Origin of the sequence: Janthinobacterium sp. PSPC3-1, from assembly GCF_049896105.1 — a bacterium.
Taxonomy (GTDB): Bacteria; Pseudomonadota; Gammaproteobacteria; order Burkholderiales; family Burkholderiaceae_D; genus Janthinobacterium.
In genome coordinates this window covers 1-57,671 of the sequence record NZ_JAFCTQ010000011.1, presented here as the reverse complement: position 1 = coordinate 57,671, position 57,671 = coordinate 1, and the positions used below count along the sequence as shown (strand labels likewise).

Here is a 57,671-nt window from a genome sequence, read left to right as displayed (position 1 = left end):
TGCCGGCCGCCCCCGCCTATACTGTGCCCTACTTCTAGGAGGAGACATCATGCAATTTCAACCTTGGGATAACCCGATGGGTACCGATGGTTTCGAGTTCGTCGAGTATGCAGCACCAGACCCAAAAGCATTGGGCGAGCTGTTCGAGAACATGGGCTTCACGGCCATCGCGCGCCACCGCCACAAGGATGTGACCCTGTACCGCCAGGGCGACATCAATTTCATCATCAACGCGGAACAGGATTCGTTCGCCCAGCGGTTTGCCCGCCATCACGGCCCGTCCGTATGCGCCATCGCGATCCGCGTCGATGACGCCGCCTTTGTGTACCGCCGCGCGCTGGAGCTGGGCGCCTGGGGTTTTGACAACAAGACCGGGCCGATGGAGCTGAATATCCCCGCCATCAAGGGCGTGGGCGATTCGCTGCTGTACTTCGTCGACCGCTGGCGCGGCAAGGGCGCCGACAAAGCCGGCGCCGCGGCGCCGGGCGGCATCGGCGACATCAGCATCTACGACGTCGATTTTGTCGCCATTCCCGGCGCGGTCGCCAATCCGGTCGGCCATGGCCTGACCTATATCGACCACCTGACGCACAATGTGCACCGTGGCCGCATGAAGGAATGGGCCGGTTTCTATGAAAACCTGTTCAACTTCCGCGAAGTGCGCTATTTCGATATCGAAGGCAAGCACACGGGTCTCAAGTCGAAAGCCATGACCTCGCCCTGCGGCAAGATCCGCATCCCGATCAATGAATCGTCGGACGACAAGTCGCAGATCGCCGAGTACCTGGACCAGTATCACGGCGAAGGCATCCAGCATATCGCGCTGGGCACCGACAATATCTACGGCTCGGTGCAGGGCATGCGCGACACCGGGATCGATTTCCAAGACACCATCGAAACCTATTACGAACTGGTCAACCGCCGCCTGCCGAACCACGGCGAGCAGCTCGATGAACTGCGCCGTCTGCGTATCCTGATCGACGGTCACAGCACCGAAACCGAACGCGAACTGCTGCTGCAGATCTTCACGCAGACGGTGATCGGCCCGATCTTCTTCGAGATTATCCAGCGCAAGGGCGACCAGGGTTTCGGCGAAGGCAACTTCCGCGCGCTGTTCGAATCGATCGAGCTGGACCAGATCAAGCGCGGGGTGTTGCAGGTCAAGAGCGTTGCCTGATTTTTACCGGTGGTGTTTGTCGGGTTACGCCCTGCGGGCTAACCCGACCTACGCTACTGTTCGAATCGATCGAGCTGGACCAGATCAAACGCGGCGTGTTGAAAGACACGAGCGTCGCTTGAAAAATAACAAAAAGTAATAAAAAAAGCACCCGCCCGGGAGTGCAGTGCAGCAAAAGAACCGCGCGCATTCCTGTGGTAGTCTACGACAAACAAGTCATTTTTCCGCACCGTCGCGCTTACAAGGCATGGCGGTACGTGTGAGTTCAACCGACTTTGCACGCGTAGCACAGAGAATAATGGAGACAAGTAATGAATGCACCAGTCAAGGGCTCGAATCTTGAGCCGGGCGCGCACGCGTCCGATATTTCCCTCAACGACAAATACACGCTGCAGCGCGGCCGCGCCTTCATGACCGGCACGCAGGCGCTGATCCGCCTGCCGATGATGCAGCGCGAACGCGACCTGAAAGCGGGCCTCAATACGGCCGGCTATATCACCGGCTACCGCGGTTCGCCCGTCACCTCGGTCGACATGACGGCCGTAAAAGCCAAGAAATACCTGGACGAACACCACGTCAAGTTCCACCCGGGCCTGAATGAAGACCTGGCGGCCACGGCCGTGTGGGGCACGCAGCAGACCAATCTGTTCGAAGACGCCAAATACGACGGCGTGTTCGGCATGTGGTACGGCAAGGGCCCGGGCGTGGACCGCTGCGGCGACGTCTTCAAGCACGCCAACAACGCAGGTTCCGCCAAGCACGGCGGCGTGCTGGTGCTGGCCGGCGACGACCATGCGGCCAAGTCGTCGTCCACCGCGCACCAGTCCGACCATATCCTGAACGCCTGCGGCATTCCGGTGCTGTACCCGTCGTCGGTGCAGGAATATATCGATTACGGCCTGCACGCCTGGGCCATGAGCCGCTATACGGGCCTGTGGGTATCGATGAAATGCGTGACCGATATTATCGAATCGGGCGCGGCTGTCGACTTCGATCCGGACCGCGTGCAGATCACCCTGCCGCTAGACTTCGAAATGCCGGCCGGTGGCCTGAACATCCGCTGGCCGGACACCGTGCTGGAGCAGGAAGTGCGGATGAACAGCTACAAATGGTATGCCGCGCTGGCCTACGCGCGCGCCAACAAGCTCAATAAAATCATCTGGGACAGCCCGAAAGCGCGCATCGGCATCATTACCGCCGGCAAATCCTACCTCGATACGCGCCAGGCGCTGGCCGATCTCGGCATCGACGAGCAGACGGCGTCCGATATTGGCATCCGCCTGTACAAGATCGGCATGACCTGGCCGCTGGAAGCGGACGGCGTGCACGAGTTCGCCAAGGGCCTCGATGAGATCCTGGTGGTGGAGGAAAAACGCCAGATCCTCGAATACGCGCTCAAGGAGGAACTGTACAACCTGAAGGATGGCGAGCGTCCGCGCGTGGTCGGCAAGTTCGACGACACGGGTGAATGGAGCAACCAGAAGGGCACCGGCCACGGCGACTGGCTGCTGCCGGCCACCTATGAACTGAACCCCGCCATGATTGCGCGCGCGATCGCCAGCCGCATCTCGCGCTACTACGCCGGCCATCCGGTCGAGCAGCGCGTGAAGGAGCGCATCGCCTACCTGGAAGCGAAGGAAAACGTCCTCAAGGCCATCAGCGTGAAACCCGATCCACAAAAGGACCGCACGCCGTTCTTCTGCTCGGGCTGCCCGCACAACAGTTCGACTAAAGTCCCCGAAGGCTCGCGCGCGCTGGCCGGCATCGGCTGCCACTATATGGTGCTGTGGATGGACCGCGAAACGTCGACGTTTACCCATATGGGCGCCGAAGGCGTGACCTGGGTCGGCCAGGCGCCGTTCACCAATGAAAAGCACGTGTTCACCAACCTTGGTGACGGCACGTATTTCCACTCCGGCATTTTGGCGATCCGCGCGGCCGTGTCGGCCAAGGTGAACATCACCTATAAAATCCTGTTCAATGACGCGGTGGCGATGACGGGCGGCCAGGAATTCGACGGGCCGTTATCGCCGGCGATTATCTCGCGCCAGATCGCCGCCGAAGGCGTGGGCCCCATCATTGTCGTCACCGACGAGCCGGAAAAATATCCGTCCGACTACGCCTGGGCCGAGGGCGTCACCGTGCGCCACCGTTCCGAGCTGATGGACGTGCAGCGCGAACTGCGCGACATGCCGGGCGTGTCGGCCATGATCTACGACCAGACCTGCGCCTCGGAAAAACGCCGCCGCCGCAAACGCAATGAATACCCGGACCCGGCCAAGCGCGCCGTGATCAACGAAGCCGTCTGCGAAGGCTGCGGCGACTGTTCCGTGCAATCGAACTGCCTGTCGGTGGAACCGCTGGAAACCGAGCTGGGCCGCAAGCGCCAGATCAACCAGTCGTCCTGCAACAAGGATTTTTCGTGCACCACGGGTTTCTGTCCGAGTTTTGTCACGGTGGAAGGCGGCGGCCTGAAAAAGCCGAAAAAAGCGGCCAGCGCCGACCAGGGTGGCCCGGAAGTTCCGGCCCTGCCGACACCCGTGATTCCGACCACGGCCGAGCCGTTCGGTATTTTAGTCACCGGCATCGGCGGCACGGGCGTGGTCACCGTCGGCCAGATCCTGGCGATGGCGGCCCACGTCGAAGGCAAGGGCTGTTCCGTGCTCGACATGAGCGGCCTGGCGCAAAAGGGCGGCCCGGTGATGTCGCACGTGCGCCTGGCGGACCGCCAGGAAGATATCCATTCCACCCGCGTCGGCACCGGCGCGGCCGATCTGGTGATCGGCTGCGATTTGATCGTCACCGCCAGCCGCGACGCCTTGTCGCGCATGGGGGAAGGGCGCAGCTGGGCCATGATCAACTCGACCAGTTCGTCGACGGCGGCGTTCGTGAAAAACCCGGACTGGCAGTTCCCCGGTGCCTCCGCGCGCATGGAAATCGAAAAAGCCTGCGGCAAGGACCATGTGGACTTTATCGACGCGGGCCAGATCGCCACGGCGCTGATGGGCGACTCGATCGCCACCAATATGTTCATGCTGGGCTACGCCTGGCAAAAGGGCAAGGTACCGCTCAGCGAGGCGGCGATCATGAAAGCCATCGACCTGAACAATGTGTCGGTGGCCTTCAACAAGGCCGCCTTCAACTGGGGCCGCGCGGGCGCCCATGACACGGCCAGCCTGCAGCGCATGACGGCGCCGGCCAAAGTGGTCGAGTTCAAGCGCATCGACACGCTCGACGACATCATCGAGAAAAGGGTGGCCTTGCTGACGGCCTACCAGGACCGTGCCTATGCGCAGCAGTACCTGGACTTCGTCGGCCAGGTGCGCGCCGCCGAGAGCGCCCTGAACGGCCCGCAGCTGCGGCTGACGGAAGCGGTGGCGCGTTATTTCTACAAGCTGATGGCCTACAAGGACGAGTACGAAGTGGCGCGGCTGTACACGGACGGCGCGTTCCAGGCCAAGATCGCCGCCATGTTCGAAGGCGACATCAAGCTCAAGTTCCACCTGGCGCCGCCGATCATGGCGAAGACCGATGCCCAGGGCCACCTGGTGAAAAAGGAATTCGGCCCGTGGATGATGAAGGCCTTCGGCGTGCTGGCCAAGCTGAAAGGCCTGCGCGGCGGTACCTTCGACATCTTCGGCTACACGGCCGAGCGCAAGATGGAGCGCGCGCTGATCGAGGAATATCGCCGTACGGTGGGCGGCCTGCTGCCGAAACTCACCACGGCGAAACTGGCACAAGCGGTGGCGATCGCCAGTATCCCGGAGGATATCCGCGGCTATGGCCATGTGAAGGAACGGCACCTGGTGGCGGCGAAAGAGAAGGAGGCCAGCCTGCTGACTGCATTCAATGCGCCGCTGGTCGCGCCACCATTGACGCCGACGCCGCTGGCCGCCACTGTGGCATGATGTACGCTCACACCAGGCTGTCAACCTGGCAGTTGAGCCGGGGGTAAAAGAATGGCGCCTGCGGGCGCCATTTTTTACATGTTTTTTTCAGTATCGGAACAGGCAACTGTTTGCCTGAAAAGCACTATAATTCATGAATAGTTTCTTTATGGAAAATAATTGTGAAGACTTTGCGTAATGTATCGTTGATTGCCACGCCGTTGTTGCTGCTGCTTAGTGCCTGTGGCGGAGGCGGCGGAGGCGGCAGCACCACCGTCAGCGAAACGCCGGTGCCGCCGGTGACCGGCACCACGCCGACCATCGTCGCCGCGTCCACCGTGCAAAACCTGTGCGAGAAGCCGCGCGCCGGCAACAGCACCGATCGCCAGGGAACGCTGTTGAACGAGCTGACCTGGGTGCGCAGCTGGATCGATGAGACCTATCTCTGGTACAAGGAAGTGCCGACCACCTACCTGCCGCAAAACTTCAGCACCCCCATCGCTTATTTCAACGTGCTGAAAACGTCAAGCGTCACCGCCTCGGGCAAGGCCAAGGATCAATTCCATTTCACCTACACGACGGCGGAATGGGAAGCGTCGCTGAAGGGCGTGGAATTTGGCTACGGCATGCTGTTCGCGGTCAGCCAGACCACGCCGCCGCGCAAGGCGGTGATCTCGATCGTCGAGCCGGGTTCGCCGGCGGCGCTGGCCGGCTTCCAGCGCGGCGACGTGCTGCAGAGCATAGACGGCGTCGACTTCGTCAACGCGGGCGACAAGGCCAGCGTCGATACCATCAACGCAGGCCTGTTTCCGGAAGCGCAGAACAGCCACCGCCTGGCGTTCAGCCGCAATGGCGTCAGCATCAGTGCCGCCTTGTCGCCGGTGGAAGTCAATACCACGGCCGTGCAGAACCAGCGCATCATCGATACGCCGACCGGCAAGGTCGGTTACCTGACTTTCAATACGCATAACAACGTGGCCGAGCGCCAGCTGATCGAGGCGATGCAGCAATTCCAGGCGGCCGGCATCAGCGACCTGGTGCTCGACGTGCGCTATAACGGCGGCGGCCTGCTCGACGTGGCCAATGAACTGGCGTACATGATTGCCGGTCCACAGGTGGCGGGCAAGACTTTCGAGCAGCTGCAGCTCAATGACAAGCAGAAATCGCCGGCGCCGTCGGTGTTCCGCACGCGCAGCGTGGGCTACGCGGCATCCAATCCCGTGGCTGCCGGCGTGGCCCTGCCGACGCTGGGCCTCAAGCGCGTGACGGTGCTGACCACCGCCAATACCTGCTCGGCCAGCGAATCGATCATCAACGGCCTGCGTGGCGTCGACGTGGAAGTCAACCTGATCGGCGGCACCACCTGCGGCAAGCCGTATGGCTTCTACCCGCAGCCGAATTGCGGCACCACCTATTTTGCGGTGCAGTTCCAGGGCGTCAACGCCAAGGGCTTCGGCGACTATGCGGACGGCATCAAGCCAACCTGCCAGGTCGACGATGACTACCAGCACGCGCTGGGCGACAGCAACGAAGGCATGCTGGCGGCTGCGCTGCGCTACCGTGTCACGGGCAGCTGCACGCCGGCTACCGGCCTGAGCCGCTTGTTGAGCACGGTGGAAAGTTCGGAAAGCGTGGCCTTGCGGGTGCTGCGTCCGCAGTACAAGGAGATCGCCATCCGCCAGTAAGCCACCTCCCGGTGCTTTGGCTTATAACAATATTGATATAAGGAAAGAAGAAAGCATTCGTTCTGCGAGGACTGGCATTTTGCTATCGTGCGAGGTTTCTTACCTCTAAGATATTTAGCAATGCACAAAGCTTACACGTTACACCCGCTGGCACTGGCCGTACTGGCCGTGCTGGGCGGCGCCGCAACGCAGGCACAGGCGCAAACGCCAGCGCCGGCAGCGGAAAACCAGCCTGCGGCCACCCCGCAGGCTGTTGTCGTCACCGGTTCGCGCATCCCGCGCGCCAGCCTGGAAGGCCCTTCGTCGGTCACCATCCTGACCGGCGACGAGATCACCAAACAGGGCTACAAGAACGTCTTCGACGCGCTCAACAACCAGGTGCAGAACAGCGGCTTTACCCAGGGCGAAGACTACGGCAATACCTTCACGCCATCGGCCAATACCATCAGCCTGCGCGGCCTGGGCCCGAACCACACCCTGATTCTGCTGAACGGCCGCCGCCTGGCCGATTTTCCGATCGCCTATGACGGCGCGGTCAACTTCACCAACCTGGCCAATATTCCGTCGAGCATCGTCGACCGCATCGAGATCCTGAACGGCGGCGCCTCCGCCATCTACGGCTCGGACGCGATCGCCGGCGTGGTCAACGTGATCCTGAAAAAACAGGCCGAAGGCTTCGACATCAATGTCAAGGCCGGCGGTACCTCGCGCGGCGGCGCGGCCAGCCAGCGCGTGCAGCTGACGGGCGGCGGCAACTTCGACAAGCTCCATACCCTGTTCAGCGTCGAGCTGAGCGAGCGCGACCCGTTGTCGAGCATGGACCGCGACTTCATGTCCAGCCGCTCGGGCGTGCCGACCATCGTCGCCTCGCGCCGTACCCTGCAATCGGGCACGTCCGGCAGCTATGTCGACCTGGGCAATACCTGCAATGATTTTGGCGACATGTATGGCGGCAGCGTCATCAAGTACACGGCAAAGAACGGCAGCTATTGCGCCAGCCCGAAAACCCGTCCCACCTACTGGACCACGCAAACCAAGAACAGCAGCCAGAACGTGTTCGGCAGCGCCAATTACGAGCTTGACGCCGATACCACCCTGTTTGCCGATTTCCTGCTCGGCAAGAACAAGACCGTCAACAATACGCGCGGCCCGTCGTGGACCTCGGCCTCGCTGAACGGCGGCTCTTTCCTGAACCAGAATACGGGCGCCTACGAAGAGTGGTCGCGCTATATCTCGCCCGAGGAAATCGGCGGCGTGCAGCGCTACAACCGCAGCTGGGACGACCTGGCCACCGCCGTGTCGCTGGGTGCCAAGGGCCGCATTCCCGGCACCGCCTGGCAGTATGAAGCGAACTACAATGCCTCGATCTACAAGAGCGAAGGCCACACGCCGCGCATGCGCTCGAACATCGACAGCTTCTTCCTCGGCCCCAAGCTGGGCACCGACGCCAATGGCGTGGCCATCTACGCGCCCGATGCATCGCGCCTGTCGCGTCGTTTGACGCCGGAAGAATTCAACGGCATCACTGACTACGCTACCAGCCACGACAAGGCCTGGACCAATACCCTGAGCCTGGCCACCAATGGCGACTTGTTCCAGCTGCCGGCCGGCACCGTAAAAATCGCGACGATTGCCGAAGTGGGCAAGCAGGGCTTCCGCAACGAACCCGATGCGCGCATCAACGATGGCTATTTCAACCTGGCCACCGGCTCGGGCATCACGGCCGGCACCCGCTCGCGCGCCGCGCTGGGCGCCGAACTCAATATTCCGCTGCATGAAAAGCTGACCGGCACCCTGGCCGGCCGCTATGACCGCTACAGCTTTGCCGGCCGCAAGGAAGGCAAGTTCACCTACAACGGCGGGCTGGAACTGCGCCCGGCGCCCGAGCTGCTGTTCCGCGCCAACTACGCCACCAGCTTCCGTGCGCCGGACATGAATTATATCTACCAGGCGCGCGGCACCGGCTACTATTCGAGCACCACCGATTACTACCGCTGCGGCGCCACCGGCCAGCCGATCGAGACCTGCGAGTTTGCCAACAAGTCGCCCGGCGCGGACTATGTGCAGAACGGCAGCCGCGACCTGCAGTCGGAAAAAGGCAAATCGTTCGGCATCGGCGCCGTCTGGTCGCCCAGCGCGAACTTCGATGTGTCGGTCGACTACTGGAACATCAAGATCGATGACCTGGTGACCAACCTGAGCGACGACAAGCTGCTGCGCGACGAAGCCGATTGCCGCCTGGGCAAGACCGACATCACGTCGCCAACCTGCATCGATACCCTGGGCCGCATCGAGCGCTATTCCGCTACTGCGCTGAACAAGGCCGGCGAGATCAAGACCATCACCGTCAACCCGATCAACGCGGCCAAGCAAAGCAGCAGCGGCATCGACGTCAGCCTCAAGTATCTGCTGCGCACCAGCGACTATGGCCGCTTCGCCTTCAAGGCCAATTATGCCAAGGTGCTGAGCAAGAAGTCGCAGCAATTCGCCGGTGACGAAGAGATCGACGAAACCAAGTCGCTGACCAATATGGACTGGCCCGACAAGCTGAACCTGAGCGTCAACTGGGGCGCGGGCGACTGGTCGAACACCTTGCTGGTGAGCCGCTATGGCAAGGTGCCTAACTCCGCCGGCACCGGCTATTTGACGCCGACGGCGCTGGCCAATATCAGCAGCGTCTACCGCATCAACGACCGCGCCAGCGTGTCGGTGATCGTCAACAATGTGTTCGACAAGATCAAGCGCGACAGCAGCGGCGGCTGGCCGTACTACCCGATCGGCAATTACAGCCCCGTGGGACGCCAGGGCTGGATCGAATTCAATTACCATTTTGGATCGTAATTTGTAGCCGTCAGAGCCAAGCCGGGATCGCCAACGCTGTCCCGGCTTTTTTATTTTTCGGCGCGGTTGGACGACCGCCACGGCATCTATAATTGCCCGCTTGCCGATCCCCTGATGGAGTCCTCCCATGCTACGCCACGCCCTGCTGTCCGCCGCCCTGTTGTCCGTATTTTCCGCCCATGCCCACGCCGCCGCTCCCCTGACCACCATCGCCGAACGTTCTGGTTTCCTGAACACCGGCCGCTATGCCGAAGTGGAAACCTTGTGCAAACAGTTCCAGGCCCGCTACCCGAAACAGGTGCGCTGCTTCGAATTTGGCCGCACGCCGGAAAACCGGCCGATGCTGGCGCTGGCGGTATCGAATACGGGTGCGTTGAGCGCGCAGGAAGCGGCGCGCCGCAAGCTGCCGGTGCTGCTGGTGCAGGGCGGCATCCATGCCGGTGAAATCGACGGCAAGGATGCGGGCTTTCTGGCGCTGCGCGAAGTCCTCGATGGCAAGGCGGCGCCCGGCGCGCTTGACAAACAGGTGCTGCTGTTCGTGCCGGTATTCAATATCGACGGCCACGAGCGCTTCGGCCAGTGGAACCGCCCCAACCAGCGCGGCCCGGTGGAAATGGGCTGGCGCAGCACGGCGCAAAACTACAATCTGAACCGCGATTACATGAAGGCCGATGCGCCCGAAATGCGGCAGATGCTGGCGCTGGTCAATGCCTGGGACCCGCTGGCCTATGTCGACCTGCATGTCACCGACGGCGCCCAGTTCGAACCCGATATCTCGATCCAGGTCGAACCCGTGCACACGGGCGACATGGCCTTGCGCCAGGCCGGCACCAGCTTGCGCGACGGCGTGCTGGCCGACCTGGCCAAACAAGGGTCGGACCCGAAGCCGTTCTATATCTCGTTTGCCGAGGAAGACAATCCGCAATCGGGCTTTGTCGACGGCGCGCCGAATCCGCGCTTTTCGCACGGCTACTTCCAGCTGCGCAACCGCTTCGGCGTGCTGGTGGAAACCCATTCGTGGAAGGATTACCCGACCCGCGTGCGCATCACCCGCAACACCATCGTCTCGCTGCTGGAGCAAGTGGCGCAACACGGCGCCGCCTGGCGCGGCACGGCCCTTGCGGCGGACGCGCGCGCGCAGCAACTGGCCGGCAGCACGCAGCCGCTCAGCTACAAAACCACCGACAAGAGCCGCATGATCGATTTCCGCGGCTACGCCTATACGCGCACACCGTCCGATATTTCGGGCGCCCTGATGACGCGCTACGACGAGACCACGCCGCAGCTGTGGCGCGTGCCGCTGCGCGACGAGATCGTGCCCGACCTGCAGGTGACGGCGCCGAAAGCCGGCTACCTGGTGCCGGCCGCCCACGCCGCGATGGTGGCCGATAAACTGCGCCAGCATGGCGTGCAGTACCAGCTGCTGCGCACGGCGATCGCCAGGCAAGCGGTCGAGAGCTTCCGCGCCGGCAGTGTGAAATTCGGCGCGCAATCGTTCGAGGGCCGGCAGACGGCGCAGGTGACGGGCGAGTGGCAGGCGGAGGAGCGCGCCATCGGCGCCGGCGCCCTGTATGTGCCGGTGAACCAGCCCAAGGCGCGCCTGGTGCTGGCCCTGCTGGAGCCGCGCGCGCCCGATTCGCTGCAAGCCTGGGGCAGTTTCAATACGGCCTACGAAGCGAAGGAATACATGGAAGATTACGTGGCCGAAGATGTGGCGCGCGCGCAGCTGGCGGCGGACCCGCAACTGGCGGCGCAGTTCCGCCAGAAGCTGGCCGACGACCCGGCCTTTGCGCACAACCCGAAAGCGCGGCTGGCGTTTTTCGCGCGCCGCCATGCGTCGTGGGACGAGCGCCTGAATCTGTATCCGGTGCTGCGCACGGATGTGGCGCCGGCTGGACATGCGTTTCGTGAAAACATTTCACGAAGTGATATATATGAAATCTTTCCTAAATAAAAATTTCCTATAGGAAATTTTGTGATATAGTTAAAGCAACTATTTTCACGATGAAAGATGTAGCTCGTGTCGCGCGCATGTGTCGCTTCACGTAGTGCCTTCCTATGTCCAAGCGACCTCATTCACTTGAAACCGCAGTGGCCCTGACCGAGTTGATACGCCGTATCCCGAGCAGCCACCTCGTCACGGCCCCAGACTTGCACAAGCAGCTCAAAAACGCAGGAATCGATCGTGACCTGCGTACTGTCCAGCGCCATCTTGACATGCTCTCAGAGCATTACGATATCGAACGCGATGAGAGCAGCAGGCCATACGGCTATCGCTGGAAAAAGCTTTCCGGTGGGCTGGCATTGCCCATGCTCAGTGAGCAGGAATCGTTGCTGTTGCTGCTGGCGCAACAGCAGCTACGCCATTTGTTACCGAGCAGCTTGATGAGTTCCCTGGATAACTTTTTTCAACAAGCACGCAGCGATCTTGGACTTGGCAATTCAGGCAAGCCTGCCACCCAATGGCTGAAGAAGGTGCGTGTTGTCAGTACTACCCAGCCGCTGCTGCCACCGAAAATCGAGGCCGGTGTTTTTGAAAGTGTCAGTAATGCACTGTACGCCAACCGTTGGCTGGACATTGACTACCAAAATGCAGCGGGCAAGCGCAAAAGCGCTCGTGTAATGCCGCTCGGACTGGCACAGCAGGGTGTCAGGCTTTACTTGGTCTGCCGCTATGAAGGTTACGATGAAGAGCGCATCCTGGCGCTGCATCGTATCTTGCTGGCACATGTAACAGCGCATGACTTCGAATACCCTGTCGATTTCGACTTGCAGCGCTACGACGCTGACGGAAATTTTGGCATGGGTAATGGCAAGCGCATTCGCCTGCGCTTCTGCATCGAGAAAGAAGCCGGCTTGCACCTGCTCGAATCACCGCTGTCGCGCGATCAGCGGGTCGACGTCCAAGACGACTGTTTCGAGGTCGAAGCGACCTTGGCCGACACCGCCCAGTTGACGTGGTGGTTGAGTGGGTTTGGCGGGAAAGTATGGAATATCCGACGTGAAAGTGATGACGAGGCGGCGCTGCGACACAAGTTGACGTGAAGTGGGCCGACAATGGTGTCATGCCGTGCGCAGCGCCATGTTTGCGCTGTTCCGATCACTCTTTTGCCTGTTCTTGACCCATGCTGATACTCATGTTGATCTGCGCCTTCCTGGTACTTTGCCTGCTGTACGGCATGTATGCCAGCGCGCGCTCCGTTGCCCGTGGCGCTGGGCATATTCGCTCCCAGGTGATGCCAAATCCAGCGGCGGTGACGCCAGCGGAAACGGACCTTGATGCACCGCTGCCCAAGTTTCATGCGTGCTACCAATCCCGCATCGAAGAATTGCGTGCCTTGTTTGCCTTGTTCCAGAGCGGCGCATTGACGCAAGCCGAGTTCGAGCAGGCCAAACGGCATCTGCTTGCCAAGATGACGGCGCTGTCCTGAGCCGTTTCCATTGATTGTTTTTACATTAAGCGCATGAATGCCATGACTTCCTTGATTTTCACCGCCGACGACAACGACAAAGAGCGACAGGCATCGCACCGTGACGAGATCCGCCATGACGTCCTGCGCACCGGCGTGGCGCTGTCCGCCAACGAAATCGTCGGCCGCTTTGGCAGTGCCAATGCTGAATTCATCAAGGGCTATCGCGGCATCGACCATGCAACAGGGCAGACGTTTGCCAAAAGCCTCGCCGGCATCTCGAAGTACAAGGTCAGTAGCGAGTCGGCGGAGATGGCAAAGAGCAATCTCAAGCAGCAGGCGGGCTTTTCCGCCGAGGTCGCTTCCACCAGCCGCGACAATGCAGAAGCCATCATTGGCGGCTCGAAGATCCGTATCACGCGCAGCGATGACTTGCCACAGTATGGCAAGAACCATAACGTCGTCGATCGCGTGCAGATGCTGGACGGTCAGATTATCGAGGGCTCGCAGACGCAGATGAAATTCGTCGGCAATCGCGACAAGCTCTTGAATGATATCGCCGGTGATGATGGCAAATTTGCGCGCTATCGTGGCGTGAAACTCGAGTTGCCGTCTGAGCAGTACGAGGGCGCCAGGGAGTTTTGCCAGCAACGTGCGCGGCAGTTGCGTAAGGACGCGCAAACAGTGGAGCAGCTTGGCAAGTCCGAGGTTGCTGCCAAGCTGCGTCGTGAAGCGCAGAACTACGAGCAGTTGGCCGAGCAGGTCACCGACAGTGGCCTGACCAGTGGCGATGCCCTGTTTTACCGCACTGATCCGGGAGTTGCCACACTGCGCGATATCGCGGTGACCAGCCACCGTGCCGGTATCGAGGGTGCGAGGTGCGGCGCGGTCATCGGTGGCTGCATTTCGCTGTTGAGCAATTCGTTTGCTGTCGCCCAGGGCAGGGTGCAAGTGGGCAGCGCCATGGCGCGGGTAGGGCAGGACGTCGCCAAGTCCGCTGCTATCGGGTATGGAACGGCTGCGCTCGGCGCAGCCATCAAGGGCGGCATGCAGCAATCCGGCCAGCAAACGCTGCGTGGGCTGGCTAATAGCAGCGCCCCCACGCTGGTGGTCAATATCTGCCTGTCGCTCGGCAGCTCCATCAAGCGCTATGTCCATGGCGAGATCAGCGAAAGCGAATTGCTGGCCGAAGTGGGGGAAAAGGGCGCAGGGATGTTATCGAGCGGCATGATGGCCGCGCTTGGACAGATTGCGATTCCCATCCCGTTTGTCGGCGCGGCCATCGGTGGCATGGTTGGCTATACGCTCTCGTCGATTTTTTATCAGAGTGCACTCGATGCCGCCAAAGGAGCGGAACAGTCGCGCGTCAATCTCGAACGCGTACGAGCCATCGAAACGGACGCGCGTGCGCAGATCGCCGAACAGCAGGCCGCGCTCGATGCCTTTGTGCGAACAGAAATGTCGCAGTTGCACCAGGAAACGCAGCAATTGTTTTTAGCCATCAGCGTGGTTGGTGCCGGCAGCGTCGATCAGCTGGCGCAGGCCATCAATCACTATGCGGGCTTGCTGGGCAAGCAGCTGCAATTTGCATCGCAGGCCGAGTTTGATGACTTCATGCTGTCGGATCAGCCTTTGCAGCTGTAAACACAACTCTATTACCACTTTTATTTTCTCAGATCGGAGTAATACATGTTACTGAAGCAGTTATCCGTAGACGATAGACGAGATTTTCTCTGTATTGCTGAACTGTTGAGTATTGCTGACAAGCCTGTGTCACGGGTAGGAAAACATGGCCTGACGATCCCTTCAGATGCTCTACTCAAAGCAGCAATGGGACCTGTTCTTTCCATGTTCATGAAGAAAACACCTTCAAAAACAATTCCCGCAGGCACAATTTCCGCCATTCAGCGCAATGAGCGTGAATCGATGGCAATGGCCGAGCTTATCTATGCGTGTGGAAAAGAAACCGACGGAAAAATAGATGGCACGCCAGATCGGATGGAGCGCAAGGGTATTGAGTGGTCCTTGGTCAAGCGCATCGGCAGACTTCCCATTGAGACTGCCGAAGAGCCAGCCGCCCGTGCGACGGTCGCGCTTGATGTGCTGCGTGAGTTGCTTAAAGATAGAAAGGCACCCGTGCCATCCGTACCAAAACTGATGCTGTTTGAGCTGATGTTGTTTGCATTGACCAAGGGCAGCATCTCCAGTATCGAATGGCAGTTGCTCAACGAATTCAGCCATCACCATCAGTTGGAAAACCATATCTTCAACGATCTGTTGGAACGGGCGGAATTTACGCACCGCGAAGCTCAGAAAACCCTCGCCATCATTCTCGAATAAGGAGTTCACTATGGCTGTTCCACTTCTTCTTGGCGTGCCCGCCGCCGCTACTGCCTTGTATGGCATCTACAAAAGTGTCAATGGCGTCATGGATCAGAATAAGGCAAGCAACCTTAATACTGACGCGAAGTCAATGGCTGATGCCGCAAACGAGCGCGTGGACCGGCAGCGCAAGGATACCAACGCAGTGCTGGAAGATTACGGCACGCGCAAGCTGCGAGCCTTTAACGGCGTTATCGCCGATTTTATCGCCACCTTCGGACGCCTGAAGAATGTGGATGTAGTCAATACACCTGAACTGGATAAGCTCAATCTGGGCGATTTTTCCAGCGTCGGACTGCAAGGATTGAAAGACGATTACGCATTGCTGAAAAGTTCCGGCCTGGGCCTGGGTTCCGGACTCGGTGGTGGTGCGGCCTTGGCATTCGGCGCGTACAACGGCACCATGCTGCTGGCCACCGCCAGCACGGGCACGGCCATCTCTACACTGAGTGGTGTGACGGCGACCAATGCAACGCTGGCATGGCTGGGCGGCGGCTCCATCGCTGCCGGTGGTGGCGGCATGGCGCTCGGCACCATGGTACTCGGGGCCGTGGCGATCGGGCCGGCACTGGCCATCTTCGGGCATATAGTCGGCAACAAAGGCGAAGAAGCACTGAATAATGCGCGCAGCAATCTGGAAATGGCCAGGACGGTGCGTGACCAGGCCGAGGTCATGTTCAAGAAGCTGGAAGCCATTGCGCGCGTATCGGCACTGGCCAATACGACGTTTTCAAAAGTCAGCTCGCAACTGCGGCGTGCCGTGGGCGATCTCGGGCGTGTCATCGACAGCCATGGCGAGAACTATCAGCGTATGCCGGAAGAGGCGCACGAAGTGGTCATGCGGTCAGTCAAATTTGCGCAATTGCTGAAGGCCATGATCGATACGCCTATCCTGGACAAGGATGGCAATCTGGTGCTGTCGACCGAGAAACGGATCGCTGAAATCGCCACGCTGGCGCCTTGAGCAAGGCTGCCGCGATGACCACGCATGTCCTGCGGCGCGATACGGGGGTGCCGCGCCAGGAGTTCCCCTGCAACCAGTGCGGTTTGTGTTGCCAGCATGTGGACCTGGCTGCGGAAACCAGCTTTCTCGACCGTGGCGACGGCGTGTGCCGGCATTACGATGAGGCGGCCAGGGCGTGCACGATTTATGCGCAGCGCCCGGACATTTGCAGGGTGGAGCTGCATTACGATACCCACTACGCAGGTCGTTGTACTTGGGATGAGTTTGTCGCCTTGAATCTGCAGGCATGTGCCGCGCTGGCCGCTATGGACGGGGCCTGACATGTGACCGAGCGTTGAGAAGATGTAATGTGCGCGCGGCGGTTGATGCTATTGTGCTTGCTTTCCCGACAAGGGCTACCTGGAGCGCCAGCACATGCCGCAGCATCTACCGAAAAAAATCCTGATCCTCAGCGTCTCGGCCGGGGCCGGCCACATGCGCGCGGCGCAAGCCATCGAGTCCTATGCGACGCGCGATGATGGCCAGGGGCCGCGCGCCATCGCCAGCCATCTCGATGTGATGCAATTTGTCACACCCGCGTTTCGCAAGATGTACACGGATTTTTATATCAAGCTGGTCAACAAGGCCCCGGCGCTATGGGGCTATCTGTACCACGCCACCCACGATGCGCCGAAGGACAGCACCATGCAGCGCCTGCGCCGCGGCGTCGAGCGCCTCAATACGCGCGCCCTGATGGCGCAGATCGCCGCCTTTGCGCCCGACGCCATCATCTGCACGCACTTCCTGCCGGCCGAACTGCTGTCGCGCGCGCTGCGCGAACGCCAGCTGGCCTGCCCGGTATGGGTGCAGGTGACGGACTTCGACCTGCACCGCATGTGGGTGCACGATCATATGCAGGGCTATTTCGCGGCCACCGACGAAGTGGCGTTCCGCATGCGCCACGAGGGGATCGCCGCCGAACGCATCCACGTCACGGGCATCCCCGTGATGCCGGCGTTTGCCAGGGCGCCGGACCGCGCGCAGTGCGCCCAGGCGTTCGGACTGGACCCGCAACGCAAGACCATTTTGCTGATGGGCGGCGGCGCGGGCCTGGGCAGCCTGGACACCATCGCCGCGCGCCTGCTGGCGCTGGCGGGCGATTTCCAGCTGATCGTGCTGGCCGGGAAAAACGCGGCGGTGCTGGCGGCGCTGCAGAAGCTGGCCGCACAGTATCCGGGCCGCCTGCTGGCGCAGGGTTTTACCAGCGAAGTGGAGCGGCTGATGGCCTGCGCCGACCTGGTGATCACCAAGCCGGGCGGCCTGACCACTTCCGAATGCCTGGCACTGGGCCTGCCGATGATCGTCAACTCGCCGATTCCCGGCCAGGAAGAACGCAATGCCGACTATCTGCTGGAGCAGGGCGTGGCGCTGAAAGCATTTGACGGCGTGACCCTGGAATACCGCGTGCGCCATCTGCTGGACCATCCTGAGCAGCTGCAGGCGATGCGCGCAAGAGCCCTGGCGCTGGGCCGCCCGCGCGCCGCGCTGGACGTGCTGGCGCAGGTGCTGGGCACGCAGGCATGACGGCCAGCGTCGTCAAGCCGTGGCAGATTGCGCTGACCGTGGCCTGGGTCGCCCTGCTGGGCCTGTTTTTTGCGCAGGTCGAGATCCAGATCGAAGGCGCGGCCGGCTGGGCGGCCAACCTGCCCACCTGGCGCATCGAGCATCACTGGCTGCTCGATATCTTCTGGGGCGGCCGGCCGATGACCGGGTACCATGCCTGGGTGTTTCCGTTTGTGGCGCTGTTTTTTCATTTTCCGCTGCTGTTCCTGGCGCAGTGGTCGTGGCGCCTGGAGGCGCGCGCCATCGGCTGCATCATGCTGTTCTGGGTGATTGAGGATTATCTGTGGTTCGTCATGAATCCCGCCTATGGCGTGGCGCATTTCAGCCCGGCGCATATCGCCTGGCACAAGCACTGGATATTATTTGCGCCGACCGATTACTGGGTCTCGCTGCTGGCGGCCAGCGTGCTGCTGTTCTTTTCTTACCGGAGAAAGCCATGATCCGTATTCCTGCCGGGCTGCTGGCGCTGTCCCTCGGCCTGATGATGGCGCCGGCGGGCGCCCAAACTCCCGCTTCGCCCGCGCGCAATCCCGACTGGGCCACGCGCCTGCCGCATGTGTCGAACCTGCACCAGGTCACGCCTGCCTTGTACCGCAGCGCGCGGCTTGACAGCGTCGATGTGGCGCAGTTGCAGGCGCTGGGCGTGAAAACCGTGATCAGCCTGCGCTCGTTCCACTCCGATACCGACCTGCTCAAGGACAGCGGCATCCGCACCGTGCGCATACCGATCAATACCTGGGCCATCCGCGACCGCCACGTGGTCGAAGCCATGCGCAGCATCCGCGCCGCCGAACAGGATGGCCCGGTGCTGCTGCATTGCCTGCACGGCGCCGACCGTACCGGCATGATGACAGCCATGTACCGCATGCTGTACCAGGGCTGGCCGCGCGACAAGGCCATCGACGAACTGAAAAACGGCGGCTACGGCTACCACGCGGTATGGAAAAATATCGAAAAATACCTCAAGCGCGTCGACGTGGAAGCCATCCGCGCGCAGATCGAACAGGGAACGCCATGAAGACCATTTTGCTTAGCCTTGCCGTATGTGCGCCATTGATCGCGCTGGCCGCGCCCACTGTCAACCTGGTCGATATCAGCAAGTCCGGCGTGCCCGGCAAGACCTTTGCCGCCAGCACCAGCATGCCGGCCAGCGTGGCCAATGTCTGCGCGGCGATCCAGGATTTCGCCGCTTACCCGCAGTTCATGCCGAACGTCGATAAAATCAAGGTGGCGAACGCCGGCGGCGGCGCCTCGCTGGTCGATATCACCCTGAAACTGCCGATGGGGAAGATCAAGCAATACCGCCTGAAGATGACGCCGAAAGTCACGGACGCCTCCTGCCAGCTGGCCTGGAAGCTGGTGCCGATGGAAGGCGTGAAAATCGATGACACGATCGCCGACACCAGCGGCACCTGGCAGCTGTCGCCCGACCCGCAGGACGCGGGCGCCACCGCCATCAAATACCAGGTGTACACCGACCCCGGCCCGGTGCCGATGGGCCTGGGCTGGATCGTCGACAGCATGAGCCGCGACAGCATTCCGAAGATGTTCGATGCCTTGCGCGTACGGGTAGCGGCGAAAAAATAAGACCGGACCTGGCCTTCGGCTTGGTCACGCGGGTGCGCAAGTTCAGGCATGATTGCGATTCCAATCACGTTTTTCCGGAAATCCGCATGGAACACCACAGCTTTTTACTGAATATCCTGTTTTACCTGGTCGCCGCCATCGTCACGGTGCCGCTGGCCAAGCGCCTGGGCATGGGCGCCGTGCTGGGCTACCTGGTGGCCGGCGTCGTCATCGGACCCTGGGGCCTGGGCCTGATCAACAACGTCGAAGTGATCCTCAGTTTTTCGGAGTTCGGCGTGGTGCTGCTGATGTTCCTGATCGGACTGGAACTGGAACCGAAGCGCTTGTGGCTGCTGCGCCGGCCCATCTTCGGCTGGGGCGGGGCGCAGGTGGCGGTGGTCAGCGCCGGTCTGTGCGCCGGCGCCATGGCGTTTGGCGTCGACTGGCGCACGGCGCTGGTGGCTGCCCTGGGCCTGTCGCTGTCGTCGACCGCCATCGTGCTGGCCACCCTGGGCGAGCGCAAGCTGATGTCGACGCCGGCCGGCTCGGCCGGCTTCTCGATACTGTTGTTCCAGGATATCGCCGCCATCCCGATGATCGCGCTGGTGCCGCTCTTGGGCGGCCTGGCCACCCACAGCGATGCGCCGGGCTGGCTGCGGGTATTGAAACTGGTGGCCGTGCTGGCGGCCCTGGTGGTGGCCGGGCGTTTTCTGGTCAATCCGATTTTGCGCTTTATCGCCAAGACGGAATTGCGCGAAATTTTCACCGCCTTTGCGCTGATGCTGGTGATCGCCATCTGCGTGCTGATGGAATCGGTGGGCCTGTCGATGGCGCTGGGCACCTTTGTCGCCGGCGTGCTGCTGGCCGACTCCGAATACCGGCATGAGCTGATCAGCGACCTGGAGCCGTTCAAGGGTTTGCTGCTGGGCCTGTTCTTTATCGCGGTCGGCATGTCGGTCGATTTTGGCGTGCTGCGCGCGCAGCCGCTGTTGATCCTGGCGCTGGTGGCGGGCCTGCTGGCCATCAAGATCGCGCTGCTGTATGGCCTGTCCAAGCTGTTCGATATTCCGCGCGGCCAGCAGCTGTTCTTTGCGCTGCTGCTGTCGCAGGGCGGCGAATTCGCCTTCGTGGTGTTCGCCACCGCGCTGGCGGCCCACGTGTTCACGCCCGAAACCAGCGCGGTGCTGGTGGTGGTGGTCACCGTGTCGATGGTGGCCACGCCCTTGCTGCTGCTGTTGCACGACAAGCTGGTGGCGCCGCGCCTGCGCAGCGATAAAAAACGCCGGCCCGACGACACCATCGAAGCGCAGGACAACCCCATCATGATCGCCGGCTTCGGCCGCTTCGGCCAGATCATCGGCCGCCTGCTGGCCGCCAACAAGATCGGCGTGACGGTGCTCGACCACGATCCGGACCAGATCGACCTGCTGCGCAAGTTCGGCTTCAAGGTGTTTTATGGCGACGCCACGCGGGTCGACCTGCTGGTGGCGGCCGGCATCGAAAAGGCCAAAGCGCTGGTGATCGCCATCGATGATGTCGACGACAGCCTGGCGCTGGTCGACGCCGTGCGGCTGCGCCTGCCGCACCTGACCATCCTGGCGCGCGCGCGCAACGTCACGCATTACTATGAATTGATGAACCGGGGCGTGACCCTGATCGAGCGCGAGACCTTTGCCGCCGCGCTGCTGCTGGGCGAACAGACCTTGCGCCAGGCCGGCTACAGCGCCGAGCGTGCCGAGCGCGCGGCCGCCATCTTCCGCACGCATAACCTGAAAACCCTGCTCGACGTGGCGCCGCACTTCCAGGACCAGCAAAAAGTGATGTCCCTCACGCGCAAGGCGCGCGAGGAACTGGAGGACATGTTCGAGAGCGATGCCGCCGCGTTTGCGGCCGAAGGGGAAAACGGTCGGTCGGATTAGCGGCAAAGCCACGTAATCCGACAACATTGTTGACGGCGCTGGTGTTGTCGACCTACGCCTCCCGATGATGTTATCGGCTTACTTCCCGCGCTTGCTTTCGATCGCCTCGATACGGTCCATGATGCTGTTCATGCGCGCCACCAGCGCCTGGTACGGTTTCGGCGTGGCCAGGTCGACCCCGGCCGCTTTCACCAGCTCATATGGATAGGCGGAGCCACCCGAAGCGAGCATCTTCAGATAGGCTTGCAGCGCGCCCGGTTCCTTGGCCAGGATGCGCTGCGCAAAGTCCTGCGCCGCGGCGATCGAGGTGGCGTACTGGAACACATAGAAGCCGTGGTAGAAGTGCGGCACATAGGCCCATTCCAGCGCATAGGCCGGATCGATCTTCATCACGCCCTGGGCTTCGCCGTGGTAGCGCTTGAGGATGTCGGCATAGATGGCCGTCATCTGTTCGCCCGTCAGCGCTTCGCCTTTGTCCACCTTGGCGTGGATGGCCGCCTCGAATTCGGCGAACATGGCCTGGCGGAAGAAGGTGCCGCGCAAACCCTCCAGCGCCGCACCCAGGTACAGCAGGCGCTCGTCATCGTCTTTCGCCACGCTCAGTTGATGCTCTAACAGCAGCGCCTCATTGGTGGTCGAGGCGATTTCCGCCACAAAGATGCTGTACGGCGCGTAGATCGACGGCTGCGCCTTGTTGGCCAGCACCGAGTGCATGGCGTGGCCCCATTCGTGCGTCAGGGTGCTGACGGCTTCGTAGTTGTCGGTATAGTTCAGCAGCACGAACGGATGCACGTCATACGCTTCGCCATTCATGTAGGCGCCGGCCGCCTTGCGCGGGCGCGGGTAGACGTCCATCCAGCGTGCGTTGGCCGCCGCCGTCAGGGCCTTGACATAGTCCGGTCCCAGCGGCGCGGCGGACGCCAGCATCATGCGCTTGCCTTCGGCCAGCGGGAAGGTGCGGTCGCTTTTCAGCAGCGGCGCATAGATGTCGTAATAGGCCAGGTCGCTCACGCCCAGCATGCGCGCGCGCAGCTTGAAGTAGCGGTGCAGGGTCGGCAGGTTGGCGTTGGTCTGCGCGATCAGGGTCTGGTAGACGGCCGGCGGCAGGTTGTCCGAATCCAGCGCGGCGCTTTGCGAGTCGGCATAGCGGCGTACCTTGGCGTAGGCGGCGTCGGTCTTCAGCTGGCCGTACAGGGTTTCGCCAAACGTGCGCTCGTAGTCCTTCCACTTGCCGAAAAAGGCGTCGAACACCAGCTTGCGGTCGGCGCGGTTGTCGTCGCCGCGATACCTGGTATAGGCCGCCTGGTCGAGCCGCACTTCCTTGCCGTTTGAAAGCTTGACGGTCGGCCACGGCACTTCCGAATTGGCCAGGGTACGGTAGACGCTGGCGGCCGAGCCGGTCGCCAGGCCGAACTGCGCCAGCAATTGCTCGCCCGCGCCATCGAGCGTGTGCGGCGCATTGCGCAGCATGCTGGTCAACTGGAAGCGGTACAGCTGCAGGCCCTTGTCTTTCGCCAGCAGGGCGTCGATGCGTTTGCCGCCCAAAGCGAGGATTTCAGGCTGGATAAAGGTGGTGGCCTGCGCAAAGCTGTTGCCCAGCAGGGCGGCGCGCTGGTTCAGCTGGTTGCCCTTGCCGTCGCCCGTATCCTGGTCGTAGTACTGCGACGCATAGGAGGTCAGGCGGCCGACGCGCTTGCGCACCTCGGCATACAGGTCCAGGCAGGATTTCAGGCGGGCCGCCGAAGCGCCCAGCTGGCCGCGGCAAGAAGCCAGCTGCTTCAGCTGCGCATCGAGCTGCTTTGCGTCGGCATCAAAAGCGGCATCGTCCCGGTACAGGGCGCTCAGGTCCCAGCGGTCGGCGACAGCCTCGGTCTGCGCGATGGCGGGGGCGGAGGAAAAAGCGGTGGCGAGGGCGAAACTAAGGGCCAGCAGGGTCAGGGCGGGGCGTTTGAAAGTCGTCATACTATCCATTCCATATCCGGGTTCAAGAGGCGGCATGCAGCGCGCTTACTTTACAGCAAGATGGCGCAGCGGGACAGCAGGGTGCCCCGGCGCCGGAATGGCTTACTTTTTGCCCAGCAGGTCGAGCAGGATAGACGTTTCCGCCATGATCGCCGCCTTGATGGTCGGCTGGTACTCGGGCGCCCATTGCGGCGAGTGCGGGCCGGCCAGTGGCTTGCCGCTGGCCTTGGCCGCCGCCAGCTTGGCGGGTTCCACCGCGCCGATATGCAGCAGCACGGCCCTGGCGCCGGCCTGGCCGTAGTTGGCGAAGTCTTCCGAGGTCATCTTGGCCGGCATTTCCACCACCTGCGCCGCGCCCAGCGACTTTTGCAGGGTCGCCACCATGCGCATGGTCAGCTCGGGGTCGTTGTAGACGGCGTCCGTGCCCGGGCGCACTTCCACCAGCGGTTCCTTCGGTGCGCCGGCGGCAAACGCCTCGCCCTTGACTTCCCGCGCGATGCTGGCCAGCACGCGCTTGCGCACGGCGTCCTTGAAGGTGCGCACGGTCAGCTGCATGGTGACCTGGTCGGGCACGATATTGGCCTGCGTGCCGCCGTGGATGCTGCCGACCGTGATGACCACCGGGTCCATCGGATTGTTTTCGCGCGAGACCAGCGTCTGCAGCGCCAGCACGATGCGCGCGGCCATCACCACCGGATCGCGCGTGTCGTGCGGCGCGGCGCCGTGGCCGCCCTGGCCATACACGGTGATGCTGATGGTGTCGGCGGCGGCGCGGAAGTAGCCGGCGTGGTAGCCCACCGTGCCCGATGGCAGGGTCGCTTCGTCATGGAAGGACAGCGCGTAGTCCGGTTTCGGGAAACGCGTAAACAGGCCGTCCTTCAGCATGGCGGCCGCGCCCAGCAGCGGCTCTTCCGCCGGCTGGCCGACCAGCATCAGGGTGCCGCTCCAGTGCTGGCGGTTGTCCGCCATCAGCTTGGCGCTGCCATACCAGGCCGACATGTGCACATCGTGGCCGCAGGCGTGCATGACGGGCACGGTGTCGCCGGCGGCGTTCTTGGTGACCACGCTGCTGGCGAACGGCAGGCCGGTTTTTTCCAGCACCGGCAGGGCGTCGATTTCGGTACGCAGCATGACGACCGGGCCGGGGCCGTTGCGCAGGATCGCCACCACGCCGGTGCCGCCGACGCCGGTGGTGACCTCAAAGCCCAGCGCTTTCACTTTTTCGGCCAGCTTCCTGGCCGTTTCCACTTCCTGGAACGCCAGTTCGGGATGGCGGTGCAGGTCCAGGTACAGCGCTTCGACGGCCGCAGTGTTGGCGTTGAGCTGGGCGGCGATGGCCGGCGGCAGGGCTGCGGCATGGCTTGCGCCAGTCGCGAGCAGGGCGGTGGCAAAGGCGATTTTGGTGATCTGTGCTGCAGGAAATTTCATAGGTTTCTTTTGAGATGCGGACGTATGGCGCCCACTGTGAACAAGGTGTTTTTTAACTTAACAGAAACATTTCCTAAAATCAATAAATGGGGCGGAGATATTTTGATAATGTATAATCTGCAATATAAAAAATTCCATATGGAATTAAAAATATCCCTATTGCACTAATTTAGAGAAAAGACATGATGAGTTTTATCGCAAATATCAAGATCGGCAAACGGCTGGGCATCGGCTTCATGCTGATCCTGGCCATGACCGTGGTGATCGCCACCGTGGGCATCTGGCGCTTGAATGAAGTGGCCACCTCGACCCGCGCCATGATGGCCGAACCGCTGACCAAGGAGCGCTTGATTACCGACTGGTACGGCCTGAACTTCGCATCGATCCGCCGCACCGCCGCCATCGTCAAGAGCAGCGACCCTGCGCTGGGACCGTACTTCAAGGAAGACTCGGCCGCCTCCGTCAAGCGCGCTGCGGAACTGCTGAAACAGATCGAACCGCTGATTTCGGGCGAACAGGAAAAAGTGCTGTTCGCGAAAATCCTCGAACAGCGCAAGCTGTACAGCGCCTCGCGCGACGGCGCCGTCAAGGCCAAGGCCGACGGCGACGTCGAGGGTGCGGCAAAAATTCTCGACGGCTCGTTTACGCCGGCGGCCAAGGTCTACCAGGACCTGCTGCAGGAACTGGTGACCCTGCAGCGCGTCAGCATCGACGCCACCGCCAAGCAGATCGACGCCTCGGCCGTGCAGGACACTCGCATCATCCGCTCGTTGACGCTGTTTGCGGTGGGCTTCGGCATCCTGTGCTCATGGCTGCTGACCACCGGCATCACGCGTCCCCTGCGCCAGGCGCTGGCGCTGGCCGAAACCGTGGCCGCCGGCGACCTGACGCACAGCGTCGCCACCACCGCGAAAGATGAAATGGGCGCGCTGCTGACGGCCCTGGGCAATATGAACCACAACCTGGTGGACATCGTCAGCCAGGTGCGCAGCGGTACCGACAGCATCGCCACCGCCTCGAGCGAAATCGCGGCCGGCAACCTGGATTTGTCGTCACGCACGGAACAGCAGGCCGGCTCGCTGGAAGAAACGGCCTCGTCGATGGAAGAGCTGACCGGCACCGTCAAGCAGAACGCCGACAATGCGCGCCAGGCCAACCAGCTGGCCATCACGGCGGCCGGCATCGCCAGCCGTGGCGGCGCGGTGGTGGCCGAAGTGGTGGCCACCATGGGCTCGATCAATGCCTCGTCGCGCAAGATCGTCGACATTATCAGCGTGATCGACGGCATCGCTTTTCAAACCAATATCCTGGCGCTGAACGCGGCGGTGGAGGCGGCGCGCGCCGGCGAACAGGGCCGCGGCTTTGCGGTGGTGGCGGGTGAAGTGCGCAGCCTGGCCCAGCGCTCGGCGGCGGCGGCGAAGGAAATCAAGGGCCTGATCGACGACTCGGTCAGCAAGGTCGATATCGGCGCGAAACTGGTCGACCAGGCAGGCGCGACCATGGATGAAGTGGTGGCCAGCGTCAAGCGCGTGACCGACATCATCGGCGAAATTTCCAGCGCCAGTACCGAGCAGACGCACGGCATCGAGCAGGTCAACCAGGCGATCGCGCAAATGGATCACGTGACCCAGCAAAATGCGGCCCTGGTGGAAGAAGCGGCGGCGGCCGCCGGCTCGCTGCAGGACCAGGCCCATGGCCTGGCGCAGGTGGTCAGCGTCTTCAAGCTGCGCGAACAGGCGGGCTTGCTGCGCCGTCCGGCAGCGGCCGCAACGGTGCGCGCGGCGGCGCCGGCAGCCCGTGCGGCCACCCGCAGCACGGCGGTATCGCCAAAAAAATTGCCAGCGGCTAAAGCGCTGGCAAATAATGACTGGGAAGAGTTTTAAGCAGTCAGTTGCGGCGCCATCGCAATGGTGGCGCCGCCAGGCCTCACACCGCCTGCAGCGGTATGGTCGCGCCAAACGTGGTCGGCGTCGAACACGGTTCCTCATCGAACGCGATATCGCCCATCGGATTGGCCAGGCCGTCCGCTTTCAGGTCGGTAAAGCCGAACAGCTTGCCATCCATCAGGTGCGACGGCGCCACGTTCGACATGGCCGAGAAGATGCTTTCCACGCGGCCCGGGAATTTCTTGTCCCAGTCGCGCATCATGGCCTTGATCTGCTTGCGCTGCAGGTTTTCCTGCGAGCCGCACAGGTCGCATGGAATAATGGGGAAACCTTTCACTTCGGCATAGCGCTCGGTGTCTTCTTCCTTTACGTAGGCCATCGGACGGATCACCATGTGCTTGCCGTCGTCGGACACCAGCTTGGCCGGCATGCCTTTCAGTTTTCCGCCGAAGAACATATTCAGGAAAAAAGTTTCCAGGATATCGTCGCGGTGGTGGCCCAGCGCGATCTTGGTCGCGCCCAGTTCGTCGGCCACACGGTACAGGATGCCGCGGCGCAGGCGCGAGCACAGCGAGCAGGTGGTCTTGCCTTCCGGGATCAGCCGCTTGACGATGCTGTAGGTATCCTGGTTTTCAATATGGAAGGCCACGCCCAGTTCCGTCAGGTACGCTGGCAAAATTTCTGGCGGGAAGTTCGGCTGCTTCTGGTCCAGGTTGACCACCACGATATCGAAGTGGATCGGCGCCCGTTCGCGCAGGGTCATCAGGATGTCGAGCAGGGCGTAGCTGTCCTTGCCGCCGGACAGGCACACCATCACCTTGTCGCCTTCTTCGATCATGTTGAAGTCGCCGATCGCCTGCCCCACCAGACGGCACAGGCGCTTGTGCAGCTTGTTGTTTTCCAGGGCGATCTTTTCCGCCTTCTTGCGCGCCAGTTTCTGCGCTTCGATATTGGCCGGGATTTCCACCGCCGTCGTCGTCACTTCCATGATTGCCTCGCTCATGCCGCATCCTTGATCTGGAATACTTCCACGCCCACGCCTTCGCAGTCCGGATACACGTCCGGTTTCATCGACGACACGCGCGCGGCGCGCACGCGCGGGTGCGCCAGCATGGCGGCCAGCACATCGTCGACCAGGGTTTCCTGCAGCTGCACATGGCCTTGCGCCATGCGTTTGGCGATGGTGTCACGCATGAAGTCGTAGTCGACCACTTCGTCCAGTTGATCGTCTTTCGGCGTCGACTGGGCCAGCGGAATATACAGGTCGACATTGATCAGGACGCGCTGCTCGCCCTTTTTCTCGAAGTCGTACACGCCGATATTGATCAGCACTTCGTAATTGCGCAGGAACAGGCGCCGGCAATCGGCCAGGCGGGGGTGGTACAGGGCGGATGACATGGTTTTACCTTTTCGTGTTGCTCTATAGAGGAGTGTTCGGTGCGGCTGCTGATTTATTTGGCCAGGAACATGACGTCGCGCGGCAAGCCGATCAGGTGCTGGCCACCATCGACCAGCAAGGTGGTGCCGGTCAGCGCGTGTGCGCCGGCCACGTAGCAGACGGCATCGGCCACGTCCTGCGGCGTGCTGGAGCGCCCCAGCGGGGTGTTTTCATGCGCCTTGACGAAGTTCGCTACACTTTGATCGCCGGACACCATGGTGATGCCGGGAGCAATGCCGACCACGCGCACTGTCGGCGCCAGCGCCTGGGCCAGCATGGTGGTCGCCGACAGCAGCGCGGCCTTGGACAAGGTGTACGACAAAAAATCAGGATTGAGATTGTACAGTTTTTGGTCCAGCAAGTTGATCACCACGGCTTGCCCGCCTGCCGGCGTGGCCTGGTACAGCGCCTGCGCCAGCAGCACGGGCGCGGCCAGGTTGGCGTGCATATGGGCGTCCAGGGCGGTAAAGGAAAAATCGCCGGCATTGTCGTATTCAAACAACGAAGCGTTATTCACCACGCAAGTAATGCGGCCCAGCTGCTGCTGCGCCTGCGGCAATAACTGGCGTACCTGGGCCTCCTGCGCCAGGTCGCACTGGAAGGCATGGGCGCGCCGGCCCAAAGCGAGCAGCTCGTCGACCAGGCTCAGGGCGTCGTCGCGCGAATCGCGGTAGTGCACGGCGATATCCCAGCCGTCGCGCGCCAGGCCCAGCGCGATGGCGCGGCCGATGCGGCGCGCCGCGCCCGTGACCAGGGCGACCTTGGATGTGCTGTGTGCTTTGTCAGTTGAATAATGGTTCATGTACTTTTATGCGTGTGGTGAGGGTGGCGGGCAGGCCATTACTGGCGGCATGCGCCGCCGATTCGCTACAATGCGGGAATGTCCCTACCCGAACCCGATAGCGACGCGCTGGCCGCGTCCCATGCCTTGCAGCACCTGATCGCCGCCGAGATCGCGCGGCACGATGGCGCCATTCCGTTTGCCCGTTTCATGGAGCTGGCGCTGTATGCGCCCGATCTTGGCTATTACAGCGGCGGTGCCGCCAAGCTGGGCGAACATGGCGATTTTACAACCGCACCGGAAATATCGCCGCTGTTCGGCGCCACCCTGGCCCATGTGGCAGCCGCTATTATGGCGCAAACGGCCCCCCGCATCCTGGAATTTGGCGCCGGCACCGGCAAGCTGGCGTTCGATATCCTGACCGAGGCGGCCAGCGCCGGCATCCATGTAGAACAGTATGCGATCGTCGAATTGTCGGGCGAATTGCGCGCGCGCCAGGAAGCAGCCCTGGCCGCGTTTCCACAGGTGGTGTGGCTGGACGGCTTTCCGGACAGTTTCGAAGGCGCCGTGTTCGGCAATGAGGTGCTCGACGCCATGCCTGTCAGTTTGATCAGCAAGACCCCCAGCGGCTGGTGCGAACTCGATGTCGGCATCGCCGATGGCCGCTTTGTGTATGTGGAACGCGCCGCCGGCGGCGAGGTGGCCGCGCAGATCGCCGCGCAAGTGCCCGAGGCCGACCAGCTGCCGGTCGGCTATGTGACGGAAATCCACGGCGTGGCCTGCGGCTTCATGCGCTCGCTGGCGCGCATGCTGACGGCGGGCCGCGGCGGCGCCGCGGTTCTGTTCGACTATGGTTTTCCGGCCCACGAGTATTACCTGGGCCTGCGCGCCACCGGCACCCTGATGTGCCACTACCGCCACCATGCGCATGCCGACCCGTTTTATTTGCCCGGCCTGCAGGACATCACGGCCCATGTCGACTTCACGGCCATGGCGCTGGCCGCCCAGGAGGCGGGGCTGGAGGTGCTGGCGTACATGAACCAGGCATCGTTCCTGCTCGGTGCCGGCATCGGCGACCTGCTGATGCGCAGCGACCCGGAACAGGCGAAAACCTTTTTGCCGCAATCGATCGCGCTGCAAAAGCTGGTCTCGCCGGCCGAAATGGGCGAATTGTTCAAGGTACTGGCGGTGGGCCATGGCGTGACATTGCCGGACGCCCTGTTGTCGGCGGACCGCAGCCACCGCCTGTGATCAAGTGTCGCGTGGCCGGCCGTGTATTTTCGCCGCCGGCCATGGTTCATCTTGTCAAATCGTATATGATGATCGATACCGCCTGGCTGCCGCCGGCAAACACCCGTCGCCGCGTACGGATTTCAAGATAGAACGATGGGAAAGATACATACACACTATGACAACCTGAAAGTGGCGCGCCTGGCGCCGCAGGAAGTCATACGTGCCGCGTACAAGGCCCTGAGCCAGAAATACCATCCCGACAAGAATCCCGGCGACGAGAAGGCGGCCCGCATCATGGCCATCCTCAACAGCGCCTACGGCACCCTGTCCGACCCGCTGCGCCGCAAGGAGCACGACGAGTGGATCGCGGCCGAGGAATGGGAAATCGAATGGCTGGAAAGCACCCACCGCGAAGACGGCAAGGAAGAAGGAAAACGCAAGGACGGCCGCGCGCATGCGCCACAGCAGGAGCATGGCTGGGCGCAGGACGTGCCGCCGTCCAGGCCCAGGCGGCCCGCCACCCCGCTATGGCGCAACTGGCGCTGGTGGCTGAGCCTGGTTGTCTGCCTGCTGCTGGGCTGGCTGGGCGCCCTGCTGGTGCAGGGCAGCGCGCCCGAGGTGCCGGCCGCGCTGGCCTCGGCCTGGAATGGCCTGGCGCGCGATGGCGTCAAGCCGGATGCCGCCGCGGGTCACGAGCCTGACGCCAAGGCCAAGGCCGACTCCAAGGCGGAGGCGGTGGCCATCGACAGCTGGGCGGTGGGCAAGCCCTATGCGCCCGAACCGGCCCAGCCGAAGATGCCGGAAATCAAAGTGCTGGCCGTGTCGCAGCTGATCCTGAAGGCGGGCCTGCCCGCCTGCGATGGCGGCGCGCAGGCGCTGGTGGCGCCGAATGGCGAGCCATGGCCGCTGCAGTCCGGCTATGTGAGCGGTTTTGCCATCAGCAACAAGGGCGAGGACCTGTCCATCATCCTGGACAACAGCGCCAATGCCACACCGGTATTCGTCAAGCTGTTCGACCTGGAACGGCGCGCCAATGTGCGCTATCTGTACCTGCTGGCGCATGACAAGCTGACCGTCGAGCAACTGGCGAGCGGCAAGTACGAGGTGCGCTACCAGGCGGTCGAGCCGGGCAGCGAAGGCTGTGGCGGCAAAAGCAGCGGCAGCGTGGCCACGCCGCCGGCCAGCCCGCCACGGGCGCAGGAAGAGACGCAGAATCCTGTTGTAAGCAGCATCTAATCTGATTATCCTTGACAGGCATCAAGCAGCGGCGTTTCTTGCGTATTTAATCCTTAGGAGTATCCATGACCGACCTCACAGCCGATGCAGACGACAACTGGCTGCTCGACGAGGATGAGCCAGTGGCCGCCCCGACGGGAGCGGCGGCGCCTGACCAGCGCCTGTGGCGCGTCCTGATCGTTGACGATGACGTCGATGTGCATGCGGTCACGCGGCTGGCGCTGCGCAATGTCAATTTCAAGGGCCGCGAGCTGGAGCTGTTTTCCGCCTACAGCGGCCGCGAAGCGTTCGATATCCTGCGCGATACGCCCGATATCGCGCTGGTGCTGCTCGACGTGGTGATGGAAACCGACGATGCGGGCCTGATCCTGGCCAAGCGCATCCGCGCCGAACTGAACAATCATATCGTGCGGGTGGTGCTGCGCACCGGCCAGCCGGGCCAGGCGCCCGAGCAGCGCGTGATCGTCGAATACGACATCAACGACTACAAGGCGAAGACCGAGCTGACCACGCAAAAGCTGTTTACCACCGTTATTTCGGCCCTGCGCGCGTATGAAAGCCTGATGATGCTCGAGCGCAGCCGCATCGGCCTGGGCAAGATCCTGGCCGGCGCCACCAATCTGTACCAGATCCATTCCCTGCGTGAATTCGCCTCCGGCGTGCTGAACCAGGTCAGCGCCATCCTCGACGTGGGCGCCGACGGCGTGTTGTGCCTGATGCAGGGCGGCGCCGGCCAGCCCGAGGTGGTGGCCGCCACCGGCAGCTACGCGGCGCTGGCCGAATCAAACGCGATGCCGCCCGGGCACGCCCTGACGGCGGCCATCGACAAGGCGTTTGCGGAAAAGCGCAGCCAGTTCGAGCATCCGGCCAATGTGCTGTTCATCCATACGGAAAGCCAGCGCGAGCTGGCCATTTCGATTACGCCGCCGTGGCCGCTGGCGCCGATCCAGCGCGACTTGCTGGAAGTGTTTTGCGAGCGCATCGCCGCCGCCTTCGACAATCTGTACATGTTCGGCCAGTTGCGCAAGGCCCAGGAAGCGACCGTGGTGGCGCTGGCCGACCTGGCCGAATTTCGCGACAGCGACACCGGCGGCCATGTGCGGCGGGTGCAGCAGCTGACCGACGCCATCGCCCAGCGCCTGAAGCTGCGCGGCGTCTACCTTGACGAGCTGACGCCGCAACTGCTCGACATGATCGGCCTGGCCAGCATCCTGCACGACGTCGGCAAGGTAGCCACGCCGGACGCGGTGCTGTTGAAACCGGGCCTGCACACGGAGCAGGAAAGGGCGCAGATGCAGCTGCACGCCAGCGTCGGGCGCACCATCCTCGAGCGGGCCGCGAATATGGTCGACGGCGTCAGCTACCTGACCTATGGCGCGCAGATCGCCGGCGGTCACCATGAGCATTTCGACGGCGCCGGCTATCCGAACGGCCTGAAGGGGCGCGCGATCCCGCTGGCCGCGCGCATCGTGGCGGTGGTCGACGTGTTCGACGCCCTGCTGCATGAGCGGCCCTACAAGGAGCCGTGGCCGTATCCGCAGGTGCGTGAGTATATCGAACAGAGGAGCGGCAGCCAGTTCGATCCGGAAGTGGTGGCCGCGCTGCTCGACCTGATCGACAACCAACCGCAGCTATGGCATCCGGAGCACGCCGCCTGATGCCGCCGTGCGCGACATGAAGGACTTCAAGGGGCTGTCGGCCCTGATCATCGAGCCGCATGGCGGCATGCGCTCGAGCCTGCACAATATGCTCAATCTGTGCGGCCTGGCCAAGATCGACGACGCCGCCAGTTCCAGCCAGGCGATCCGCATGCTGGGCAACCGCAGCTACGACCTGATCCTGTGCGAATACGACCTCGAAGGCGGGCAGGACGGCCAGCAGATGCTGGAAGACCTGCGCCACCACCGCCTGATCCACGCCTCGACCATGTTTTTCATGGTCACCGGCGAAGGCAGCTTTGCCAAGGTGGTCAGCGCGGTCGAGCTGCTGCCGACCGACTACATTCTGAAACCGTTCACGGCCGACAACATGTTGGAACGCATCGCGCGCGCCGTCGACAAGCGCGCCGCCTTCATGCCGGTGCACGAGCTGATCGATGTGGGCAACGAGCGCGGCGCGATTGCCGCCTGCGGCGAAGGGGCCAGCCTGTATCCGCGCTACGCCACCGATTTCCTGCGCCTGCGCGCGGAACTGCACCTGCTGCTGGGCGAGGCGGCCGAGGCCGAGCCCATCTATGCTTCGCTGTATGAAGCCAAGGCGATCGGCTGGGCCCGCCTGGGCCAGGCCAAGACGCAGTTCCTGCAGGGCGATTACCCGGCCGCGCAGGCGATGCTGGAAGAACTGCTGGACAACAACAAGCGTTTTCTCGACGCCTATGACTGGCTGGCGCGCACGCACCAGGCGCAAGGCCACCAGCAGGCGGCGCAAAACGCGCTGGCCGACGCGGTGGCCCTGTCGCCGCACGCGGTGCGCCGCCTGCGCCGCCTGGGTGAGGCCGCGCTGGCGGCCGACGACGTCGACATGGCGGAAAAGGTGCTGAAACTGGTGGTCGGCAAGGCCAAGTATTCGGAATTCCGCGATCCGGAAGACCATGTGCGCCTGGTGCAGACCCTGGTGCGCAAGAACGATCCGCTGCAGGCCGGCGCCGTGATCCGCGAGCTGGACCGCACCATGGGCGGCCAGCCGAACACGGAGCTGTGCAGCGCCCTGTGCAGCGCCATGCTGCATGGCCAGACCGGCAACCAGGTGCGCCTGCAGGAATCGCTGGACGCGGCGCTGGCCGCCAACCGCCACAGCGGCGGCGCCTCGAACGCGGTCAAGACGGAGCTGGCGCGCTACTGCCTGGCCCATGGGCGCGAGGATGGCGCGGCCGAGGTGATGCGCGAGGTGATGCGCAATGCCCCCGACAGCGCGGCCATGACGCGCGCGATGGCCGTGTTCGAGCAAAGCGGCCGCGACGAACTGGCCAAGGCGCTGGCGCGCCAAAGCCGCCAGGAAGTGGCCGATATGGTGGCCGCCGGTGCGGCCAAGGCGGGGCAGGGCGACTTCCGCGGCGCCGTCGAGCTGATGAGCGAGGCCGTCACGCGCCTGCCCGACAATCCGCAAGTGGTGTTCAACGCCGCCGTGGCGGTGCTGAAATGCCTGGAGCATGAAGGCTGGGATGAGCGCCTGGGCCAGCAGGTATTGAGCCTGATCGCCGGCGTGCGCCGGCTCGACCCGCGCAACCCCAAATTGCCGGTGCTGTCGGGCCTGCACCAGCAGTTGCTGCGCAAGTACAAGCCGGGCGGCGCTGCCTGGATGCACCCGCCTGACGCCCGTTGAACCGGGTGCTGGCACGGGAAAATGCGGGGTGCAAGCAGGGGGCACAAAAAAAATGCAAAAATTTTTCGCCAACCCTTGCACATTATTAATTTTGGGGCTTATAATCACGCCCCGAAGCAGCCAACTTCTTCTTTATAAGCAAATGCAGCAGCAAGCGATGCGAAACAAGGTTGACAGTTGTGAGTAGATGCTTCATACTCTGCGGTTCCCGCGGAGGGGTGGCCGAGTGGTTAAAGGCGACAGACTGTAAATCTGTTCTTTCGAGTACGCTGGTTCGAATCCAGCCCCCTCCACCAAGTTTTTGCAAGAAAACTGGGTAAGCAAGTGAAGATAAGTGAACGATACCTCGCGGGTGTAGCTCAATGGTAGAGCAGAAGCCTTCCAAGCTTACGACGAGGGTTCGATTCCCTTCACCCGCTCCAGTTCCCGTTCAGATGCTTTATGCATCCATGCAGCAAAATTACAGCCCTTGTAGCTCAGTGGTAGAGCACTCCCTTGGTAAGGGAGAGGCCACGTGTTCGATCCACGTCAAGGGCACCAGAATTCGCAGCAGGCAACACAGAAGCAATTCAAACCAGACCGTCGGGCGTGTGCCTGAGCAATCTAATCAAATCATTAGGAGTTCAAAATGGCAAAAGGTAAATTCGAACGGACCAAGCCGCACGTCAACGTCGGCACCATCGGCCACGTCGACCACGGTAAAACCACGCTGACCGCTGCAATCGCAACGGTTCTGTCGAAGAAATTCGGCGGCGAAGCCAAAGCATACGACCAGATCGATGCGGCTCCAGAAGAAAAAGCACGCGGCATTACCATCAACACCGCCCACGTCGAGTACGAAACGGCTTCGCGTCACTACGCGCACGTTGACTGCCCAGGCCACGCCGATTACATCAAGAACATGATTACCGGTGCAGCCCAGATGGACGGCGCGATCCTGGTGTGCTCGGCAGCTGACGGCCCGATGCCACAGACCCGCGAACACATCCTGCTGGCCCGCCAAGTTGGCGTTCCATACATCATCGTGTTCCTGAACAAGTGCGACCTGGTCGACGACGCAGAACTGCTGGAACTGGTCGAAATGGAAGTGCGCGAGCTGTTGTCGAAATATGAATTCCCAGGCGACGACGTGCCTATCATCAAAGGTTCGGCCCGTATGGCGCTGGAAGGCAAAGAAGGCGAAATGGGCGTTGACGCAGTGCTGCGTCTGGCCGATGCCCTCGATTCCTATATCCCTACCCCAGAGCGCGCTGTTGACGGTGCTTTCCTGATGCCAGTGGAAGACGTGTTCTCGATCTCGGGTCGCGGTACCGTGGTGACCGGTCGTATCGAGCGCGGCATCATCAAGGTCGGCGAAGAGATCGAAATCGTCGGCATCATCGATACCGTCAAAACGACTTGCACCGGCGTGGAAATGTTCCGCAAACTGCTGGACCAGGGTCAGGCAGGCGACAACGTTGGTCTGCTGCTGCGCGGCACCAAGCGTGAAGACGTGCAACGTGGTCAAGTTCTGGCAAAACCAGGCTCGATCAAGCCGCACAACCACTTCACCGGCGAGATCTATGTCCTGTCGAAAGACGAAGGCGGCCGTCACACGCCATTCTTCAACAACTATCGTCCACAGTTCTACTTCCGTACGACGGACGTGACCGGTTCGATCGAGTTGCCGGCAGACAAAGAAATGGTCATGCCAGGCGATAACGTGTCGATCACCGTCAAGCTGATCAACCCGATCGCGATGGAAGAAGGCCTGCGCTTCGCTATCCGCGAAGGTGGCCGTACTGTTGGCGCCGGCGTGGTTGCAAAAATTCTCGCATAAGGAAACGTTATGCTTCCACTCGGGGTGTCTCGGGTGGTAGAATAGCACTCCACAAAAGTTTTACGTAGGGACGTAGCTCAATTGGCAGAGCGTCGGTCTCCAAAACCGAAGGTTGGGGGTTCGATGCCCTCCGTCCCTGCCACCGTCAAGGTGCAGGGCACCGAAAGTAGAAAAATGTCAAATCAATCCGTGCAAACCGTTAGCACGTCGAGTGACAAGATAAAAGTCGCGCTGGCAGTAGTGGCTGCGATTGCAGGAGTAGTCGGGTTTTATTACCTGGCAGGCCAACCAGCTCTGGTGCGTGCAAGCGCGCTTGTGGCTGGTTTGGTTATTGCTGTTGCGCTCTTGTATGTCTCGACGACCGGCCGTGAATTCCTGAATTTCGCCAAAGAAGCCGTACGCGAGACCAAGAAAGTCGTTTGGCCTACCCGCAAAGAAGCCACGCAGATCACCGCGATCGTGTTTGCCTTTGTGCTGGTCATGGCGATTTTCCTGTGGGGCACGGATAAATTGCTTGAGTTTTTGCTGTATGACATAATTCTTGGTTGGAAAAAATAATGAGCGAAAATGTGCAAGATGACGCGGCACCCGCAGCTGGCGACGTTCCGGCAACGGAATCTGGCGCAGCGCTGAGCGTACCGGTCAGCAGCAAACGCTGGTACGTCGTGCATGCTTATTCCGGCATGGAAAAAAGCGTCATGCGTGCACTGACCGAGCGCATCGAACGCGCCGGCATGCAAGACCAGTTCGGCCAGATCCTGGTGCCGATCGAAGAAGTGGTTGAAGTCAAGAATGGTGTGAAGTCGGTCACCGAACGTCGTTTCTACCCTGGCTATGTGCTGGTGGAAATGGAAATGACGGACGAAAGCTGGCACCTGGTCAAGAACACCAGCAAGGTTACCGGTTTCATCGGTGGCAAATCGAACAAGCCGACGCCGATTTCCGCGCGCGAGATCGATGCCATCATGCGCCAGATGCAGGAAGGTGTTGAAAAACCCCGTCCGAAAACCTTGTACGAAGTGGGCGAGCAAGTCCGCATCAAGGATGGTCCGTTCACCGATTTCAACGGCAACGTCGAAGAAGTCAACTACGAGAAATCGAAAGTGCGCGTGTCGGTCACCATCTTCGGCCGCGCCACCCCGGTGGAGCTCGAATTCGGCCAGGTCGAAAAAGTTTAAGTCTGTATCAAGCGCCACCAGGAGCGTCGCAAGAGTTACTGCGAAATCCGGTCAGAGGAGCCCCGCCAGGGTAGGATCGGCGGGGCGCTACTACTCAATCCAAGATAGGAGCCATCATGGCAAAGAAAATCATTGGTTTTATCAAGCTGCAAGTGCCAGCTGGTAAAGCAAACCCATCCCCACCAATCGGTCCAGCTCTGGGTCAACGTGGTCTGAACATCATGGAATTCTGCAAGGCCTTCAATGCACAGACCCAAGGTCTGGAGCCAGGCATGCCGATTCCAGTCGTGATCACCGCATTTGCTGACAAGTCCTTCACCTTCGTGATGAAGACGCCACCAGCAACCTATCTGATCAAAAAAGCTGCAGCGATCACCAAAGGTTCGCCGAAGCCACATACCGACAAAGTCGGTACGCTGACCCGCGCACAAGCTGAAGAAATCGCTAAATTGAAAACCCCTGATCTGACCGCTGCCGACATGGATGCTGCCGTACGCACCATCGCTGGTTCCGCACGTTCGATTGGTATCACGGTGGAAGGTGTTGTATAATGGCTAAGTTATCCAAACGTATCAAGGCTTTCAAAGCCAAAGTTGACCGTACCAAAGCGTACGAGTTCGACAACGCTGTCGCGCTGATCAAAGAGTGCGCAACCGCCAAGTTCAATGAATCGATCGACGTATCGGTACAACTGGGTGTTGATCCTAAGAAATCCGACCAGGTTGTGCGCGGCTCCGTCGTGCTGCCAGCTGGCACCGGCAAGACCGTACGCGTGGCTGTCTTCGCGTCGGGCGAAAAAGCGGAAGCGGCCAAAGCTGCTGGCGCCGACATCGTTGGTATGGAAGACCTGGCCGAGCAGATCAAAGCCGGCGACATGCCTTTCGACATCGTCATCGCTTCGCCAGATACCATGCGTATCGTTGGTACCCTGGGTCAGATCCTGGGCCCACGCGGCCTGATGCCTAACCCGAAGGTTGGCACTGTTACTCCTGACGTCGCTACCGCCGTGAAAAACGCGAAAGCCGGTCAAGTTCAGTACCGTACCGACAAATCCGGTATCATCCACGCTACCATCGGCCGTAAATCGTTCGCTGACGCAGATCTGAAATCGAATCTGGTCGCACTGATCGACGCGCTGAACAAAGCCAAGCCAGCATCGAGCAAAGGCGTGTACCTGCGCAAGGTTTCGCTGTCGTCGACCATGGGCGCTGGCGTCCGTGTTGACCAGGCCAGCCTGGCAGCTTAAGTAAAGAATCAAGTCCCGCGCGCCTTCGGGCGCTGCGGGCGCATCTTTGGGCTGTCGGCATGGTGTTACACCGTGCCGGCAGACAATCAAAGACCGTTGGGCCGACTGCGATCACACATGCAGAAGGTTAATAGGCTGGCCGGCAACGGCCAGTGCCCAACGCAGATGGTGTACCCGAACAAGTTTTGTAGTCCTCATGCTGCGTGAATCCATCCGCTCAGTTTAGTACTTCTTGACTTCGGACGCCGTGTTCGAACCGATGCAAGGCGCTCAACCACTCGGTTGTGATCGCTGAACATCATTTAAGGAGGTTGACCGTGAGTCTCAATCTGAATGACAAAAAGGCCGTTGTCGCCGAAGTTTCCGCACAAGTAGCAAATGCGCAAACCATCGTCGTGGCCGAATATCGTGGCATCCAGGTTGGTCACTTGACGCAACTGCGTGCTAAAGCGCGTGCCCAAGGCGTGTACCTGCGTGTGTTGAAAAACACTCTGGCTCGTCGCTCCGTTGAAGGTACCGCATTCGCCAGCCTGGCAGATGCCATGACCGGCCCGTTGATCTACTCGATCTCGGCCGATGCCGTTGCAGCAGCTAAAGTCATCGCTGACTTCGCTAAAACCAACGATAAACTGGTCATCAAAGCAGGTAACTACGCAGGCAAGCCGCTGGATACAGCTGCTGTCACCGCGTTGGCGAGCATTCCTAGCCGTGAAGTCCTCATTTCGCAGTTGTTGGGCGTTATGCTGGCTCCGGTTTCGGGCTTTGCACGTGGTCTGGCTGCCCTGGCAGCGAAAAAAGGCGAAGGCGCCGAAGCTCCTGCAGAAGAAGCAGCAGCAGAAGAAGCCCCAGCAGCCGCTTAATTGCGCGCGCTTTTTTCTCTCAGTACCAATCTGATGTAACTAACGTAATAAATTTAGGAGTTTCAAAATGGCAATTAGCAAAGACGACATCCTGGAAGCAGTTAGCGCCATGTCCGTAATGGACCTGAACGACCTGGTCAAAGCTTTCGAAGAAAAATTCGGCGTATCGGCAGCAGCAATGGCTTCGGCCGGTCCTGCAGCAGGCCCAGCAGCAGCAGCTGAAGAGCAAACCGAATTCAACGTCATCCTGGACAGCTTCGGCGCAAACAAAGTTGGCGTCATTAAAGCAGTTCGCGAAATCACCGGCCTGGGCTTGAAAGAAGCTAAAGACCTGGTCGATGGCGCACCAAAAACTGTGAAAGAAGCAGTGTCGAAAGCTGACGCTGAAGCTGCACAGAAGAAACTGGTAGAAGCCGGCGCAACCGCTTCGATCAAGTAATATCTGTACTGGCGTCAGTTAGCGCCCGAGTCAAAGTCTGAGGTTTCCCCTCGCAAGGGGGGAAATCCGACTTTGGCTCCTTTGTCGTCCGCATCGTATTTGTAGTCGTTGTAAGCCGCAGTTTTTATTCGATTCAAGCCGGAAAGCAGAGCCTTGAGGTTTCGTCTGTGTCACACGCAGCCGCGAATGTTGCAAACGAGCACTTGCAAAACCTGAATTTTCTATCCTTTCTGTCACTCACGGAGTGTCCATGCACTACTCATTTACTGAGAAGAAACGCATTCGCAAATCATTCGCGAAGCGCGCCAACGTTCACCACGTTCCGTTCCTGCTGGCGACCCAGCTCGAGTCTTATCATAGCTTCTTGCAAGAGGACATAGCACCGTCCGGCCGCAAGAACGATGGCCTGCAGTCGGCCTTCACTTCGATTTTCCCCATCGTGTCGCACAATGGTTTTGCGCGCCTCGAATTCTTGTCGTACGTTTTGGGTGATCCTGCCTTTGACGTCAAAGAATGTCAACAACGTGGCCTGACGTTCGCGTCGCCGCTGCGCGCGAAAGTGCGCCTGGTGATCCTGGACAAGGAATCGCCGACCAAGCCGGTCGTCAAGGAAATGAAAGAACAGGAAGTCTACATGGGCGAATTGCCGCTCATGACGACCACCGGTTCGTTCGTTATCAATGGCACCGAGCGCGTCATCGTTTCCCAGCTGCACCGCTCGCCGGGCGTGTTCTTCGAGCACGACCGCGGCAAGACCCACTCGTCGGGCAAGCTGCTGTTCTCCGCGCGTATCATTCCTTACCGCGGTTCGTGGCTGGACTTCGAGTTCGACCCGAAAGACATCCTGTTCTTCCGCGTCGACCGCCGCCGCAAGATGCCAGTGACGATCCTGCTGAAAGCCATCGGCATGTCGCACGAGCAGATCCTGGCGAACTTCTTCGTGTTCGACAACTTCAACCTGCGCTCCGAAGGCGCGGAGATGGAATTCGTCTCCGAGCGTCTGCGCGGCGAAGTGGCGCGTTTCGACATCGTCGACAAGTCGGGCAAGACCCTGGTGCTGAAAGACAAGCGTATCAACGCGAAACACGTGCGTGATATCGAAGCTGCCGGCATCAAGCACATTTCCGTACCGGAAGACTACCTGCTGGGCCGCGTATTGGCGAAGAACATCGTCGATGGCGACACCGGCGAAGTCGTCGCTTCCGCGAACGATGAGCTGACCGAAGACCTGCTGGGCCGCCTGCGCGACGCCAGCATTTCCGAAATCCAGACCTTGTACACCAACGACCTGGACCAGGGCGCCTACATCTCGCAAACCCTGCGTATCGACGACACCGCCGACCAGATGGCTGCGAAAGTGGCGATCTACCGCATGATGCGTCCAGGCGAGCCGCCAACGGAAGATTCGGTCGAAGCGCTGTTCAACGGCCTGTTCTACAACTCGGACCGCTACGACCTGTCGGCCGTGGGCCGCATGAAGTTCAACCGCCGCATTGGCCGCGATGAACTGACCGGCGCCATGACCCTGTCGAACGACGACGTGCTGGCCGTGATCAAGATCCTGGTGGAACTGCGCAATGGCCGCGGCGAAGTCGACGATATCGATCACCTGGGTAACCGCCGCGTACGTTGCGTGGGCGAACTGGCCGAGAATCAATTCCGCGCCGGCCTGGTGCGGGTTGAGCGCGCCGTCAAGGAACGCCTCGGCCAAGCCGAAGCGGACAACCTGATGCCGCACGACCTGATCAACTCGAAGCCGATTTCGGCCGCGATTCGCGAGTTCTTCGGTTCGTCCCAGTTGTCGCAGTTTATGGACCAAACCAATCCTCTGTCGGAAATTACCCACAAGCGCCGCGTATCGGCCCTGGGACCCGGCGGTCTGACACGCGAACGCGCCGGCTTTGAAGTGCGCGACGTGCATCCGACCCACTACGGCCGCGTCTGCCCGATCGAGACACCGGAAGGTCCGAACATTGGTCTGATCAACTCGTTGGCCTTGTATGCCCGCCTGAATGAATATGGCTTCCTGGAAACTCCGTACCGCAAGGTCGAAGGCTCCAAGATCACCGATCAGATCGACTACCTGTCCGCCATCGAAGAAGGCCGCTACATCATCGCTCAGGCGAATGCGACCATCAACGACGCCGGCATGCTGTCCGATGAACTGGTCTCGGCCCGTGAAGCTGGCGAAACCATCCTGGTCTCCCCGGAGCGCATCCAGTACATGGACGTGGCGCCAGGCCAGATCGTGTCCGTCGCTGCCTCGCTGATTCCGTTCCTCGAACACGATGATGCGAACCGTGCATTGATGGGCGCCAACATGCAACGCCAGGCTGTGCCTTGCTTGCGTCCTGAAAAAGCGCTGGTCGGTACCGGTATCGAACGCACCGTTGCGGTCGACTCGGGCACCACCGTGCAAGCGCTGCGTGGCGGTATCGTCGATTACATCGATGCGGGCCGTGTCGTGATTCGCGTCAACGATGAAGAAGCACTGGCTGGTGAAGTCGGCGTCGACATCTACAACCTGATCAAGTACACCCGTTCGAACCAGAACACCAACATCAACCAGCGTCCTATCGTGCAAGTGGGCGACCGTGTTGCCAAGCGCGACGTGATCGCCGACGGCGCATCGACCGACCTGGGTGAATTGGCGCTGGGCCAGAACATGACCGTGGCCTTCATGCCATGGAATGGTCTGAACTTCGAAGATTCGATCCTGATCTCGGAAAACGTCGTCAAGGACGACCGCTACACCTCGATTCACATCGAAGAGTTGTCGGTGGTGGCCCGTGACACGAAACTGGGCGCGGAAGAAATCACGCGCGACATCTCGAACCTGGCTGAAAACCAGCTGGCTCGTCTGGATGAGTCCGGTATCGTCTACATCGGCGCCGAAGTACAAGCCGGTGATACCCTGGTCGGTAAAGTGACGCCAAAAGGCGAAACCCAGCTGACCCCGGAAGAGAAGCTGCTGCGCGCGATTTTCGGCGAAAAAGCCTCGGACGTGAAAGACACCTCGCTGCGCGTGCCTTCGGGCATGATCGGTACCGTGATCGACGTGCAGGTCTTCACCCGTGAAGGCATCGTGCGCGACAAACGCGCCCAGCAGATTATCGATGACGAACTGAAACGCTTCCGTCTGGATCTGAACGACCAGATGCGTATCGTTGAAGGCGATGCCTTCCAGCGTCTGGAAAAAATGCTGATCGGCAAAGTTGTCAACGGCGGCCCTAAAAAGCTGGCCAAAGGCGCCAAGATCACCAAGGAATACCTGGACGATCTGGACAAATACCACTGGTTCGACATCCGCCCGGCGGACGACGATGCGGCGGTAGCGCTCGAAGCGATCAAGGAATCGATCAACGAGAAGCGTCACCAGTTCGATCTGGCCTTCGAAGAGAAGCGCAAGAAGCTGACGCAAGGCGATGAGCTGCAACCAGGCGTGCAAAAAATGGTCAAGGTGTACCTGGCCGTGAAACGCCGCCTGCAGTCGGGCGACAAGATGGCAGGTCGCCACGGTAACAAGGGTGTGGTTTCCCGTATTGTTCCTGTGGAAGACATGCCCTACATGGCCGACGGCACGCCAGCCGACGTGGTGCTGAACCCGCTGGGCGTTCCTTCGCGGATGAACGTTGGTCAGATTCTCGAGACTCACCTGGGCTGGGCTGCCAAGGGTCTGGGTATCCGTATCGGCGAAATGCTGAAGGCGCACACGCAAGCCGAAGAAATGCGCAAGTACCTGACCGTGATCTACAACGAAAACGGCCGCGCTGAAGATCTGGACGCGTTTGACGACGAAGAAATCATGAAGCTGGCGGAAAACCTGAAAAAAGGTGTTCCATTCGCCACCCCAGTGTTCGACGGCGCCAACGAAGAAGAGATCCGCCGCATGCTGGACCTGGCCTACCCTGACGCGATCGCCAAGAACCTCGGCATGACCCCGTCGAAAAACCAGGTGACCATGTATGACGGTCGCACCGGTGAAGCATTCGAGCGCAAGGTCACTGTCGGCGTGATGCACATGCTGAAACTGCATCACCTGGTCGATGACAAGATGCATGCACGTTCGACCGGTCCTTACTCGCTGGTGACGCAACAGCCGCTGGGTGGTAAAGCCCAGTTCGGTGGTCAGCGCTTCGGTGAGATGGAAGTGTGGGCACTGGAAGCGTATGGCGCGTCGTATGTCTTGCAAGAGATGTTGACCGTCAAGTCCGATGACGTGAATGGCCGTACCAAAGTGTACGAGAACCTGGTCAAGGGCGACCACGTGATCGACGCCGGCATGCCGGAATCGTTCAACGTGCTGGTCAAGGAAATCCGTTCGCTGGGTATCGATATCGACCTCGAACGTAACTAAAAGACAGGCTTATTGACCCAATAAGCGTCATTTGGTTTGGGAAACACAAAGCCCGGCTGGGAAACCATGCCGGGCAATGTAGTCTCAGGAATATAGAAATTTAATCACCTCTGGAGTGATACATGAAAGCACTGCTCGATCTATTCAAGCAAGTACAGACCAACGAGACCTTCGATGCAATCAAGATCGGTCTCGCTTCGCCTGAGAAAATCCGTTCGTGGTCCTACGGCGAAGTCAAAAAGCCGGAAACCATCAACTACCGTACCTTCAAGCCTGAACGCGATGGCCTGTTCTGCGCCAAGATCTTTGGCCCGATCAAGGACTACGAGTGCCTGTGCGGCAAGTACAAGCGCCTGAAACACCGCGGCGTGATCTGCGAAAAATGCGGCGTCGAAGTCACGCTGGCCAAAGTGCGCCGCGAGCGCATGGGCCACATCGAGCTGGCGTCGCCGACCGCCCACATCTGGTTCCTGAAGTCCCTGCCATCGCGCCTGGGCATGGTGCTGGACATGACGCTGCGGGACATCGAACGCGTGCTGTACTTTGAAGCATATGTCGTGACCGATCCCGGCATGACCCCGCTGAAAAAGTGCCAGATCATGTCGGAAGACGACTACGCCGCCAAGTACGAAGAGTACGGCGACGACTTCACCGCCTTCATGGGCGCCGAAGGTATCCGTGAACTGCTGCGCTCGATCGACATCCACCGCGATGCCGAAACGCTGCGCGTGGAACTGAAGGAATCGAAGTCCGAAGCGAAGATCAAGAAATACGCCAAGCGCCTGAAGGTGCTGGAAGCGTTCCAGCGTTCGGGCATCAAGCCGGACTGGATGATCATGGAAGTGCTGCCGGTGCTGCCGCCGGAACTGCGCCCATTGGTACCGCTGGACGGTGGCCGTTTCGCGACCTCGGATCTGAACGATCTGTATCGCCGCGTGATCAACCGTAACAACCGCCTGAAACGCCTGATGGAGCTGCGCGCTCCGGAGATCATCACGCGCAACGAAAAGCGCATGCTGCAGGAAGCGGTCGATTCGCTGCTGGACAACGGCCGTCGCGGCAAAGCGATGACCGGCGCCAACAAGCGTCCGCTGAAATCCCTGGCAGAGATGATCAAGGGCAAGGGCGGCCGTTTCCGCCAGAACTTGCTGGGCAAACGCGTCGATTACTCCGGTCGTTCGGTCATCGTCGTGGGCCCGCAATTGAAACTGCATCAGTGCGGCTTGCCGAAACTGATGGCGCTGGAACTGTTCAAGCCTTTCATTTTCAATAAACTGGAACTGATGGGCCTGGCAACCACGATCAAGGCAGCGAAAAAGCTGGTCGAGATCCAGGAACCGGTGGTGTGGGATATCCTGGAAGACGTGATCCGTGAACATCCGATCATGCTCAACCGTGCGCCGACGCTGCACCGTCTGGGTATCCAGGCGTTCGAGCCGGTCCTGATTGAAGGCAAGGCCATCCAGCTGCACCCACTCGTCTGCGCGGCATTCAATGCCGACTTCGACGGTGACCAGATGGCGGTCCACGTTCCCCTGTCGATCGAAGCACAGATGGAAGCGCGTACGCTGATGCTGGCGTCGAACAACATCCTGTTCCCGTCGAACGGCGAACCGTCGATCGTGCCTTCCCAGGATATCGTGCTGGGTCTGTACTATGCCACGCGTGAAGCGATCAATGCCAAGAACGAAGGCATGATGTTCCCGGACGTGTCGGAAGTGATCCGCGCCTACGACAACAAGGAAGTCGAACTGACGACCCGCGTGACCGTGCGGATTACCGAATACCCGAAAAACGCCGAAACCGGCGAATTCGAAAAAACGGTGACCCGCTACGAAACGACGATCGGCCGTGCGATCCTGTCGGAAATCCTGCCTAAAGGCCTGCCTTTCTCGGTGCTCAATCGTGCACTGAAAAAGAAAGAGATTTCCAAGCTGATCAACACGTCGTTCCGCAAGTGCGGCCTGCGCGCCACCGTGGTGTTCGCAGACAAACTGATGCAATCGGGTTTCCGCCTGGCGACACGCGCCGGTATCTCGATCTGCGTCGACGACATGCTGGTACCGCCACAAAAAGTCACCCTGATCGCGACGGCCGAATCGGAAGTCAAGCAGATCGAGCAGCAGTACGCTTCGGGTCTGGTGACCGCCGGCGAGCGTTACAACAAGGTCGTCGATATCTGGGGCAAGACCTCGGATGAAGTCGGCAAGGCCATGATGGACCAGCTCAAGGTCGAAGACGTGATCAAGCGCGACGGCACCAAGTCGACGCAGGAATCGTTCAACGCCATTTACATGATGGCCGACTCCGGCGCGCGCGGTTCCGCAGCCCAGATTCGCCAGTTGGCCGGTATGCGTGGTCTGATGGCGAAACCGGATGGTTCGATTATCGAAACGCCGATTACCGCGAACTTCCGCGAAGGCCTGAACGTGTTGCAGTACTTCATTTCCACCCACGGCGCTCGTAAAGGTCTGGCCGATACGGCGCTGAAAACGGCGAACTCCGGTTACCTGACGCGTCGCCTGGTCGACGTGACGCAGGATCTGGTCGTGATCGAAGATGATTGCGGCACCATGAACGGCGCCCTGATGAAAGCGCTGGTTGAAGGCGGTGAAGTCATCGAACCATTGCGTGACCGTATCCTCGGCCGCGTGACGGTGCACGATGTCGTCCATCCTGAATCGCAGGAAACGCTGTACGAAGCCGGCACGCTGATGGACGAAGACATGGTCGAAGAGATCGAACGTCTGTCGATCGACGAAGTCAAGGTCCGTACGCCACTGACTTGCGACACGCGCTTCGGCCTGTGCGCCAAGTGCTATGGCCGCGACCTGGGCCGCGGCATGCTGGTCAACGCCGGCGAAGCCGTCGGTGTGGTGGCAGCGCAGTCGATTGGTGAGCCGGGTACCCAGCTGACCATGCGTACCTTCCACATTGGTGGTGCGGCGTCGCGTGCGGCAGTGGCATCGTCGGTGGAAGCCAAATCGAACGGTACCATCCGCTTCACGGCAACCATGCGTTACGTGACGAACGGCAAGGGCGCGCAAATCGTCATTTCCCGTTCCGGCGAAGTGCTGATCACCGACGACCATGGCCGTGAGCGCGAGCGTCATAAAGTACCGTACGGCGCGACCCTGATCGTCAAGGACGGCATGGTCATCAAGGCCGGTACCGCGCTGGCGACATGGGACCCGCTGACCCGTCCGATCATTACCGAATACGCCGGTCAAGTGCGTTTCGAGAACGTCGAAGAAGGCGTCACCGTTGCCCGCCAGGTCGACGAAGTGACCGGTCTGTCGACTTTGGTCGCGATCGATGCAAAACGTCGCGGTTCGCTGACCAAGACCCTGCGTCCGCAAGTCAAGCTGATCAACGACGCGAACGAAGAAGTCAAGATCGCCGGCACCGAACACTCGGTGGCGATCGGCTTCCAGGTCGGCGCGCTGATCATGGTCAAGGATGGCCAGGCGGTATCGGTCGGTGAAGTGCTGGCACGTATCCCGACCGAATCGCAGAAGACACGCGATATTACCGGTGGTCTGCCACGCGTGGCCGAGCTGTTCGAAGCCCGTTCCCCGAAAGACGCCGGCATGCTGGCGGAAGTCACGGGTACGGTTGCGTTCGGCAAGGAAACCAAGGGCAAGCAGCGTCTGGAAATCACGGACATGGACGGCAACAAGCACGAGTTCCTGATTACCAAGGACAAGCAAGTGCTGGTGCATGACGGCCAGGTCGTGAACAAGGGCGAGATGATCGTGGACGGCCCGGCCGATCCGCAAGACATCCTGCGCCTGCTGGGTATCGAAGCGCTGGCGCGTTACATCGTTGACGAAGTGCAGGACGTGTACCGTCTGCAAGGCGTGAAGATCAATGACAAGCACATCGAAGTGATCGTGCGTCAGATGCTGCGCCGCGTTCAGATCGTCAATGCCGGCGACACCAACTACATCGTTGGCGAGCAGGTGGAACGTTCGGAACTGCTGGACGAGAACGATCGCATGGCGCAAGAGAACAAGATTCCTGCGACCTACGAAAACGTCCTGCTGGGTATTACCAAGGCATCGCTGTCGACCGATTCGTTCATCTCGGCCGCATCGTTCCAGGAAACCACCCGCGTGCTGACCGAAGCGGCGATCATGGGCAAGCGCGACGGTCTGCGCGGCCTGAAAGAGAACGTCATCGTCGGCCGCCTGATTCCTGGCGGTACGGGCCTGGCCTTCCACCGCGCACGCAAAGAGAAAGAAGCGTGGGAAGTCGAAGAGCGTCAAGCGCTGCTGCTGGCCGAGAAAGCCTCGATGGCCGGCGAAGCTGCCGAAGCGTTGCAGGACATTGAAACGCAAGCCCAGCATCACCACGGCGACGAAGCGTAACACTAGCTACTAGCTGACAAGAACGGCACCCGGGAGAAATCCTTGGTGCCGTTTTTTTATGGTCTCTTCGTCGCGCACGCAAAGAGAAAGAAGTACGGGGTGGGCGAAGAGCGTCAAGCCCTGCTGCTGGCCGAGAAAGCCTCGATGGCCGGCGAAGCTGCCGAAGCGTTGCAGGACATCGAAACGCAGGCCCAGCATCACCACGGCGACGAAGCGTAACACTAGCTACTAGCTGACGAGAACGGCACCAAGGAGAAATCCTTGGTGCCGTTTTTTTATGCCCAATCGAATCATGCTGTTCGCTGCTCAGGCGCTCTTCTCACGCCAGTTTCCAGCGTGCTCGTGCTAAGATCTGGCGCATGATCGCCCAAGCCCTGTTCACTCCCGCCCAGCAAAAGCTGCTGGGACTGCTGTTTGTCCGCGTCAACGAAGGCTTTCATCTGAACGAGATCATGCGGCTGACGGGTCTGGGCAGCGCGTCGGCGCAGCGCGAGTTGCGGCGGCTGCATGATGCGGGGCTGATCACGTCCGAGCGCATCGGCAATGTGCGGCGCTTCTGGCCGAACAAGGAAAGCCTGGTGTATCCCGAGTTGAGCGGCCTGGTGCAAAAGACCTTCGGCCTGGTGGGAGTGCTCAGCAGCACACTGGCGCCGTTGCGCGCCCAGCTGCAGCTGGCCTTTGTGTCCGGCGCCACCGCCAAGGGCCAGGATCTTCCCGGCAGCGCCATCGATCTGCTGCTGGTGGCCGAGGAGGCCAATTACGGCGATTTGTTGACTCGCCTGGCGCCGGCCGAGCGAACCTTGCGCCGCAAAATCAATCCGAACCTGTATACCCTGGCCGACTACCAGCGCCGGCTGCGCGAGGGCCAGCCGTTTTTGCTGCAGGTATTGCAACAGCCAAAATTGTTCGTGATTGGCGATGAACGCACACTGACGTCGATATCTTTGCCTGAAGTCAGCGGATTTTAATCGCGCGTGAAAACGATGAAGATTCTGATATAAAGTGGTGCAATCTTAAAAGAATATCCGGGACGGACAGACAGGGCGATGAATAAATTACAGGCATTCGGATTGATTGTTTCCCAGGCGGTGCGCGGCGAACTGGTGTTTCCCATCAGTGTCAATTCCGCGCTGCAATTGCAACTGGCCCTGGCGGAACCCGATTGCCATATCGATCATGCAATCAAACTGGTGCTGGCCGAACCCTTGCTGGCGGCGCGCACCGTCGCCCTGGCCAACTCGGCCGTCTACAGCCGCGGCGATGCGCGTCCCGTCACCAGCGTGCGCGCGGCCGTCATGCGCATGGGTTACCGCAATCTGTATTCGCTGGTGGCCGCCATGGTGGTGCGGCAGTTCGGCAGCAAGATCGTCGACCCGGTGCTGCGCCAGAAGGCGGCCCAGCTGTGGGAGCATACGGCGCACGTGGCGGCGCTGGCCCATGTGATCGCGCGCCGCGTGACGCATGTCGATGCCGATACGGCGCTGTTCGCCGGCATCGTGCACGAGGTGGGCGGCTTCTATCTGCTGTCGCGCGCCGACGAGTTTCCCGGCCTGCTGGACGACGATGGCGAGCACTGGATGGAATCGGCCGAGGAAATCATTTCGCGCGAAGTGATGAAAAAGCTGCTGATCCCGCAACCGGTCAGCGAGGCCATCGAAGGCTTGCGCGACGGCCTGCTGGCGATCCCGCCCGATTCCCTGCTCGACACCCTCCTGCTGGCCAAGCAACTGTCGCCCGTGCCGTCACCGCTGCAAACGACGTTTATCGAGATGCTGACGCCGTCCGATTCCGTGATCGACTTCATTATCGACAACGACACCCTGCAAAGCATTCTGGCCGAATCAAACGAGGAAGTGCGCTCGATGAGCGCGGCGCTGCTGGTGTAGCTAACACTATGGAAGGCGGAGCTTGTTCTCGGGGGGAGCAGCTTAATGTTCAGGAGTGCCTATTACCTGCTTTGTTGAGGCGAGGAGGGTAGTCTTTAATGAGATCAAGCTCCCATCTCGGAATGTATTCCAATAGATCAGAGGAAAAGGTTACCCATGCGATTGTGCAGTTTTCACGAATGTGGCGAACGGTCTCCACACCTGGACTGAGTTGATGGGCTTTGCCTATGCTGCGCCGAAATACGCTTTTATCGATACACAGTTTGCCGTTATGCAAAATGTTAAAGCCGCGCTGGGCGTCATCTTGGGCAATTTTATCGGGGCGGGATTCGAGATAGATGGGATTTAGGTGTTGACGCCAAACCTGCCCCCTTAAGCCATTCTTTCCCGACGCCTTGCCGATGTACTCAATGCTGTCATCATGTTTTGATCTCCAGACATACAGGCCAGGTAACGTGGGCACCATCTCGCGTGTCAACGTCATAGGGTTGTGTGTAATTGCTAGCAACTCCTTGAGTTCTTCGTAGGTCATTTTGGCAATAAGTATTCTTGCGTTGAGTTAGCCTATCTGCTGGACTGAAACAGTAAGGGTATGAGCATTGTGTGCACCTGAAAAAAACGGCAGCCCAATCATGGCACTGCCGTTTTGTCTTCAGGGATTGTCTGCTTACTTCTGCTGCGCGATCCAGCGGTCCACTTTCGCTTCCAGCAGTTTCAGGGGCAGGGTACCGTCGCCCAGTACCACCTCATGGAATTTCGGCAGGCTGAACTTTTCCCCCAATGCCGCTTGGGCGCGCTGGCGCAGTTCGATGATTTTCAGCGCGCCGATCTTGTAGCCCAGCGCCTGGCCCGGCCACGCCATATAGCGTTCCGTTTCGCTTCTGGCCACGGCGTCGTAGCCCAGGGTATCGCGCATGTACTTGATGGTTTGCTCGCGCGTCCAGCCCTTGGTGTGCAGGCCCGTGTCAACCACCAGGCGCACGGCGCGCAGCATCTCGTCGTTCAGGTGGCCGAAGTACTGGGCCGGATCGTCGAACAGCCCCATTTCCTTGCCCAGGGTTTCCGCGTACAGGGCCCAGCCTTCCGTAAACGCATTGTTGCCGCCGAAACGGCGGAAGTTCGGCAAGTCCATTTCCTGTACCAGCGCCAGGTGGAAATGGTGGCCCGGCTTGCCTTCGTGCAGGAACAGAGTGGTCATGCCCGTGTCGCCATACAGTGTCGGGTCGGTCACCACCGACCAGAACACGCCCGGGCGCGAGCCGTCGGCGGCCGGCGCCGTGTAGTGGTCGGCGGCCGTGTCGCGGCTCAGTTCGGGCTCCAGGCGCAGGTCCAGCGGCGCCTTTGGCACCAGGGTGAACAGCGCCGGCAATTTGGTGTCGAGCAGAACGTTGAGTTTGCGATACACATCGAGCACTTCCTGGTCGGTCTTGAAGGGGCGGTATTTCGCCTGTTCCGAGACCCATACCGGCAGGCCGGCGGCCGGGCCCGTGTAACCCATTTTCGGACCGACGATGGCGTACTGGCCCTGGATGCGCGCCACTTCCTTCAGGCCGATCGCATGGATCTGTTCCGGTTTCATGTCGGTGGTGGTGCTCGACGCCACGCGCGCCTGGTACCAGGCGGCGCCGTCGGGCAGGGCGCTCCAGCCGCTGCTGGCGCGGCCGGCCGGCAGATACTCGGCTTCCATGAAGGTGGCCAGGCGCTGCAGGGCCGGCATCAGTTTTGTGCCGACGACCTCGGTATATGCCTGCGTCAGGCGCTGCTTGTCGGCCTCGCCAAAGGCGGCCGGCAGGTTCTTGACGGGCGTGTAATACACGCTCTCTTGCGGCGTGGCGCTGACCAGTTTCTTGAACTGCGGCAGGGCGGACTCGATCAGCGCCTTCGGCAGCACGATCTTCTTTTGCATGCCGAGCCGCATATTGGCGATGGCCTGGTCGATCCAGCCGGGCAGCTGGTTCAGTCGGCTCAGGTAGGCGTCATACTGGGCGACGGTGACCAGCGGCTGCGACGCTTCGCCGCCCGCATAGTTGGCCAGGGTGACGGGCATGCTGTCCATCTGGTTCAGCGGCAGCAGGTATTCCGGGAAGCGCTCGAACGACAGGGCGGTGGCCAGTTCGTAGTCGAGGATGTCGTAGTTGATCTGGTCCTGCTGCGACAGCTGCTGGCGGCTGATGGCGCGCAAGGTTTTCTGGTACTGGCGGTACAGGGCAAACTGTTTGGCGCGCGCGGCCGGCACGATGGCTGAGCCGAGCTGGTCGTCAAAACGGTTGTCGCCGCTTTCGGTGGCGTTGATCGGCTCGAAACGGGCCAGGGCATCGTAGTACTGGTCGGCCACCACCTGCAATCGCTGCTTGGCTTGCGGCGCGCTGACGGCGACAGGCTTGGCGGCGGGCTGGGCCGCTTGCGACATGGGCGCAAAGGCCAACAACAGGGAGGCGGCGAGGGTGCCGAGAGCGTAACGATGCTTCATGCGCGATATCCTTGGTAAGGAGAATGAACGGGATGGCGGTGTTTGGATGTCCAATCGCCGGGGCGTAAGCATACGCCATCGTTTAACTCGCTTGCAGGAAATATTGCGTGGTTTAATTCTTGTCGCCCGCTGGTAGTGCCGCTTTCATGGCCTGCCAGTGGCGGCTGCTCAAGGGCAGGCAGTCAGGGCAGGGAGTGGCGCCGATCAGCGCCGTGACCCGTTGCACGCGCGCCGCCGTTTGCGGATGCGAGGATATCCAGCCGGGCGCTTGCGCCTTGTCCTGGTCTTCCTTGCCCAGCTTCTGGAAAAAGGTCAGCATGCCGTCCGGGCGTATGCGGGCGCGTTGAAGGGCTTGTACGCCGAGCCGGTCCGCTTCTTCCTCCATGTCGCGGCTGAAATACATGGTGCCGGCCTGGTGTGCCAGCATGGCGGCCACGGCGCTGATATCGCCGATGGTCACGGCCACCAGCGCACCCCAGCCGAGGCTGGTGATCATCTGCCGCAGCGAGTGGCGCTGTTCCACATGTTGCACTTCATGCGCCAGCACGCCGGCCAGCTCGCCCGGACTGCCGGCCTGGCGCAGCAAGCCCGTATGCACGACAATAATGCCGCCCGGCATGGCAAACGCATTGACGCTGTCGTCCTGCTTGACGAACCAGCGGTACTGGTAGCGCGAGCCTGTGGTAAGGCGCTGGCCGATCTGCTGCACCGTCTGCTGCGCGGCGCCGCTGCCGGCCAGGCTGCCTTGGGACCGTACTTGCGCCAGCGCCAGCTCGCCCAGCTGTTTTTCGGTCGACAGCGGGATCAGGCCGGCCAGCGCGCCGATGGCATTATTGCCCTGCCACCAGAACAAACCGCCGGCCAGCAGCGCCGCACCCGTTATCCCGGCCAGCCAGCCCGAGACCTGCCGCCGGTTCTGCTTGCGCTCGCTCCACAGTTTCTGCAGCGATGGCTGCAGCGAAGCCGGTGCCTCCTGCAGCACGGTGGCGATGGCATCCGGGCCCAGCGGTTGGAGCGACGCCTGCCGGCCCTGCGCATCAAGCCAGTTCAGGAACAGTTCGGGCCGCTCCATGCCACCGACGCTGACAATGAGCTGGTCGACGGCCACGCTGGCGCCCAGGTCGTGCAGCACCAGCTGGTTGGCGAAGAAATGCGCGGTGACGGGCGTGCTGCCCGCAGCACTGGAGAGCAGGGCGTCAAACGGTTTCATGCGGCGGCCTCGGCAAAGCGCGTTTCATACAGGGCCGCCATCAGGTCGGACTGGCTGATAATGCCGGCCAGCCGGTCTTCGCCGTCGACGATGGGGATATGGTGGTAGCCGGCATCGGCCATCAGCGGCACCAGGTCGATGATGGGTGTGCCCAGGTGCGCCGTGTGCGGCTTGTGCGTCATCAGCTGGCCGACAACTTCCGGGCGTTCGGTGTGCGACAGGCCGGTGCGCTGCAAAATGGTGCGCAGGCGATGGCGCATGCCCTGGTAATCGTCGAGGCCGCCGTGGCGCAGGAAGTCGGTCTGGGTGATGATGCCAATCACGCGGCGCGCGCGGTTCAGCACGGGCAGGGCGCCGATATCGTGCGTGCGCATGGTGTGCCAGGCTTCGTCGAGCGGCGTGCCGAATTCCACACTGCGTACATCCTTCGACATGATATCCAGGCAGGTGACGACGCCGAAGCGGCGCTGCCAGGCGCGCAGTTCGGTTTGCAGAAAGATCGCCTGCAAGTCGTCGCGGCTGATATCGAGCACTTCGCCGTGCTGGCGCAGCACGGCGTCGAGGTCGTCGGCCGTAAAGCCCAGGCGGGCGCTCGGCACCTCGTCGCGCGTCGCATGCGGATGGGCCGCTGTCAATTGCTGGGTGTGCGGATAGCGGCGCCCCGTCAGGTTGTTGTACAGCACGGCGCAAGCGACCAGGATGGCGGAGTTGAACAGGACTGTCACGAAGACGAATTCAAAGCCGGCCGCCTGCACGCTGGCGCCGCCGACCACGGTGGTCAATGCCACCGCGCCGCCCGGTGGATGCAAGCAGCGCAGGGCGAACATGGCGGCGATCGCCAGGCAGGCGGCCAGCGCCGCCACGCCCACGCCGGGCCCCAGCCATTTGACGCAGGCCGCGCCCACCAGGCCGGACACGACATTGCCGCCCACCACCGACCATGGCTGGGCCAGCGGGCTGGCCGGCAGGCAGAACAGCAGCACGGCGGAAGCGCCCATCGGCGCGATCAGGTAGATGCTGGCACTGTCCGGCGCCAGCAGGAAATGGCAGGTGATACCCGTCAGCAGCAAGCCGCAGATGGCGCCCGCGCAGGCGCGCAGTTGTTCGCGGCGGCTGCCGTTGTTCGGTTGCGGCAGCCAGCGTGCCAGGAAAGAAGTCGTCATGGTGGGAGGGCGCGTTCGCGTTGCTCATGCAGAGCGGGACATTATCTCATGCGTTTGCATTCGTTGCCGCGCATGCTTATACGTTTTTCGCATAAGCACAGTGCAAATCAGTTGTAGATATTTCTGCGCAGCAGGCATATTCTAGACAGTCGCGCTCGCCGATCCTGGCCAGCCTGCCTCATGTCCTATTTTCCTGGAGCCCCCGCATGCGTCTACTTTCTACTGTTCTTGCCAGCCTGCTGCTGTCCGGCGCCGCCATCGCCGCCGCGCCCACGCCGGCCCCGGCCGCCAATGCCCAGCATCTGCCGTACAACGCGGCGGCCGACGCCAAGGCCGACGTGGCGCACGCGCTGGCCGAAGCGAAGGCGGCTCATGTGCCGGTGCTGCTGATCTTTGGCGCCAACTGGTGCGAGGACTGCCGCGCCCTCGACAAGGCCTTGAAGGAAGGCAAAAATGCCGAGCTGATGCAGAAAGAATTCAAGGTCGTGAAAGTCGACGTCGGCAATTTCGACCATAACCTGGACGTGGCCAACGCCTATGGCAATCCGCTGAAAAAAGGCATTCCGGCCGCCGTGCTGGTGTCGAGCAGCGACAACCAGGTGCTGTACGCCACCAAGGGCGGCGAACTGGCCAATGCGCGCCGCATGAGCGAAAGCGGCATCCACGACTTTTTCAAGAACGCCGCCACGCTCAAGCAGCCGGCTATCTGATCAGAAGGCTGGTGCCTGGCTGGTGGGCAGCCGGGTTGCCGGCCTCCTCCAGTTTGAACACACTGACCACCTGCGCCAGGCGCGCCGCCTGATCCTGCAATGACTGGGCGGCGGCCGCCGCTTCTTCCACCAGCGCCGCATTTTGCTGGGTCGCATCATCCATCTGCGTCACCGTCGCATTGACCTGCGCGATGCCCTGGCTTTGCTCCTGGCTGGCGGAGGCGATTTCGCCCATCAGGTCGGCCACCTGCTGTACCGACACGACAATATCCTGCATGGTGGCGCCGGCCGCATCGACCAGCTTGCTGCCGGCCTCCACCTTGCTGCCCGAATCGACGATCAGCTCCTTGATCTCCCTGGCTGCGGCAGCCGATCGTTGGGCCAGGTTGCGCACTTCGGTGGCGACCACCGCGAAGCCGCGTCCCTGTTCGCCCGCACGCGCCGCTTCGACCGCAGCATTCAGCGCGAGAATATTGGTTTGAAAGGCAATCCCGTCGATCACGCCGATAATGTCCGCGATCTTCTTCGAACTTTCCGTGATCGCGCCCATCGTTTGCACCACCTGGCCGACCACGTCACCACCCTTGATGGCGTGGCCGGAAGCCGATACCACCAGCTGATTGGCCTGGCGCGCATTGTCGGCATTCTGCTTGACGGTCGAGGTCAGCTCTTCCATGGCGGCCGCCGTTTCTTCCAGGCTCGATGCCTGGCTTTCCGTACGTGCCGACAGGTCCAGGTTGCCGCTGGCGATTTCGCTCGACGCGCTCGCAATCGCCCCGGTACTGTCGCGAACTTCGCGTATCGTCACGTTCAATGATGCGACAAAGCGGTTGAAGGCCGCAGCCAGGGCGCCCACTTCATCGCCGGACTCCACCACCATGCGGCGGCTCAGGTCGCCATTGCCGCTGGCGATATCGCCCAGCATGTCGGCGGCGCGCGCCACCGGGGCGGCAATCGCGCGGCTGATCATGTAGATGATCAGCAGGGCCACGCCGCCGCCGACCAGGCCGGCCACCAGCGCGGCGATCAGCGCCGAGCGCATCACATTGCCCAACACTTCCGCTTCCGGCACTTCGGCCACCACGTACAAATTCAATTCCGGCACGAATGAGGCGGCAACAAAGCGTTTGCCGCCCGGTGCGCTGTAGATGGCGGACGCGTATTTTTTGGTTCTTCGCGGGGAATGGGGGAAGACGGGGTTGACGATCTGAGCGGGAGGTGGCGGCGGTGGCCTGATGTTGGTAG

General features: G+C 61.2%; 44 protein-coding genes and 4 tRNA genes. 38 read left to right on the top strand and 10 right to left on the bottom strand.

From position 1 onward, the window contains the following. Positions 1-49 precede the first annotated feature (49 nt). From hppD to kefC, 16 genes are all read left to right on the top strand, one after another. Positions 50-1,177 (top strand): 4-hydroxyphenylpyruvate dioxygenase, encoded by a 1,128-nt coding sequence (gene hppD, locus ACP7B7_RS13775; protein WP_308923479.1) that lies wholly within the window; start codon positions 50-52, stop codon positions 1,175-1,177. Positions 1,178-1,488: 311 nt separating this feature from the next. Continuing rightward, complete coding sequence (locus tag ACP7B7_RS13770; RefSeq protein ID WP_426077023.1) at positions 1,489-5,085, top strand: indolepyruvate ferredoxin oxidoreductase family protein; 3,597 nt, start codon at positions 1,489-1,491, stop codon at positions 5,083-5,085. 161 nt (positions 5,086-5,246) lie between these two features. Then, complete coding sequence (locus tag ACP7B7_RS13765; RefSeq protein ID WP_308923481.1) at positions 5,247-6,749, top strand: S41 family peptidase; 1,503 nt, start codon at positions 5,247-5,249, stop codon at positions 6,747-6,749. A 120-nt stretch (positions 6,750-6,869) separates the two neighbouring features. Further along, positions 6,870-9,590 (top strand): TonB-dependent receptor plug domain-containing protein, encoded by a 2,721-nt coding sequence (locus ACP7B7_RS13760; protein WP_426077022.1) that lies wholly within the window; start codon positions 6,870-6,872, stop codon positions 9,588-9,590. Positions 9,591-9,717: 127 nt separating this feature from the next. Then, on the top strand, positions 9,718-11,544 hold the full coding sequence (locus tag ACP7B7_RS13755) for a M14 family metallopeptidase (protein ID WP_426077021.1): 1,827 nt from the start codon (positions 9,718-9,720) through the stop codon (positions 11,542-11,544). Positions 11,545-11,681: 137 nt separating this feature from the next. Then, entirely contained in the window at positions 11,682-12,635 is a 954-nt protein-coding gene (locus ACP7B7_RS13750; protein ID WP_308923484.1) for a helix-turn-helix transcriptional regulator, read from the top strand. Between the two features lie 92 nt (positions 12,636-12,727). Continuing rightward, positions 12,728-13,021, top strand: a complete 294-nt coding sequence (locus tag ACP7B7_RS13745) for an SHOCT domain-containing protein (RefSeq protein ID WP_308923485.1) — start codon at positions 12,728-12,730, stop codon at positions 13,019-13,021. Positions 13,022-13,063: 42 nt separating this feature from the next. Then, positions 13,064-14,644: a hypothetical protein gene (locus tag ACP7B7_RS13740; protein ID WP_308923486.1), complete on the top strand. Its 1,581-nt coding sequence runs from the start codon at positions 13,064-13,066 to the stop codon at positions 14,642-14,644. Between the two features lie 45 nt (positions 14,645-14,689). Continuing rightward, complete coding sequence (locus tag ACP7B7_RS13735; RefSeq protein WP_308923487.1) at positions 14,690-15,340, top strand: hypothetical protein; 651 nt, start codon at positions 14,690-14,692, stop codon at positions 15,338-15,340. Between the two features lie 10 nt (positions 15,341-15,350). Further along, positions 15,351-16,346, top strand: coding sequence for a hypothetical protein (locus tag ACP7B7_RS13730; RefSeq protein WP_308923488.1), 996 nt, complete (start codon positions 15,351-15,353; stop codon positions 16,344-16,346). Between the two features lie 14 nt (positions 16,347-16,360). After that, a complete protein-coding gene (locus tag ACP7B7_RS13725) occupies positions 16,361-16,666 on the top strand; it encodes a YkgJ family cysteine cluster protein (RefSeq protein ID WP_308923489.1) in 306 nt (101 codons plus the stop codon). Between the two features lie 94 nt (positions 16,667-16,760). Further along, a complete protein-coding gene (locus tag ACP7B7_RS13720; protein ID WP_308923490.1) occupies positions 16,761-17,909 on the top strand; it encodes an MGDG synthase family glycosyltransferase in 1,149 nt (382 codons plus the stop codon). Then, positions 17,906-18,388, top strand: a complete 483-nt coding sequence (locus ACP7B7_RS13715; protein ID WP_308923491.1) for a hypothetical protein — start codon at positions 17,906-17,908, stop codon at positions 18,386-18,388. Before ACP7B7_RS13720 ends, ACP7B7_RS13715 begins: the two co-directional genes overlap by 4 nt. Beyond that, positions 18,385-18,966 carry a dual specificity protein phosphatase family protein gene (locus tag ACP7B7_RS13710; RefSeq protein WP_426077020.1) on the top strand — a complete coding sequence of 194 codons (582 nt, stop codon included), beginning with the start codon at positions 18,385-18,387 and terminating at the stop codon, positions 18,964-18,966. Before ACP7B7_RS13715 ends, ACP7B7_RS13710 begins: the two co-directional genes overlap by 4 nt. Then, positions 18,963-19,535 (top strand): SRPBCC family protein, encoded by a 573-nt coding sequence (locus tag ACP7B7_RS13705; RefSeq protein WP_426077018.1) that lies wholly within the window; start codon positions 18,963-18,965, stop codon positions 19,533-19,535. The genes ACP7B7_RS13710 and ACP7B7_RS13705 overlap by 4 nt, the downstream gene beginning before the upstream one ends. An 86-nt stretch (positions 19,536-19,621) precedes the next feature. Beyond that, positions 19,622-21,433, top strand: coding sequence for a glutathione-regulated potassium-efflux system protein KefC (gene kefC / locus ACP7B7_RS13700; RefSeq protein WP_426077017.1), 1,812 nt, complete (start codon positions 19,622-19,624; stop codon positions 21,431-21,433). A gap of 78 nt (positions 21,434-21,511) precedes the next feature. Here the strand turns inward: kefC and pepF are convergent, their stop codons facing one another. Together pepF and ACP7B7_RS13690 are read right to left on the bottom strand one after the other, a co-directional pair. Further along, positions 21,512-23,395: an oligoendopeptidase F gene (gene pepF / locus ACP7B7_RS13695; RefSeq protein ID WP_426077016.1), complete on the bottom strand. Its 1,884-nt coding sequence runs from the start codon at positions 23,393-23,395 to the stop codon at positions 21,512-21,514. A 102-nt stretch (positions 23,396-23,497) separates the two neighbouring features. Beyond that, positions 23,498-24,823 (bottom strand): amidohydrolase, encoded by a 1,326-nt coding sequence (locus ACP7B7_RS13690; RefSeq protein WP_426077015.1) that lies wholly within the window; start codon positions 24,821-24,823, stop codon positions 23,498-23,500. Between the two features lie 185 nt (positions 24,824-25,008). Between ACP7B7_RS13690 and ACP7B7_RS13685 the strand changes: the two genes are divergently transcribed. After that, a complete protein-coding gene (locus tag ACP7B7_RS13685) occupies positions 25,009-26,706 on the top strand; it encodes a methyl-accepting chemotaxis protein (RefSeq protein WP_426077080.1) in 1,698 nt (565 codons plus the stop codon). A gap of 43 nt (positions 26,707-26,749) precedes the next feature. On the opposite strand, the gene ttcA is transcribed toward ACP7B7_RS13685, so the two are convergent. Genes ttcA through ACP7B7_RS13670 form a run of 3 tightly spaced genes read right to left on the bottom strand, consistent with a single transcriptional unit; the run spans position 26,750 to position 28,949 of the window. Further along, a complete protein-coding gene (gene ttcA, locus ACP7B7_RS13680) occupies positions 26,750-27,712 on the bottom strand; it encodes a tRNA 2-thiocytidine(32) synthetase TtcA (RefSeq protein ID WP_308923497.1) in 963 nt (320 codons plus the stop codon). After that, the gene (locus ACP7B7_RS13675; RefSeq protein WP_308923498.1) at positions 27,709-28,107 is read right to left on the bottom strand and encodes a dihydroneopterin aldolase; all 399 of its coding nucleotides are present in this window, start codon (positions 28,105-28,107) and stop codon (positions 27,709-27,711) included. The genes ttcA and ACP7B7_RS13675 overlap by 4 nt, the downstream gene beginning before the upstream one ends. Positions 28,108-28,160: 53 nt before the next feature. After that, complete coding sequence (locus tag ACP7B7_RS13670; RefSeq protein ID WP_426077014.1) at positions 28,161-28,949, bottom strand: SDR family oxidoreductase; 789 nt, start codon at positions 28,947-28,949, stop codon at positions 28,161-28,163. Positions 28,950-29,027: 78 nt separating this feature from the next. Here ACP7B7_RS13670 and ACP7B7_RS13665 point away from each other — a divergent pair, with 78 nt between their 5' ends. The 20 genes from ACP7B7_RS13665 to ACP7B7_RS13570 all read left to right on the top strand — a co-directional run bounded on the left by ACP7B7_RS13665 (position 29,028) and on the right by ACP7B7_RS13570 (position 50,873). Further along, positions 29,028-30,179 carry a class I SAM-dependent methyltransferase gene (locus tag ACP7B7_RS13665; protein WP_426077013.1) on the top strand — a complete coding sequence of 384 codons (1,152 nt, stop codon included), beginning with the start codon at positions 29,028-29,030 and terminating at the stop codon, positions 30,177-30,179. A 135-nt stretch (positions 30,180-30,314) separates the two neighbouring features. After that, entirely contained in the window at positions 30,315-31,397 is a 1,083-nt protein-coding gene (locus tag ACP7B7_RS13660; protein WP_426077012.1) for a J domain-containing protein, read from the top strand. 65 nt (positions 31,398-31,462) lie between these two features. Next, a complete protein-coding gene (locus tag ACP7B7_RS13655) occupies positions 31,463-33,055 on the top strand; it encodes a DUF3369 domain-containing protein (protein WP_426077010.1) in 1,593 nt (530 codons plus the stop codon). Positions 33,056-33,071: 16 nt separating this feature from the next. Further along, positions 33,072-34,718: a response regulator gene (locus ACP7B7_RS13650; protein WP_308925639.1), complete on the top strand. Its 1,647-nt coding sequence runs from the start codon at positions 33,072-33,074 to the stop codon at positions 34,716-34,718. 212 nt (positions 34,719-34,930) lie between these two features. Then, positions 34,931-35,014: transfer RNA gene (locus ACP7B7_RS13645), tRNA-Tyr, on the top strand. 52 nt (positions 35,015-35,066) lie between these two features. Then, positions 35,067-35,140 (top strand) — tRNA-Gly (locus ACP7B7_RS13640). 43 nt (positions 35,141-35,183) lie between these two features. Next, positions 35,184-35,258 (top strand) — tRNA-Thr (locus ACP7B7_RS13635). Positions 35,259-35,346: 88 nt separating this feature from the next. Beyond that, positions 35,347-36,537, top strand: a complete 1,191-nt coding sequence (tuf, locus tag ACP7B7_RS13630; RefSeq protein ID WP_065310157.1) for an elongation factor Tu — start codon at positions 35,347-35,349, stop codon at positions 36,535-36,537. A 66-nt stretch (positions 36,538-36,603) separates the two neighbouring features. Beyond that, positions 36,604-36,679: transfer RNA gene (locus tag ACP7B7_RS13625), tRNA-Trp, on the top strand. 32 nt (positions 36,680-36,711) lie between these two features. Further along, entirely contained in the window at positions 36,712-37,095 is a 384-nt protein-coding gene (gene secE / locus ACP7B7_RS13620) for a preprotein translocase subunit SecE (protein ID WP_065310327.1), read from the top strand. Continuing rightward, positions 37,095-37,715 carry a transcription termination/antitermination protein NusG gene (nusG, locus tag ACP7B7_RS13615; RefSeq protein WP_094442924.1) on the top strand — a complete coding sequence of 207 codons (621 nt, stop codon included), beginning with the start codon at positions 37,095-37,097 and terminating at the stop codon, positions 37,713-37,715. Before secE ends, nusG begins: the two co-directional genes overlap by 1 nt. 116 nt (positions 37,716-37,831) lie before the next feature. Then, positions 37,832-38,266 (top strand): 50S ribosomal protein L11, encoded by a 435-nt coding sequence (gene rplK / locus ACP7B7_RS13610; RefSeq protein WP_034753131.1) that lies wholly within the window; start codon positions 37,832-37,834, stop codon positions 38,264-38,266. Next, complete coding sequence (gene rplA, locus ACP7B7_RS13605) at positions 38,266-38,961, top strand: 50S ribosomal protein L1 (protein ID WP_065310183.1); 696 nt, start codon at positions 38,266-38,268, stop codon at positions 38,959-38,961. Before rplK ends, rplA begins: the two co-directional genes overlap by 1 nt. Positions 38,962-39,278: 317 nt before the next feature. Further along, the gene (gene rplJ / locus ACP7B7_RS13600) at positions 39,279-39,821 is read left to right on the top strand and encodes a 50S ribosomal protein L10 (protein WP_029496119.1); all 543 of its coding nucleotides are present in this window, start codon (positions 39,279-39,281) and stop codon (positions 39,819-39,821) included. A 67-nt stretch (positions 39,822-39,888) separates the two neighbouring features. After that, positions 39,889-40,260 (top strand): 50S ribosomal protein L7/L12, encoded by a 372-nt coding sequence (gene rplL, locus ACP7B7_RS13595; RefSeq protein WP_010394320.1) that lies wholly within the window; start codon positions 39,889-39,891, stop codon positions 40,258-40,260. Positions 40,261-40,510: 250 nt separating this feature from the next. Further along, the gene (rpoB, locus tag ACP7B7_RS13590; protein ID WP_308923502.1) at positions 40,511-44,617 is read left to right on the top strand and encodes a DNA-directed RNA polymerase subunit beta; all 4,107 of its coding nucleotides are present in this window, start codon (positions 40,511-40,513) and stop codon (positions 44,615-44,617) included. Between the two features lie 122 nt (positions 44,618-44,739). Next, the gene (rpoC, locus tag ACP7B7_RS13585) at positions 44,740-48,987 is read left to right on the top strand and encodes a DNA-directed RNA polymerase subunit beta' (RefSeq protein ID WP_308923503.1); all 4,248 of its coding nucleotides are present in this window, start codon (positions 44,740-44,742) and stop codon (positions 48,985-48,987) included. A gap of 42 nt (positions 48,988-49,029) precedes the next feature. Beyond that, the gene (locus ACP7B7_RS13580) at positions 49,030-49,206 is read left to right on the top strand and encodes a hypothetical protein (protein WP_308923504.1); all 177 of its coding nucleotides are present in this window, start codon (positions 49,030-49,032) and stop codon (positions 49,204-49,206) included. A gap of 140 nt (positions 49,207-49,346) precedes the next feature. Next, positions 49,347-49,955 carry an ArsR family transcriptional regulator gene (locus ACP7B7_RS13575; RefSeq protein WP_308923505.1) on the top strand — a complete coding sequence of 203 codons (609 nt, stop codon included), beginning with the start codon at positions 49,347-49,349 and terminating at the stop codon, positions 49,953-49,955. A 78-nt stretch (positions 49,956-50,033) separates the two neighbouring features. Further along, the gene (locus ACP7B7_RS13570) at positions 50,034-50,873 is read left to right on the top strand and encodes an HDOD domain-containing protein (protein WP_308923506.1); all 840 of its coding nucleotides are present in this window, start codon (positions 50,034-50,036) and stop codon (positions 50,871-50,873) included. Positions 50,874-50,922: 49 nt separating this feature from the next. Here ACP7B7_RS13570 and ACP7B7_RS13565 read toward each other — a convergent pair whose 3' ends face one another. The 4 genes from ACP7B7_RS13565 to ACP7B7_RS13550 form a co-directional block, all read right to left on the bottom strand. After that, positions 50,923-51,405 carry a hypothetical protein gene (locus tag ACP7B7_RS13565; protein WP_426077009.1) on the bottom strand — a complete coding sequence of 161 codons (483 nt, stop codon included), beginning with the start codon at positions 51,403-51,405 and terminating at the stop codon, positions 50,923-50,925. Between the two features lie 135 nt (positions 51,406-51,540). Next, the gene (locus ACP7B7_RS13560; protein WP_426077008.1) at positions 51,541-53,343 is read right to left on the bottom strand and encodes a DUF885 domain-containing protein; all 1,803 of its coding nucleotides are present in this window, start codon (positions 53,341-53,343) and stop codon (positions 51,541-51,543) included. A 112-nt stretch (positions 53,344-53,455) separates the two neighbouring features. Next, on the bottom strand, positions 53,456-54,553 hold the full coding sequence (locus ACP7B7_RS13555) for a M48 family metallopeptidase (protein ID WP_426077007.1): 1,098 nt from the start codon (positions 54,551-54,553) through the stop codon (positions 53,456-53,458). Beyond that, positions 54,550-55,716 (bottom strand): HPP family protein, encoded by a 1,167-nt coding sequence (locus tag ACP7B7_RS13550; RefSeq protein WP_426077006.1) that lies wholly within the window; start codon positions 55,714-55,716, stop codon positions 54,550-54,552. The genes ACP7B7_RS13555 and ACP7B7_RS13550 overlap by 4 nt, the downstream gene beginning before the upstream one ends. Before the next feature lie 206 nt (positions 55,717-55,922). On the opposite strand from ACP7B7_RS13550, the gene ACP7B7_RS13545 reads away from it, so the two are divergent. Then, positions 55,923-56,426, top strand: a complete 504-nt coding sequence (locus ACP7B7_RS13545) for a thioredoxin family protein (RefSeq protein WP_308923511.1) — start codon at positions 55,923-55,925, stop codon at positions 56,424-56,426. Here ACP7B7_RS13545 and ACP7B7_RS13540 read toward each other — a convergent pair. Next, a partial coding sequence (locus ACP7B7_RS13540) for a methyl-accepting chemotaxis protein (protein ID WP_426077005.1) occupies positions 56,419-57,671 on the bottom strand: 1,253 nt, incomplete at its 5' end. The genes ACP7B7_RS13545 and ACP7B7_RS13540 overlap by 8 nt on opposite strands.

Excerpts from the sequence above, each read along its gene's own strand:
- rplK (WP_034753131.1), top strand. The coding sequence starts at position 37,832 with ATGGCAAAGAAAATCATTGGTTTTATCAAGCTGCAAGTGCCAGCTGGT.
- rpoC (WP_308923503.1), top strand. The coding sequence starts at position 44,740 with ATGAAAGCACTGCTCGATCTATTCAAGCAAGTACAGACCAACGAGACC.
- ACP7B7_RS13655 (WP_426077010.1), top strand. The coding sequence starts at position 31,463 with ATGACCGACCTCACAGCCGATGCAGACGACAACTGGCTGCTCGACGAG.
- ACP7B7_RS13715 (WP_308923491.1), top strand. The coding sequence starts at position 17,906 with ATGACGGCCAGCGTCGTCAAGCCGTGGCAGATTGCGCTGACCGTGGCC.
- ttcA (WP_308923497.1), bottom strand. The coding sequence starts at position 27,712 with ATGAGCGAGGCAATCATGGAAGTGACGACGACGGCGGTGGAAATCCCG.
- rpoB (WP_308923502.1), top strand. The coding sequence starts at position 40,511 with ATGCACTACTCATTTACTGAGAAGAAACGCATTCGCAAATCATTCGCG.
- ACP7B7_RS13550 (WP_426077006.1), bottom strand. The coding sequence starts at position 55,716 with ATGACGACTTCTTTCCTGGCACGCTGGCTGCCGCAACCGAACAACGGC.
- ACP7B7_RS13555 (WP_426077007.1), bottom strand. The coding sequence starts at position 54,553 with ATGAAACCGTTTGACGCCCTGCTCTCCAGTGCTGCGGGCAGCACGCCC.
- ACP7B7_RS13725 (WP_308923489.1), top strand. The coding sequence starts at position 16,361 with ATGACCACGCATGTCCTGCGGCGCGATACGGGGGTGCCGCGCCAGGAG.
- kefC (WP_426077017.1), top strand. The coding sequence starts at position 19,622 with ATGGAACACCACAGCTTTTTACTGAATATCCTGTTTTACCTGGTCGCC.
- ACP7B7_RS13570 (WP_308923506.1), top strand. The coding sequence starts at position 50,034 with ATGAATAAATTACAGGCATTCGGATTGATTGTTTCCCAGGCGGTGCGC.
- ACP7B7_RS13720 (WP_308923490.1), top strand. The coding sequence starts at position 16,761 with ATGCCGCAGCATCTACCGAAAAAAATCCTGATCCTCAGCGTCTCGGCC.
- ACP7B7_RS13675 (WP_308923498.1), bottom strand. The coding sequence starts at position 28,107 with ATGTCATCCGCCCTGTACCACCCCCGCCTGGCCGATTGCCGGCGCCTG.
- ACP7B7_RS13670 (WP_426077014.1), bottom strand. The coding sequence starts at position 28,949 with ATGAACCATTATTCAACTGACAAAGCACACAGCACATCCAAGGTCGCC.
- ACP7B7_RS13660 (WP_426077012.1), top strand. The coding sequence starts at position 30,315 with ATGGGAAAGATACATACACACTATGACAACCTGAAAGTGGCGCGCCTG.
- ACP7B7_RS13650 (WP_308925639.1), top strand. The coding sequence starts at position 33,072 with ATGAAGGACTTCAAGGGGCTGTCGGCCCTGATCATCGAGCCGCATGGC.
- ACP7B7_RS13665 (WP_426077013.1), top strand. The coding sequence starts at position 29,028 with ATGTCCCTACCCGAACCCGATAGCGACGCGCTGGCCGCGTCCCATGCC.
- secE (WP_065310327.1), top strand. The coding sequence starts at position 36,712 with ATGTCAAATCAATCCGTGCAAACCGTTAGCACGTCGAGTGACAAGATA.
- rplA (WP_065310183.1), top strand. The coding sequence starts at position 38,266 with ATGGCTAAGTTATCCAAACGTATCAAGGCTTTCAAAGCCAAAGTTGAC.
- ACP7B7_RS13770 (WP_426077023.1), top strand. The coding sequence starts at position 1,489 with ATGAATGCACCAGTCAAGGGCTCGAATCTTGAGCCGGGCGCGCACGCG.
- ACP7B7_RS13745 (WP_308923485.1), top strand. The coding sequence starts at position 12,728 with ATGTTGATCTGCGCCTTCCTGGTACTTTGCCTGCTGTACGGCATGTAT.
- ACP7B7_RS13565 (WP_426077009.1), bottom strand. The coding sequence starts at position 51,405 with ATGACCTACGAAGAACTCAAGGAGTTGCTAGCAATTACACACAACCCT.
- ACP7B7_RS13705 (WP_426077018.1), top strand. The coding sequence starts at position 18,963 with ATGAAGACCATTTTGCTTAGCCTTGCCGTATGTGCGCCATTGATCGCG.
- ACP7B7_RS13685 (WP_426077080.1), top strand. The coding sequence starts at position 25,009 with ATGAGTTTTATCGCAAATATCAAGATCGGCAAACGGCTGGGCATCGGC.
- ACP7B7_RS13690 (WP_426077015.1), bottom strand. The coding sequence starts at position 24,823 with ATGAAATTTCCTGCAGCACAGATCACCAAAATCGCCTTTGCCACCGCC.
- ACP7B7_RS13760 (WP_426077022.1), top strand. The coding sequence starts at position 6,870 with ATGCACAAAGCTTACACGTTACACCCGCTGGCACTGGCCGTACTGGCC.
- rplL (WP_010394320.1), top strand. The coding sequence starts at position 39,889 with ATGGCAATTAGCAAAGACGACATCCTGGAAGCAGTTAGCGCCATGTCC.
- hppD (WP_308923479.1), top strand. The coding sequence starts at position 50 with ATGCAATTTCAACCTTGGGATAACCCGATGGGTACCGATGGTTTCGAG.
- ACP7B7_RS13735 (WP_308923487.1), top strand. The coding sequence starts at position 14,690 with ATGTTACTGAAGCAGTTATCCGTAGACGATAGACGAGATTTTCTCTGT.
- ACP7B7_RS13755 (WP_426077021.1), top strand. The coding sequence starts at position 9,718 with ATGCTACGCCACGCCCTGCTGTCCGCCGCCCTGTTGTCCGTATTTTCC.
- nusG (WP_094442924.1), top strand. The coding sequence starts at position 37,095 with ATGAGCGAAAATGTGCAAGATGACGCGGCACCCGCAGCTGGCGACGTT.
- ACP7B7_RS13740 (WP_308923486.1), top strand. The coding sequence starts at position 13,064 with ATGACTTCCTTGATTTTCACCGCCGACGACAACGACAAAGAGCGACAG.
- tuf (WP_065310157.1), top strand. The coding sequence starts at position 35,347 with ATGGCAAAAGGTAAATTCGAACGGACCAAGCCGCACGTCAACGTCGGC.
- pepF (WP_426077016.1), bottom strand. The coding sequence starts at position 23,395 with ATGACGACTTTCAAACGCCCCGCCCTGACCCTGCTGGCCCTTAGTTTC.
- ACP7B7_RS13560 (WP_426077008.1), bottom strand. The coding sequence starts at position 53,343 with ATGAAGCATCGTTACGCTCTCGGCACCCTCGCCGCCTCCCTGTTGTTG.
- ACP7B7_RS13710 (WP_426077020.1), top strand. The coding sequence starts at position 18,385 with ATGATCCGTATTCCTGCCGGGCTGCTGGCGCTGTCCCTCGGCCTGATG.
- ACP7B7_RS13730 (WP_308923488.1), top strand. The coding sequence starts at position 15,351 with ATGGCTGTTCCACTTCTTCTTGGCGTGCCCGCCGCCGCTACTGCCTTG.
- ACP7B7_RS13545 (WP_308923511.1), top strand. The coding sequence starts at position 55,923 with ATGCGTCTACTTTCTACTGTTCTTGCCAGCCTGCTGCTGTCCGGCGCC.
- ACP7B7_RS13575 (WP_308923505.1), top strand. The coding sequence starts at position 49,347 with ATGATCGCCCAAGCCCTGTTCACTCCCGCCCAGCAAAAGCTGCTGGGA.